General features: G+C 68.0%; 48 protein-coding genes and 1 pseudogene (2 of these 49 only partly in view). 16 read left to right on the top strand and 33 right to left on the bottom strand.

The annotated features are described in order from the left end of the window. Window positions 1–60: the final stretch of an IS91 family transposase gene (locus ACZ5MC_RS19570; RefSeq protein WP_464516570.1), read on the top strand. It extends 1065 nt beyond the left edge of the window; the window shows 60 of its 1125 coding nt (coding positions 1066–1125); its start codon lies off the left edge, out of view; its stop codon occupies window positions 58–60. Window positions 61–947: 887 nt separating this feature from the next. On the opposite strand, the gene ACZ5MC_RS19565 is transcribed toward ACZ5MC_RS19570, so the two are convergent. From ACZ5MC_RS19565 to ACZ5MC_RS19540, 6 genes are all read right to left on the bottom strand, one after another. Then, window positions 948–2540 (bottom strand): deaminase, encoded by a 1593-nt coding sequence (locus ACZ5MC_RS19565; RefSeq protein WP_464516569.1) that lies wholly within the window; start codon window positions 2538–2540, stop codon window positions 948–950. 1431 nt (window positions 2541–3971) lie between these two features. After that, window positions 3972–4493: a hypothetical protein gene (locus ACZ5MC_RS19560; protein WP_464516568.1), complete on the bottom strand. Its 522-nt coding sequence runs from the start codon at window positions 4491–4493 to the stop codon at window positions 3972–3974. Window positions 4494–4505: 12 nt separating this feature from the next. After that, window positions 4506–5624 (bottom strand): helix-turn-helix domain-containing protein, encoded by a 1119-nt coding sequence (locus ACZ5MC_RS19555; RefSeq protein ID WP_464516567.1) that lies wholly within the window; start codon window positions 5622–5624, stop codon window positions 4506–4508. Window positions 5625–5894: 270 nt separating this feature from the next. Next, on the bottom strand, window positions 5895–6893 hold the full coding sequence (locus ACZ5MC_RS19550; RefSeq protein ID WP_464516566.1) for a hypothetical protein: 999 nt from the start codon (window positions 6891–6893) through the stop codon (window positions 5895–5897). Between the two features lie 43 nt (window positions 6894–6936). After that, entirely contained in the window at window positions 6937–7713 is a 777-nt protein-coding gene (locus ACZ5MC_RS19545; protein WP_464516565.1) for a LolA-like protein, read from the bottom strand. A gap of 111 nt (window positions 7714–7824) precedes the next feature. After that, window positions 7825–8958 (bottom strand): TraB/GumN family protein, encoded by a 1134-nt coding sequence (locus ACZ5MC_RS19540; RefSeq protein ID WP_464516564.1) that lies wholly within the window; start codon window positions 8956–8958, stop codon window positions 7825–7827. Here ACZ5MC_RS19540 and ACZ5MC_RS19535 point away from each other — a divergent pair. Beyond that, a complete protein-coding gene (locus ACZ5MC_RS19535) occupies window positions 8947–9747 on the top strand; it encodes a helix-turn-helix domain-containing protein (RefSeq protein ID WP_306602173.1) in 801 nt (266 codons plus the stop codon). The genes ACZ5MC_RS19540 and ACZ5MC_RS19535 overlap by 12 nt on opposite strands. Window positions 9748–9777: 30 nt before the next feature. Here the strand turns inward: ACZ5MC_RS19535 and ACZ5MC_RS19530 are convergent, their stop codons facing one another. From ACZ5MC_RS19530 to ACZ5MC_RS19505, 6 genes are all read right to left on the bottom strand, one after another. Continuing rightward, window positions 9778–11022 (bottom strand): MBL fold metallo-hydrolase, encoded by a 1245-nt coding sequence (locus tag ACZ5MC_RS19530; RefSeq protein WP_306602172.1) that lies wholly within the window; start codon window positions 11020–11022, stop codon window positions 9778–9780. Then, complete coding sequence (locus ACZ5MC_RS19525; RefSeq protein WP_464516563.1) at window positions 11015–14560, bottom strand: S8 family serine peptidase; 3546 nt, start codon at window positions 14558–14560, stop codon at window positions 11015–11017. The genes ACZ5MC_RS19530 and ACZ5MC_RS19525 overlap by 8 nt, the downstream gene beginning before the upstream one ends. A 182-nt stretch (window positions 14561–14742) precedes the next feature. After that, the gene (locus ACZ5MC_RS19520) at window positions 14743–16389 is read right to left on the bottom strand and encodes an ATP-dependent nuclease (RefSeq protein WP_306602170.1); all 1647 of its coding nucleotides are present in this window, start codon (window positions 16387–16389) and stop codon (window positions 14743–14745) included. Window positions 16390–16420: 31 nt separating this feature from the next. Beyond that, a complete protein-coding gene (locus ACZ5MC_RS19515) occupies window positions 16421–16852 on the bottom strand; it encodes a MarR family winged helix-turn-helix transcriptional regulator (protein WP_464516562.1) in 432 nt (143 codons plus the stop codon). Then, a complete protein-coding gene (locus ACZ5MC_RS19510) occupies window positions 16849–17301 on the bottom strand; it encodes a pyridoxamine 5'-phosphate oxidase family protein (RefSeq protein ID WP_464516561.1) in 453 nt (150 codons plus the stop codon). The genes ACZ5MC_RS19515 and ACZ5MC_RS19510 overlap by 4 nt, the downstream gene beginning before the upstream one ends. Beyond that, a complete protein-coding gene (locus tag ACZ5MC_RS19505; protein WP_306602166.1) occupies window positions 17298–17735 on the bottom strand; it encodes a YybH family protein in 438 nt (145 codons plus the stop codon). Before ACZ5MC_RS19505 ends, ACZ5MC_RS19510 begins: the two co-directional genes overlap by 4 nt. Before the next feature lie 130 nt (window positions 17736–17865). On the opposite strand from ACZ5MC_RS19505, the gene ACZ5MC_RS19500 reads away from it, so the two are divergent. Together ACZ5MC_RS19500 and ACZ5MC_RS19495 are read left to right on the top strand one after the other, a co-directional pair. Then, on the top strand, window positions 17866–18441 hold the full coding sequence (locus ACZ5MC_RS19500) for a YdeI/OmpD-associated family protein (RefSeq protein ID WP_306602165.1): 576 nt from the start codon (window positions 17866–17868) through the stop codon (window positions 18439–18441). Window positions 18442–18592: 151 nt separating this feature from the next. Further along, complete coding sequence (locus ACZ5MC_RS19495; protein WP_464516560.1) at window positions 18593–19402, top strand: FkbM family methyltransferase; 810 nt, start codon at window positions 18593–18595, stop codon at window positions 19400–19402. Window positions 19403–19480: 78 nt separating this feature from the next. Here the strand turns inward: ACZ5MC_RS19495 and ACZ5MC_RS19490 are convergent, their stop codons facing one another. From ACZ5MC_RS19490 to ACZ5MC_RS19480, 3 genes are all read right to left on the bottom strand, one after another. Next, complete coding sequence (locus tag ACZ5MC_RS19490) at window positions 19481–20683, bottom strand: hypothetical protein (protein ID WP_464516559.1); 1203 nt, start codon at window positions 20681–20683, stop codon at window positions 19481–19483. Between the two features lie 296 nt (window positions 20684–20979). Then, entirely contained in the window at window positions 20980–21537 is a 558-nt protein-coding gene (locus ACZ5MC_RS19485) for a dihydrofolate reductase family protein (RefSeq protein WP_464516558.1), read from the bottom strand. Window positions 21538–21773: 236 nt separating this feature from the next. Beyond that, a complete protein-coding gene (locus ACZ5MC_RS19480; protein ID WP_464516557.1) occupies window positions 21774–22010 on the bottom strand; it encodes a hypothetical protein in 237 nt (78 codons plus the stop codon). A gap of 79 nt (window positions 22011–22089) precedes the next feature. On the opposite strand from ACZ5MC_RS19480, the gene ACZ5MC_RS19475 reads away from it, so the two are divergent. Then, window positions 22090–23079, top strand: a complete 990-nt coding sequence (locus ACZ5MC_RS19475) for a WD40 repeat domain-containing protein (RefSeq protein WP_464516556.1) — start codon at window positions 22090–22092, stop codon at window positions 23077–23079. Between the two features lie 60 nt (window positions 23080–23139). Here ACZ5MC_RS19475 and ACZ5MC_RS19470 read toward each other — a convergent pair whose 3' ends face one another. Beyond that, window positions 23140–25497, bottom strand: coding sequence for an ABC transporter permease (locus tag ACZ5MC_RS19470; protein ID WP_464516555.1), 2358 nt, complete (start codon window positions 25495–25497; stop codon window positions 23140–23142). Between the two features lie 306 nt (window positions 25498–25803). Between ACZ5MC_RS19470 and ACZ5MC_RS19465 the strand changes: the two genes are divergently transcribed. Then, window positions 25804–26454, top strand: coding sequence for a hypothetical protein (locus ACZ5MC_RS19465; RefSeq protein WP_464516554.1), 651 nt, complete (start codon window positions 25804–25806; stop codon window positions 26452–26454). Window positions 26455–26459: 5 nt separating this feature from the next. Here the strand turns inward: ACZ5MC_RS19465 and ACZ5MC_RS19460 are convergent, their stop codons facing one another. Beyond that, complete coding sequence (locus tag ACZ5MC_RS19460) at window positions 26460–29609, bottom strand: GAF domain-containing protein (RefSeq protein WP_464516553.1); 3150 nt, start codon at window positions 29607–29609, stop codon at window positions 26460–26462. A gap of 127 nt (window positions 29610–29736) precedes the next feature. Next, window positions 29737–30420 (bottom strand): annotated as a pseudogene (locus tag ACZ5MC_RS19455) (OBAP family protein). Window positions 30421–30526: 106 nt separating this feature from the next. On the opposite strand from ACZ5MC_RS19455, the gene ACZ5MC_RS19450 reads away from it, so the two are divergent. The 3 genes from ACZ5MC_RS19450 (at window position 30527) to ACZ5MC_RS19440 (ending at window position 33600) form a co-directional block, all read left to right on the top strand. Then, window positions 30527–31558, top strand: coding sequence for a hypothetical protein (locus ACZ5MC_RS19450; RefSeq protein WP_464516552.1), 1032 nt, complete (start codon window positions 30527–30529; stop codon window positions 31556–31558). Between the two features lie 212 nt (window positions 31559–31770). Continuing rightward, the gene (gene rsgA, locus ACZ5MC_RS19445; RefSeq protein WP_464516551.1) at window positions 31771–32874 is read left to right on the top strand and encodes a ribosome small subunit-dependent GTPase A; all 1104 of its coding nucleotides are present in this window, start codon (window positions 31771–31773) and stop codon (window positions 32872–32874) included. Window positions 32875–33048: 174 nt separating this feature from the next. Further along, on the top strand, window positions 33049–33600 hold the full coding sequence (locus ACZ5MC_RS19440; protein ID WP_464516550.1) for a hypothetical protein: 552 nt from the start codon (window positions 33049–33051) through the stop codon (window positions 33598–33600). On the opposite strand, the gene ACZ5MC_RS19435 is transcribed toward ACZ5MC_RS19440, so the two are convergent. After that, window positions 33597–34574, bottom strand: coding sequence for a PP2C family protein-serine/threonine phosphatase (locus ACZ5MC_RS19435; RefSeq protein ID WP_306602151.1), 978 nt, complete (start codon window positions 34572–34574; stop codon window positions 33597–33599). The genes ACZ5MC_RS19440 and ACZ5MC_RS19435 overlap by 4 nt on opposite strands. An 86-nt stretch (window positions 34575–34660) precedes the next feature. On the opposite strand from ACZ5MC_RS19435, the gene ACZ5MC_RS19430 reads away from it, so the two are divergent. After that, window positions 34661–35269 (top strand): CGNR zinc finger domain-containing protein, encoded by a 609-nt coding sequence (locus ACZ5MC_RS19430; protein WP_306602150.1) that lies wholly within the window; start codon window positions 34661–34663, stop codon window positions 35267–35269. A gap of 16 nt (window positions 35270–35285) precedes the next feature. Here ACZ5MC_RS19430 and ACZ5MC_RS19425 read toward each other — a convergent pair whose 3' ends face one another. The 10 genes from ACZ5MC_RS19425 to motA form a co-directional block, all read right to left on the bottom strand. Then, complete coding sequence (locus ACZ5MC_RS19425) at window positions 35286–35495, bottom strand: TOBE domain-containing protein (protein ID WP_306602149.1); 210 nt, start codon at window positions 35493–35495, stop codon at window positions 35286–35288. 36 nt (window positions 35496–35531) lie between these two features. Beyond that, window positions 35532–36614, bottom strand: coding sequence for a molybdenum ABC transporter ATP-binding protein (locus tag ACZ5MC_RS19420; protein WP_464516549.1), 1083 nt, complete (start codon window positions 36612–36614; stop codon window positions 35532–35534). Continuing rightward, on the bottom strand, window positions 36605–37270 hold the full coding sequence (gene modB, locus ACZ5MC_RS19415) for a molybdate ABC transporter permease subunit (RefSeq protein WP_306602147.1): 666 nt from the start codon (window positions 37268–37270) through the stop codon (window positions 36605–36607). The genes ACZ5MC_RS19420 and modB overlap by 10 nt, the downstream gene beginning before the upstream one ends. A 146-nt stretch (window positions 37271–37416) precedes the next feature. After that, window positions 37417–38010 (bottom strand): GNAT family N-acetyltransferase, encoded by a 594-nt coding sequence (locus ACZ5MC_RS19410; RefSeq protein WP_306602146.1) that lies wholly within the window; start codon window positions 38008–38010, stop codon window positions 37417–37419. A 211-nt stretch (window positions 38011–38221) separates the two neighbouring features. After that, the gene (locus ACZ5MC_RS19405) at window positions 38222–38815 is read right to left on the bottom strand and encodes a putative quinol monooxygenase (RefSeq protein WP_464516548.1); all 594 of its coding nucleotides are present in this window, start codon (window positions 38813–38815) and stop codon (window positions 38222–38224) included. 55 nt (window positions 38816–38870) lie between these two features. Then, window positions 38871–39443: a hypothetical protein gene (locus tag ACZ5MC_RS19400; protein ID WP_306602144.1), complete on the bottom strand. Its 573-nt coding sequence runs from the start codon at window positions 39441–39443 to the stop codon at window positions 38871–38873. Window positions 39444–39457: 14 nt separating this feature from the next. Next, on the bottom strand, window positions 39458–42628 hold the full coding sequence (locus ACZ5MC_RS19395) for a C10 family peptidase (protein ID WP_464516547.1): 3171 nt from the start codon (window positions 42626–42628) through the stop codon (window positions 39458–39460). Between the two features lie 173 nt (window positions 42629–42801). After that, a complete protein-coding gene (locus tag ACZ5MC_RS19390; RefSeq protein WP_464516546.1) occupies window positions 42802–43251 on the bottom strand; it encodes a hypothetical protein in 450 nt (149 codons plus the stop codon). Between the two features lie 13 nt (window positions 43252–43264). Further along, window positions 43265–44140, bottom strand: a complete 876-nt coding sequence (locus ACZ5MC_RS19385; protein ID WP_306602141.1) for a flagellar motor protein MotB — start codon at window positions 44138–44140, stop codon at window positions 43265–43267. A gap of 6 nt (window positions 44141–44146) precedes the next feature. Then, window positions 44147–45013 (bottom strand): flagellar motor stator protein MotA, encoded by an 867-nt coding sequence (gene motA / locus ACZ5MC_RS19380; RefSeq protein WP_306602140.1) that lies wholly within the window; start codon window positions 45011–45013, stop codon window positions 44147–44149. A gap of 138 nt (window positions 45014–45151) precedes the next feature. On the opposite strand from motA, the gene ACZ5MC_RS19375 reads away from it, so the two are divergent. Then, on the top strand, window positions 45152–46912 hold the full coding sequence (locus ACZ5MC_RS19375; protein ID WP_464516545.1) for an NAD(P)H-dependent flavin oxidoreductase: 1761 nt from the start codon (window positions 45152–45154) through the stop codon (window positions 46910–46912). 22 nt (window positions 46913–46934) lie between these two features. Further along, on the top strand, window positions 46935–47834 hold the full coding sequence (locus tag ACZ5MC_RS19370; protein ID WP_306602138.1) for a carbohydrate kinase family protein: 900 nt from the start codon (window positions 46935–46937) through the stop codon (window positions 47832–47834). Here ACZ5MC_RS19370 and ACZ5MC_RS19365 read toward each other — a convergent pair whose 3' ends face one another. From ACZ5MC_RS19365 to ACZ5MC_RS19355, 3 genes are read right to left on the bottom strand one after another with little or no spacing between them, the layout of a single operon-like run. Then, entirely contained in the window at window positions 47835–49856 is a 2022-nt protein-coding gene (locus tag ACZ5MC_RS19365) for a M13 family metallopeptidase (RefSeq protein ID WP_306602137.1), read from the bottom strand. A gap of 17 nt (window positions 49857–49873) precedes the next feature. Further along, a complete protein-coding gene (locus ACZ5MC_RS19360; RefSeq protein WP_464516544.1) occupies window positions 49874–50662 on the bottom strand; it encodes a class I SAM-dependent methyltransferase in 789 nt (262 codons plus the stop codon). A 14-nt stretch (window positions 50663–50676) separates the two neighbouring features. Then, entirely contained in the window at window positions 50677–50985 is a 309-nt protein-coding gene (locus ACZ5MC_RS19355) for a hypothetical protein (RefSeq protein ID WP_464516543.1), read from the bottom strand. A gap of 152 nt (window positions 50986–51137) precedes the next feature. Between ACZ5MC_RS19355 and gluQRS the strand changes: the two genes are divergently transcribed. Further along, entirely contained in the window at window positions 51138–52043 is a 906-nt protein-coding gene (gene gluQRS, locus ACZ5MC_RS19350) for a tRNA glutamyl-Q(34) synthetase GluQRS (protein WP_464516542.1), read from the top strand. A 54-nt stretch (window positions 52044–52097) separates the two neighbouring features. Here gluQRS and rpsT read toward each other — a convergent pair whose 3' ends face one another. Then, window positions 52098–52361 carry a 30S ribosomal protein S20 gene (gene rpsT, locus ACZ5MC_RS19345; protein ID WP_306602133.1) on the bottom strand — a complete coding sequence of 88 codons (264 nt, stop codon included), beginning with the start codon at window positions 52359–52361 and terminating at the stop codon, window positions 52098–52100. 220 nt (window positions 52362–52581) lie between these two features. On the opposite strand from rpsT, the gene argS reads away from it, so the two are divergent. The 3 genes in view from argS to tkt are tightly spaced (at most 38 nt apart) and all read left to right on the top strand, a layout consistent with a single transcriptional unit that may run on beyond the window. Then, window positions 52582–54381 (top strand): arginine--tRNA ligase, encoded by a 1800-nt coding sequence (argS, locus tag ACZ5MC_RS19340; RefSeq protein WP_306602132.1) that lies wholly within the window; start codon window positions 52582–52584, stop codon window positions 54379–54381. 37 nt (window positions 54382–54418) lie between these two features. Further along, window positions 54419–56017 (top strand): CTP synthase, encoded by a 1599-nt coding sequence (locus ACZ5MC_RS19335; protein ID WP_464516541.1) that lies wholly within the window; start codon window positions 54419–54421, stop codon window positions 56015–56017. 38 nt (window positions 56018–56055) lie between these two features. Next, window positions 56056–56565 carry the start of a transketolase gene (gene tkt / locus ACZ5MC_RS19330; RefSeq protein ID WP_464516540.1) on the top strand. Its footprint extends 1488 nt past the window's final position, so only the first 510 of its 1998 coding nucleotides appear in the window; its start codon is at window positions 56056–56058; its stop codon lies beyond the right edge, outside the window.

Raw genomic sequence — 56565 nt, 5'->3', positions numbered from 1 at the left:
CGGACCCTCCTGAAACCGACCACCTCCCGGGCGCCACCTGACGCCGAGCCCCCATGCTGACCTTCCCCACAACGCCCATGCAGTTCCTCGCCCGCTCCCGCCACCAAGCCGGGTCGGGAGAGGTCTGTGCCCGAGCCGGGAAGAAACGGCTCCCGCCCATGGTGAGCAGAAGATCAGGTGCCCTGGGGTTGCAACCCCAGCCATCCAGAACGACCTCCAGCGTCCGATTCCACCCGATTTGCCCATAGCAGCCCGGTCGCGCCGGCCCCTGCCGCTCCGGGCAAGTTCAAGTCCGTAAATCGGGTTGCGCACGATCGCGCCGACCCACGCCGGCGCTCTGGTTCCGCGAACCCGATTTACTAACTATTTCCGCCATGGCGATGAGACGCATTACGGCTATACCAGACCGAGCAAGCGGGCCATGGCAGATATCTTCGTCTCGAAAGAACTTCTGCACCAAGCACTCGATGTGACGAATCGGTTTTATCTGTACCTTCATTCTCTTGGATATGAGGTGGGCTTAGGTTCCAGTTGTATTCGGCCTGACCTGCAGTACTGCGAGGGGAAGGATGAGCAGGGATACTACATGGGCAACTGGCACCCTTCGCGTCCCACGGTGGTGTGTGGTAACTGGGGAGTCCTCAACGCAGACTTTGGTCAAGCCGCTCACAAATGACGGCGCCACTGCGTTCGCGGGGCTGCGGCGGCCATCGTCTGGATAGACCGTATCAATTTTTAGGCGACATCTTGAAATGGTCCATTGTTGAAGGTTTTCGGCACTCTGGTAGCCTATACTGTATAAGTCGTGTCATTATATTTGTAATTAAATAATGCTTCGATATAATCTCTTTTGATTTTTCGTTTGGCCGATTCTTGCTTTTTGATTTTAACTAACAGATGGATTGGCATTGAAGGTGTCTTGATTCTTCTGTTTGTTATCTGTGATTTCATTTTTTCCCCCTGGGCTTAGTCGGTGAATACGGGTGTGAGTCGTTTTTCGGGTCATTGCCTATAGATTCTATGGAGACCATCCTCAAAATATTTTGGGCTCTTGTTTCGCCGATAAGGATTGGATCCTCCGCGGCCGATTTAAATATAGGTTGAGATATTTCAGATTTCCATTCTAATTTTTTTCCACTCTTGTCTTTGCGCTTGTGACGCTTGAAAAAATCGAAAAATCTGAGTGGGCTAACACCATGAAATGGCTTAAACCAAACTTTCCCATTTGATTTTTCGAATGAAATCAGATCGTCATATAGCTGATTGGATAAGCTTTTGGGGTATGGTTCGATAAAAACTACCTTTGAGATGCCAGCAGAAATAATATGCTTCGCGCATAAGTGGCAGGGGAATGTTGTACATATAAGAATGGCATCATCAGTGCTTACTCCTCGGCGGGCAGCATCAGTAATTGCGTTCATTTCGGCATGAACAATTCTGCCAAACTCTATGAGGCTGAAAAGCCGTATGGATTTGACTTCATCTCTTGAAGAAAGTTGTGAAATAATATTTGAGATTGGTATCTTGCTTTTTAAAATATCGAGTTCTTTTAATTCTTCAATTAATTCTCTGATTGCTTCGTCTTTAATGGTTTGGTTTGGGTCTTCCATTTTAATCATGTCTCGGCAATCTGGGGGATCGATTTCCTCGTCATTCCAGAATGCGCCCCCCTTAGGCTTTGGCACCTCGTTAAACCCGCTGGCAAGAATGGACCCTTTACTGGACAAAATTACTGCTCCAACCTGTCTGGATAAATCTGCGGACTTTAATGCAGCCGCATGGGCAAGATACATTCCGTATTCTTCAATGGTTGGCGTTATATCCGGGTTGGTAAACCAAAGTTCAATTATTCGTTTGCATTGCCGAGGAACGTCATCTGATAGATCGATGAAAATATCGGCAAGGGGGTATGTATCTCTAAATTTTTGTCCATATGGTTTTTCGGCATCATTTTCATCTCGATTGATTATCGTTTCTGCGATTGAATTATATTTAGTAACATCTTCTGTATCATTTCTTTTTGTGGCAATCTTTTTTGCTAATTGTTTAACTTTTTCGGGTCGTTTGATGTCGACGGATATGGAAATCAAATATCGGTCGTAAACATTCCTAAAGGCGCTTAATTCGTCTGGGTGTTTTATTGAATCAATTATGAAAACTGTGCGTTTTGCTGTTTTTCGTAATTTTGCGATTTCGTCTATAGTTAGAAGTGCTAATGCATTGGTTGATACGTGTTCTCGGAAATGGTCTCCTGCATTCATTAGTTCGATGATCCGGTCCTCTTCGTGGGGATGTGTGAGTTCAAGATTTCCCTTGCCTATGGATCTGTACCTATATATCTTGGCCAGAATTTCCATTGGCTTAACGACAACTGCATTATAGCCGCAAGTTTTCAGTGTTTTTGTTATCTCATCAATAGCAAGTTTTTTGTTAATGCCCGTAGGAGCAATGACGCCGATAATTAGGTTCGGATTGATGATCTTTGACAAGATTTCTTCTACCTCAGGCTTGAATAGCTCTCGAGTGGTGTCGCTAACCACTTAGCCTCCTAAAGACTGCGTCTTTTGCGCCAGGTGTATCTCATAAACGGTAGATGCAAAATGGTAGCACGATACTCTGATCGTGGACTTCGCCATTTAAATGTTAAGTCGGGCAATTTCTTAAGGACTTAGTCGCAATCCATTGCCGGCAGGCGCCCAATGACGGTACTGTTTTTGCCGGGTAATTATCGCCTAGTCTCTTGATGGATTCGTCTTCCGTGGTCGAAGCTTTGTTCTTCCTGAACAGAGGGTCCCGGGTGGTTCTCCGTGAGGAACCACCACTCACCACGCTCCACCGCTGCCTCCGCTTGGCAGGCCACCGATCCCCTCGCTTCGAACGTCCCGGGATTGTCCGTGCTCATCTGCACGATTCACGTCCGTCCGTGCAATGCCTTTTGGGCCCATTTTGGGCCTGGCATGAGGGAACGTTGCTTCATGTACCGGCGAAAGTGATGAGCTGTCCTTTTGGTCCCAAACCCAAGGGGGCCCCAGGGGTGGCCTATCAAAAGTTCTGCCCGGTCACTGGACGGGGCTGAAACCCTTGGTGCCGGCGGTCGGACTCGAACCGACACCCCATCGCTGAGAACAGATTTTGAGTCTCCCTTGGCTTTTTAACGTTTACCCGAAAATTGCCCGAATGCGGTTTTTCCAAATTTTAAGTAGTTCAAAATAAAAACAATAAAGGAAAGTGAAACGCCCCCGCCTCGGGGCGTTTCACTGTACGGATTTGAGTGACATCCACTCACGTGCCCATTGAAAACATTAGCCTTAGTTTCGGTCGGTAGCCTTCCTGACCACCCTGATCCATTGCGTTTCACCCCCCCGTTTGTCATCTTTTTGGCAGCCAAGAAATGGGTCAATCTGGCCAGCCTTGATCCGGCAATCACAGGTACGGGGAGGAAAGGGTTGGGCAACGCCTCGGAGGAAGACCGGCGTATCTGGGAGGAATTCTATTCGGACCAGGGCAGGCTGGAGGAGGAGAGCGGCAAGGTCTTCCATCGTCTCTGGGTTCCGGGGGCGGTAGGGGCGCACCAACCGTTCTGACGCCCCGGTTGGCAAGACGACTGTGGAAGCCGTCGGCCGGGTTCGGCGTGGACGGAAATTCTTCCGCCGCGCAGTGTTGGCAAGTTACGGGGGCAGATGCTGCCTTTCGGACCTCGGGGAACCCTTGCTTCTCCTGGCCAGTCACGCGATGTCCAGAACCGGCTCCTCGGCCTGGAAGGGGCTGCGATTCGGCTTGCTGGGCGGTTCCTGCCGGACCGTGAATTCCTCGCCTGGCGCCTCCGGACCGTCTTTCAAGCCGGCTGAAGTCCGCAACGCCATCGTGTTCTTGTTCAGAATTTCGTAGTGTTCGATAAACGTGAACGCCAATAAATTCAGAACGGCGGCGCCACCTCGGCCGCCACTGGGTCGTCCCTGGGATAACCACCGTTAAGGGATCACGCCGAGCCGGACCTTCATCCGGATCGCATCGAGCCACTTCGCTTTGAAGTGATCTCGGAACTGTTCGGCCTGGTGCCGGCTGATCCCGGACTCAAGGGCCAGGCTGGCGAGGCATGTCAGGTGGTCAAGCCACTGCAATTTGCCCGTGACCACGATCGCCGCCTTGTCCGCGGTGGAAAGAAGTAGCAGCCCATCAGGAACCCGGCCTGCCGCGAACAGCCAGGCGAGAAGGTCTCGTTCCCCAAGGTCCAGGCCTTCCGATTCCTGATGCTGGATCCCTAAGGCCGCTCGCATGAGTGGGGTCACATCGTGTACCACGGACAGGCCGGACCGCAGCTCGCCTTCATCCACAACCACGTAGCCGGGCTCCTCAGGATCCCCGGCGAGGGCTTCCGAAACCACCGAGGAGACGGTTTCCACTGAGTACCTGCCACAGATGGCTTTCCAGCACTTGGCGCGGAAAGCCTCGATGATCACGTTCGTATCGACGAAAACCCTCTGCCTGGCCATGGCTCCTGCTGATCAGAATTCGAAGGGAACGGCCAGGCCGTGCTCCGGGAACAGCTCCGCCAGCTGGGTTAGGTTCATTTCCAAGGCCTTGGCGGCCTTTCGAGCCGAAAGCCGCCCGCCATCGATGGCCTTGTGGAGCATGACGACAAACCCCAGGGAATAGCGGTTGGGTAGGGTGGCGGGAAGGCGTGTTGGGCGTTCGTTGGACAGGGCCGCGCGGGTGCTCTCACTGATCCACTTCAGATTGAACAGCCGCCAGCCGAGGGCCAGGGTGGTCACCCGCAATCGGGCGGCGACGTCCGCGATGTGGGCTGTCTCCTCGCGGCGGTCAGGATCAATGAGCGTGTTGAGGGATTCCATGGGCATCAGCAGGGCCGCAGCGAAGTTATCGGCCAGTTGCTCGATGCGCTTCCCCTTGTTCCGGTCCTCCTGGGAATTGGTCTCCCGGTGTTCTGGCTGCATGAGGTCCCAGGTGAGGGCATGGAAGAGTTCGTGGGCCAGATCATAATTCCTTCGCCCCTCCGACTCGTTCCGGTTGATCAGGATGGCGCCGAAGTCATTGAGATGGCAGAAGGCCCCTGAGATGGAGGTGCCCTCGGGGATGTCGATATGAAGCACCTGGAGGGAGAGGCCCTCCTCCGCGAATTGGGCCAGACGATCGGCGGGAACCGGGCCAAGGTTGAACTGCTTGACCAGGCTCTCGGCCCGGTTCTGGGCCTCCTCATAGGTGGCTTTGATGGACAACCGTAGATTGGTCTTCAAGGAGGACGCTGGACCCACCTGTTGCTCCCTCAGCCAGCGCAGCAGTCCAATCAGCCTCCCGGCCCGGGCCTCAAAGCCATCAAGAACCTCTTCCGAGATTTCCGGGGCCACCCGCCAGGAGAACCTGGCCTCGCCGGCCACGACAAAAGGATCCAGGAAGAACTCGACGTCCCTGCCCAGATGCTCGGCCAGGCTCACCAGTTCTTCTGCCTTGAGGGACCGCTTGCCATTCTCGATGTCGGAGAGCGTCTGCCGATCATTGAAGCCCATAGCCTGCGCCAGTTCCTCCTGGCGCATTTCGCAGGCTTCCCGGGCATTCTTCACGCGGTAGCCCAGCGATCGGTTGGAGAGGACTTCGGGCGTAGCCATGCGATTCACCGGAATGGAAGATTCTTGCAAAAGACTGAATGCAAGATAGGGTGGACCTGGCATATTAGCACGACCATCTTGCGAAGGGTGAAAATCGGATCCGAAGGTGCATGGAAAGACCTGGAAATGGCGAGAAGAGATGCATGCGACCAGGGCGACTCCTGAAAAGGGCCCCCCCGGAGGAAGCTCCCACGTCCCTCAAAGGAGAGAACTGCTTCGACCCTTTGCCTCCTGGGGAAGCCACCCGAGGCCGAGTAGCCCGAACGCGGCCTACGGGGCTGCCTGAATCTCCATGACCAGGAAGGGCTCCGATGGCTTCCGGGGTTCGGTCTTCAGCCCAAGGATCTGGCTATTGGCGATGAACCGGAAGTTTCGCCCCGTCCAGGCGCCGGTGGTGGGGATGCCCGCCAGGGCCGGGTGGTTCGAGAGAAGAACGTCCAGCTCTTTCAATTCCGTTTCGGAGGGGTCGAGCCGGAAGGCCACGATGCGCGGGGGTTCCCGCCCGTTCTGCACGGCGACCAGCCTGTCCCCGCGCCTGGCAAGGCCATCGATGCCCTGGAAGGCCTCCGGCTCCAGAGACGGAGGAATCGCGACGGGGCGCGCGGCCCCGCCTTGCCGTTCGATGCGGTAGAGACCGGCTCCGCCGGCGGCGACGAGAAGCGCCTTCTGGTCCCGGGTGGCCACGATCCCATTGGGGTAGCGCAGGGTTCCCGCGGGGAGCAGGGGCTCCATGCGGGAGGAGCCCTGGGCGATGCGGTGGACGGTGCCTGCGCGGGAGTCGGTCACGTAGACCGTTCCATCCGCCATCAGGGCCAGATCGTTCAAGAGGTGGGCGCCCTCCCGTGGGGCCGGGATGCGCCGCAGGATCCGCCCGCTCCTCAGGTCCGCCGCGAAGACGGCGCTGTCACCGGGTTCCTGCTCCGTTCCACCGTTGGAGGCCATCCAGAGGAGCCCCCGCCGATGATCGACCTGGAGGCCGAGCGTTCGCCAGGGGCCTTCCGGGCCCGGCGGGATGAACCAGCGGGCGCGCCCGTTCTGAGCCACGGCCAGGATGCCGCCATGCAGGAGGCTGCTGAGGAAGGTCCGGCCCGTGCCTGGATCCACGGCGATGCCCTCCGGGTAGAGATCCGGGATCTCCAACCGGTGGACGCACCTCGGCTGAGCGGTGAGGAAGAACGCGCCAGGGTGGAAGGCCAGCAGGACGGAAAGGAACCGGGCAACGGCGAAGCGGGTGGCCCGGCGGGGCCGGGGGCGGTAGCAGGGGCTCACGGGACCTCCGATTTCGGGAACGAGGTTAACGCCCTTTCCCTCCTCAGGGTTTCCCGTCAGGGGAGGAGCCCAGGGGCATGGGCACGGATGCGAAGCAGGAGGGATCGAAGAGGGCGGGATCCAGGCGTGGATTCACGCGGATGTCGAAGTAGTCTTCGCTGAAGAACAGGCGTCCCTCGTCCAGGAAGTGGATTTTCGCCGCGATGGGGTAGCCCTGCACGTGGCGATACTCCTCGATCCGGACCTCCCGCCGCATCGCCTTGGGCGCGTCCGGGTCCTTCCGGATCACCCGCCAGAGCAGGAAGGTCTCGGCATCGATCCAGAACTGGTTGGACCGTTCGTCCCCCGCTTCCGCGCCCACGACGAAACAGGTGCGCCCCCTCCACTGCGCCCGGTGGGTCCTGGCGGGGTCGAAGCCCAGCTTCGCGAGCTGCATCAGGGACCTGGACACGGGCTGGCAATAGATGTCTCCGATGAGCACCAGGAGGTGGTTCCAGGTCTCCTGCACGGAAACCTGCGAGCCTCCCTTGAAGTGGTGGATGCGGTCTGGCGTGCAGACGAGGCCGGACTTCCCGGCGAGGGGCGCGAAATCGATGCGCAGCCTGCCTGGATGTTCCAAGGCCTCGTGCCAGACGCCCAACGTCTCGGTTCCGTCGGGAGCCAGGGAGCGCGTGTGCTGCGAGAAGGCCAGCGTGCGGTACCACCTTCCCTGCCAGTGGGCGTGCATGGCCTCCACCACCTCCCGGCCGGTCTTCAGGGCGGGAATCTGGGCCTGGGCCACGAAGGCGGATGCGAGCAGCAGGTTGAATAGGCAGCGCATGGGGTCCCCTTTCGGTCGCCACATCGGGCAAATTGAAGAATACGCAGGCCGCGGACGATCACGTGGCGATCCGGTCCGGATCCCGTGGCCGGGAGGCCTCTTCCCCGGGAATCACGGCTTTCCCGCCCCGCCGTAGACCGCGAGAGCCTCTTCCAGGTTGGCGATGCGATTGCAGCCCGTCACCTTCAGGTAGCTGTCCCGGGTCACCTTCACCAGGCCGTCGCGAATGGCCTTGAGGTTTTCAAGGTTGCGGCGCCAGCGCGAGAGGACGACCGGCGACAGGGGCTGGATTCCGCACGGGGTGAACATCCTCGGCGCCAGATGGGAAGCGAAGCCACGATCCGCCAGTTCTCGCGCGATCTGAGGCAGGTGGGCGGCGCCGTACACGAACAGGATTTTTCTAGCGCCGCCTGCCGCATCCAGGGCATTTTCGACAATGCGCCTGTTGCGTTCATGCCAGGCGCCGCTCGAAATGTCGGCGGCGCTATTCTCGTCCATATTCTGCATGAATTGCCTGTCTGCAAGCTGCTGGAATTCACCGTGGAAAAAATCGAATATCGACGGCTGGGATGATGCGCGTTGGATGGCCTTAAGCATTTCTCCCTGCGTGCATGAGATGCGATCCTCGACATCCTTCGGAACCTGCCGGCTCGCACGATCCTGCCATTCCTTGGCGATGCGCCAGTCGGTCGGGACCACGCGTACCTGCAACTCGTTCGCGATGGCGGCGATATAGGCTGCTTCGGGCGGGAAGTACCCTTCCATCAACGAGTTGAAAGCCTCCGGCTCGATCTCCAGACAGATCAGGTCCGGTTTTATGGATTCAATCTGGTGTCGAAGGTCGGGAAGGGAAAATTTCATTTCCGGCTTCATGTGCATGTCATGCACCGAACCCAGGAGAATGAATTCCGCCTGGGGTGGCTTTTTCGACGCATTCGTTTGCGAAAATGCGAGCTGAATTGAAAGAAAGGCGAGAACGATCGCGCGCGGGCAGAATCGCATCGGCGGAATCTCCATGGTGATCAACGGTTTCAACGCGAGAGGGAAGGGGCCTCGCAGGATCAACGTCGGTTTCGATTGCAGGGCTTCGTCATGTAGCTTTCCCTGAATCGGCGGCTGGGGCAAGATGGGCGGCGGGCCAGCCGTGGCAGAAACCCCCGGGGGAGGGATCCTTACGGGAGTAGAGTGCAACATGGCGGCGCTTCCCGCTTCCACGTTCTTGCTGAAATCCTCATGCCGTTCCATCCCACGCTCCAGACCCTTTCGCTCACTGCCGGTGCATGGCGCTGCTCCGGCAAACCGTCCAGCGAGCCGCAGCCTGAATCCCAATGGATTTTGATTCTTCCAAGAAAACGGTTTGCAATCCGCCGATCGGGAAAGCGCGCACTCCTGCTCCCAGGCATGGCCCTGGTTGCCGAACCTGGAGAATGCCTTTCCATGGCGAGCGTGGAAGGCGCTCCCATCGAGGCGACCCTTTTCTCGCTTGCCGACGCCAGGGTTGCTCCAGCCCTCAGGCCCGGAATCAGGCCCCTCTCCGCGGCATCCCTCATCGCGCACCATTGCTGGCAGAGCCTGGAGACACAGCCGATGGATGACCTTTCGGGCGAGCTGGTCGCCTTCGACCTGATCGCGTCCATCGGCTCCATGGATGCGCCTGCCCCGGTTTTTCCCGGCCGCTTGAGAAGGAGGATGGAAGATGCGCTGGAGCAGCTTGTCCAGGCTTCGGAACCACGCTCGCTGGCTGCTCTCGCTGAATCCGTTGGGCTGACGCCATGCTCGCTCAGCCGCGCCATCTCGGGCTATCTGGGAATGCCCTTCCGCGAGTATTCGCTGCGCCTGAAACTGGCGAAGGCCCTCGACCTGATGCGCGCAGGTCCCAGGCTGTCGATCGGGGCCATCGCGTGCCAGGCGGGTTTCTCTTCCCATGCCCATTTCACGGATGCCATGCGGGCGCGGGTCGGCTTCTCGCCGCGACAGGTGAGGCATCCCCTGACGGCCAGGAGGCACCTGGAACTGCTCCTTGAACGACCGTGAAGCGGACCGGCCCGAAGGCGGGGACAGCTTCTAGAGCGTGAACTGGATGCAGGGATCCTGTTTATTGACCGGCTTGTCGGCTCGCATCACGGGTTTGGCGCATTTGCGGTTCAGGGCCTTGAGCAGGTTCGCGTTGGGCATCACCCAGTTCTTGGCGCTCTGGGCCCAGGCCGCGTTCGTGGGGATCGCGGCGTGGAGGTCCCCGCTGGTCATCCCGGAGAGGCCGCCTTCGACCAGGGTCGCGTTGTGGCTCCCGTGGTGGCCCACCTTGTAGAAGACGGTGCGGGAGAGCAGGTCCGCGGAGGTGACGTCCAGCTCGCGGCCCTTGGGATCCGTGAACCTCACCGACGGCCAGGACAGCCAGTTGCCGATCTGGGCGTCCCCCACGAAGAGCAGCACCCGGCCGGAGGCCTTCAGCTCGAAGGCCAGTACCAGGCTCGTGTTGTTGGTGTAGGTGTCCAGCTGGAGCGCCAGACGCGAGGCGCTCAGGAGCCAGTCCGAGTCGATGCGGCGCCAGGCCTCCTCGTAGAGGCCGGCGACCGGATCCGGCAGCTTCGCACGGGCATACTTGGCATCGAAGGGCGACAGCGTGCCCGGCTCGGATACGTCGAGCGCCGCCGCCGCGAAGCCGAAGGGATCGGCCGCCAGCTCATACATCTGGGTGCCCTTCGTACCGGTCTTCTTGTGCAGCATCGCCAGGTCGGCGGGGGGGCCGAGGACGTGGACCCGGACCCCCGGAAGCCAGTCGGGTTCGAGGACATCACCCGGTTTCCAGTACTTCCTCGAGGCCGCGGGGAACCAGCCCTTAACCGTGTCGAAGGTCCTCGCAGTCCCCTGGGAGAAACCGAGCATCTCCTGGACGGCCCCCCCGGTGCGGCTCGCCTCGGGGTCGGCGCTGGCGGCCAGGCCCCGGGCCGCGGCCTCCAGGGCCGCCAGGGTACGGGAGGAGGGCACGATCTTCTGGCCCGGCTTCTCGGTCCAGGCCATCCACAGCTCGGACTTCTCCATGGCCTCGAACCGGCCGGCCTCGTCGGCGAAGCCCTGCAGGTGGTCCTGGTGCTCGTGGGTGACCACGATGGCGTCCAGGCGGTTCTCCGTGACGGCTGCGATATCCTGGACGATCTCGTCGATCCCGACGCCGGGGAAGGGCGAACCGGGGAAGTAGCCGCAGTCGATGAGGACATGGCTGGTCCGGCGGGCCGTCCTGAACGTCAGGAGGTGGCAGTCGCCCAGGCCCGTGCAGTACATGCGGACGGTGACTTCGGGGTCAGTCATGGCGGATCCTCCCCGCGGCGTGGATCAGGGCGAAGCGCTGATCGGCCGAGGTGGCGAAGTAGGGGTTGTTCCGGGCGGCTTCCGCGAGGGCGAAGGCCCGGTTCCGGGCTGCGCGCTCCGGGCTGTGGGCGCTCTTGGTGATGATGTAGCGCACGGAGCGGTCGTGGCGGTCCAGGAGCACGGTCGCGCCGCTCCAGAGCTCGATCTCGACCCCGTCCTCGACGGACGTCCTCCCCTGCAGGAAGGTCAGGACGAACTGCCGGAGCATGCGACCGTCCGGCCCCTGCCGTTCGGCGATGGTGGCGGTGTGCACCTCGAAAACCGGAGCCTCGCCGCCCAGGTCGAGGCCGAGCTCGCGGGAGATCTCCTCCCGCTCCGCGGCGGGAAGCGCCAGGATATGGTCCCGCATCCGGTTGTGCAGGGTCGCCCGGGCGCCGCGGGCGAGCTTGAACATCCGCCGCCGGGCCCCGGGGCGGGGAACGCCCTCCTGGGCGGGCCCGGGATCCAGGTGGAGGAGGTGGGTGGCGAGCAGTTCCAGCTGCTGCCCGGCCGACTGGAACATCCGGCTGACGCAGTTCCCCTTCGGGCGGTGCCAGAGGAGGGTCTCCTCGCCGAAGGTGATCACGTTGGCCGGGAAGATGGCCCGCTGGCGGAAGCTTTCGGCGATGGCGATCCGGTAGCCCCAGGGATCCGAAGGCAGCAGGTCGTGGTCCGCGGTGATCAGGGCCCGGAGGTAGTCGGCGAACGTGAGGTCGACCGGGGGGCAGTAGTCCAGGGCGCGGATGCACATGTGCAGGAACTGGGAGGCGAGGGCCGTGGCCTCCCCTGCGAAGCGCCGCACGAGATCCGCCGAGATCTCGCCGCCGGGCAGGAGGCCGGTCCCGACCGTGGCGATGCGGCGGAGGTCGGCGGTCTTGGCGTCGTAGATCTTCAGGAAGGCGTCAAACACGGCCGCCACGAGGATCGCGCCCCGGTCGTGGATCTCCGTCGTATTGCCGAGGGCGAGGTAGTCCGGCCTTCCCGTGGCCGGATCGGCGCCGCCGCCGATGGCGGTGCGGAGGGCGCCGTGCATCCCGGTCGCCTCCCCGAACTCCCGGGCCATCTCCATCAGCGCGTTGCCCACCTTCAGATCGCCGCGGACCCTGCGGACCTGCGACTCGACCACGCTCGCGATGGTGAAGTGCTGGAGCAGCGCGACCAGGTCGGCGAAGCCCTCGTGGAAGGCCAGCTGGTCCGGGTTGGTGGGGTTGTTGAACCGGCGGTAGATGCCGTCGAGGATGGCGTGGGTGGTTTCGTGGGCGATGATGTCCTGGGACAGGCACGAAAAGGTTATGCCGCCCGCGTAGAGCTCCTGGGGATCCGCGGGCTCGGCCGGGAAGTAGCCGAAGAGCAGGGCCTTCTTGCCGGGATGGTAGTAGGCGTTCTGCTCCCGCAGCGCGTGGGGATGCACATGGAGGCGCTGGACGAAGGCGCTGTCGTCGGGGCTTCCCGGCTGCATCCGGGGAGACCACTGGACGCGGCGCCCCAGGGCCATCTCGAAATTCCGGATGGTGCGCATGGCCACCGCGTAGACCATCTGCTGGTGGAACTGGGGATTGCCGGGAGACTGCGGAAGGCCCTCGGAGGCGAGCAGGTGCGGGTGGTCCAGGTTCACCGGCGGGTAGAAGCAGCCGGTGGCGGGATCGTGGTCGATGACGGCGAGGTACTCCCCGCAGGGGCCCGGGTCCAGCTTCTCCCAGGGAACGTCGAGGGAGACCTTGTTGAAGCCGAAGCTCTCGAACCTCCCGGAAAGGCTCGGGTCGAAGGCGTAGGCCTGGAGCCGCCTGGCCTGGGGGGGCGGCGGATCCTCCTCCCGGACCGGGGGAGGCGGGTCGATGGGCCTGCGCGGGAGGGTTCGCAGGGGGGACCGGTAGCCGGCGTCGATGAACCGCTTCAGGGTGGCCGAGGCCTCCGGACTGTCGAGGATCGCCTTCCGGAGGTTCGCCTGCTCCTCCCCGCTCATGGAACCGCTGTCGGGGTCGGCCACGGCGGCTTCGACCTGGGGATCCCGGTGGATCAGCTGGACCGTCTCCAGCCAGAGCATCTTCCGGAACGCGTCCTCGCCCTCCCGGCCCGCCAGCGGCTGCCCTGCGTTCCCGAAGAGGACGTCCAGGGCGGGCAGGAAGACCGAATCCTCGGGTTCGGGGGCCCCGGGCTGCTCGGGAGCGCACTGCAGCGCGTCCAGGGCCGCGAGGAGGCCGGCGCCGAAGTACGTATCGCAATCCAGCAGGGGCGCCCCGGTCACGGGATGGGTGCGGCGCGCGCTCCGGAAGAGCGCCCGGCGCGTGGCCTCGGCCACCTGCCAGGGTTCCCAGCCGGCCATGGCCCCCTTGTGCTTGCGGAGGTACAGCGCCGCGGCCCCCGCCACCTGGGGCGTCGCGGAGGAGGTGCCCTGCCCGTCCAGATCGATCCTGCGGTCGTTCCGGTAGAAGGCCCAGGGGGAATTCGGCGTGTAGGCCGCGATGGCCGTGCGCATCTTGCTGGGCGGACCGTAGTTCCCGCGCATCTTCAGATCGGTGATGGTGGCGTAGGGGGCGAACCCGGCCGTGACGCCGGTGGCGGAGACCACCCGGTTGAACCGCGCGGGAAACACCGTGCTCGTGGGGCTGTGAAGGCCGAGGCCCAGGGGGACGTTGTTGCCCGCCGCCGTGACGACGAGGATCCCCCGGGCGTAGGCGCGGTTCACCACGTCGGCCCAGGCCGAGCTGCCGACGCCCCCCATGCTCATGGAGACGACATCGGTGTGGATCCCCCGCGCGTCGAGATCCAGCAGGTACTCCATCGCCTCCACGAAGCTGGAGACGCTGAAGAGCACCACCGAAGTGGCGATGCGCAGCGGAACCACGAAGGCATCCGGCGCGGCGCCCAGGAAGAATTCCAGCCCTGCGGGCTCGGCCGAGACGATGTCCGGCCCGAGCTTCCCCGCGGCCAGGATCCCTATCGTCCCCGTCCCGTGGCCGGGGTTCTTCAGGAGCCCGTGGACGTCCCGGTCCCGGACATTGGCGGGGGCGGCGTCGGGCAGGAAGTTCCGGGCGTACTGGACCCGGTCCCTGGGGAAGGCCTCGTGCTCCAGGTCGAAGCCCACATCGCAGATGGCGACGCGGGTCTCGGAGGGATGGCTGGCATTGGCGTCCAGGCGGGCCGCCTCCAGCTGGGCGTAGTCCGGCAACCGGTGCCAGCCGAAACCGGGACCCTTGAGCGGGCCCTCCACCTGATCGTGGGCCCTGCCGTCCTCCTCGGCCAGCGCCTCACGGGTCCCGGCGGGTTCCGGAAACCCCGCGGACACGTCCGGTTCGAGGAACCGTCTCTGCATCTGGAGGGCCGCTTCATGCGCCACGTCCCAGGCATCGCCCGGCCCTCCGAGTGGAATCCCCAGGTCCGCCAGGGTGAAATGCGTTCCCAGGGAGCGCTGGTCCGACACCGCCGTGCCGGCCAGGTACCTGAGATGCGCCAGCGGAGTGCCTGGCGGATTGGGGATGATCAGCTTGACGTTAGGCATGGCTTCAAGGCCTCCCTTCAGGACCGCGGGGGGAATGAATCGCCAGGGTGAGCGCACACGGATCACCGGCCCCCGGGACGGCGGGGGGAGCGGAGACCGTGTGGGCCTGGAAACGGAATGCAAGAAGAACGCAAGTAATTTAAGGCTTTGTCAGACCGCCGCAAGGGCGGTCTTTCGTTCGGTCACCCCGCCGCGCCCCCGGCGGGCATGGCCCTGTCCCGCAGGTTGCGGAAGAGTTTCGCCAGGGGGGCCGGAATGCCGGAGGGGCCGCGCTTGCCGGCTTCCTCCGCCACTTCCAGGGCCATGCCGGGCTTCGAGAAGGCGCGCAGCGCCTGGCGGATCACCACCGAGGCCGGGGCCTCCGGCTCCACCGGGCCCGCGGCGCCCCGGAACACGCCCTCGTAGCCTTCGCGCCAGAGGAAGTGCTCCAGGTCGGGATCCGCCAGGGCGGTGATGAACCGGGCCTCGGGCCGGCCCTTGAGGAGCTTCCGGGCCCGGGCCACGTAGTGGCGGCCGGCCTCGTCCCCGTCCGCGATGAGGTGCCACGGCAGGCCGAAGCGGTCGGCGAAGGCCAGGAGGGGGGCCAGCCCCGCCTGGGCGAAGGGCACGCAGTGGATCCCCTCCAGCGGGAAGTTGAGGCCCCAGACCCGGGCCAGTTCCGGCAGGAGCCAGGCCTCGGTCTCCCCCTCCACCAGGAGCCAGACCCGGGCGAAGAGACTGTCGGCATTGTGGGTCCGCACATGGAAGGCCACCCGGCGCATCTCCGTGGGGCCCAGGGCGGGTCCGTCGGGGTCCGGGAAGACCGCGGTGTCGTTGTTGCGGCGCACCAGGCGGCGCAGGGCCCGCATGGGGAAGCCGGCCATGAGCGCTCCGCTGGCGCTGGTGATCAGCTTCTGCACCGGGAGCTGGGACACCACGTTCAAGGCGGTGGCCAACTGGATGGGGTGCAGGTGGGTCTCGGGATCCTCCAGCACCAGGATGGGCCGGGCGCCCCTGCCCAGGGAGGCCCCGGCCTCCGCCTGGAGCAGGGCCCCCACCAGGGTCAGGAGGACCACCTGCCGCATGCCCGCCCCGGCGTGCCGGGCCAGGTCCGCCAGGGCGTCCCCGCCCTGGAAGCCCAGGGGTGCCTCCGCGATGTCCAGGGCCCGGCGGAACGGGGCCTCTCCGGCCGGCTGGAGGCCCTGGAAGAGCTCCGGACGGTGTTCCGCCACCCGCCTCAGGGCCTCCAGGCCCCGGGCCAGCTCGCTGGGGTGCACCTGATGGGGCACGGAGAGCAGCCGCTCGAACACCCGCCCCACGGCCTTTTCGGGATCCTCGTGCATGGCCTGGCCGGTGGCCAGGGCCGGGGCCAGGATCCCGTCCGCCAGGCGCAGCTCCCGGAAGACGAAAAGGGGGTGGTCCCGGCGGACCCGGTCCGCCAGCCGCGCCGCCTCCCCCTCCGGAAGCGGGATCTCCCGGCCCTGGGCATCCAGGAAGAGCCGGCGGACCTTGGCCCGCCCCCGGTCCAGCCGCCGCCCGCTCCACTGGAGCACCAGGCGCGCCGCGCCCGCCCCGTCGCGCCATGCGGCCGGTTCCAGCTCCGGGTGCGGGTCTCCCCTGAAGGTCAGGGTGATGCTCATGCGCCTGGCGATGGTGGTGCGGTCGTTGGCCAGGCGGTGGAAGTCCTCCTCCGTCAGGGGCCGCTCCCCGAGCGTGCTCTGCAGGGCCTCCACCAGGCTGGTCTTGCCCCAGGCGTTCTCCCCGAAGAGCACCGTGGCGTCGGGCTCCACCTCCAGCCGCAGGCGCGCGATGCCGCGGAAGTTCACGATCTCCAGACCTGTCAGCTGCATCTAGGGAGGATGGCCCAGGCGCGGGCAGGAATCAAGCCCGCTCCAGATTGGCGAGCACGCGGCCCAGGTGGGCGTCGAACCGGTCGGCCTCCTCCTCGGAGAACCCGCCGTAGAAGAGGTCGGTCATCTCCTGCGAAACCGCGCCGTAGAGCGCCTGGAGCTCCTGGTTCCCCGGGGTCAATTCCACCATCACCTTCCGGCGGTCCTCGGCACTGCGCACCCGGACGATCTGGCCGGCCGCTTCCAGCCGGTCGACCGTATGGGTCAGGGTCGATTTCCCGAGGGAGACGCGTTTGGCCAGCTCGAAAATCGTCATCGGGCCCTCCTCCCACAGCACGAACAGCACGCGCCCGTGCGCGGGATCCAGCTCGATTCCGCGCTCGCGCAGCATCCGGGCGAAGATGCGCCCGCCGATCCGATGGATCTTCGCGATGAGAAAGCCGCCTCGCCGATGCCCGGTCATAGGGATCGAAGGTCCAGGTGGAAGGTTTCCGTACCGGACCAGCCGGTGGCCGTCTCGGCGGCAAGCCTGACGACGACGCAGTCGGAATCGGAAGGGCCGCCGGGCCAGTACCTCCTCCAGCTGTCGTCCCACAGCGCCCGCTTGAGGTCCGGGGATTCGAGGATCTCCGCCACGCCGGAGAGCATCACGCCGCGACCGAGGTGCGGAAGGGCGAAATAGGCCGCGGCCGCGGGATTCGCCCGCAGTTCCCGGATCTTGCCTGACGCGGCCGACGTGCAGAAATACACGTCGAACCCCGCATCCCGCGCGCACGTCGACGGGCCCGGGAAGAGGTCCTTCCGCCGAAGGTTGACCATGGCGCGCATGCGCGGGGCCGAACCGCTCACCGTGGCGAGAAGAACGGTGTCGGCCTGGTCCAGGATGTCCAGCAGGGAGCCCTTGTCGATCACGAGGCCACCTGCGTCTTTCCAAAGGACCAGTGGGTGTGCACGATGCGCCAGCCCTCCCTCCCCTTGTGGTAGACCTCGGTGGCGTTCCAGGCCGGCCCGGCCCCATCTCTGCGCCGGTAGGTGTAGGTCATCACGGCGGTGTCGCCCAGCGCCTGCACCCTGGCATGGGACATCTCCCCGGGGGTGGCCTCGCCGGAGGGCGTCATCACCCGCCTGTAGAAGCTTCGCAGGTTCTCGAGGCCGGCGATGGGCTGCTCCAGGAAGGGATCGATGTAGACAACCTCCGGATCCGAGAGGTCCAGGAACCCATCCGCGTCCAGGCGGTCGGAACGGTCCAGCGCGGCCCGCTCCAGGGAGAGGAGGGTGGAGGGAAGGTCCGGCGCTTGCCGGAACCTCGCCTTGAGTTGGCCCAGAAGGAGCGACCGCTTGACCATGAGGCCTCCCGAGAATGGTTCGATCAAGTATAGTTCGATATAGAACTAAATGCAAGGATGCCCTCTCCTCCCCTGGCCGGCCCGGGTGTACCCTGGAGCCCAGCTGGGCGCCTGCTCCCTCGGATCCACCATGCTGATCACCACGACGCTTGAACCCGGAAACCGCAAAGCCTGGCGTGACTGGCTTGAGCGCAATCACGACACCGCGAAGGAAATCTGGCTCATCTTCACCAAGCGGGCTGCGGGTGGCGCGGCCTTCGGTTACCGGGAGGCCCTCCTGGAGGCCCTCTGCTTCGGCTGGATTGACGGCGTGCGCCAGCGATTGGACGACGAGAAGTTCGCCCAGCGCTTTTCGCCCCGGACCCGGCATTCCAGGTGGTCCCCGGTCAACCTCGCCCTGGCCAGGGAGCTGCAGGCCGCAGGCCTCCTTGCGCCCCCCGGCCTGGCTTCGCTGGATCTGGCCAAACAGCCTCCCGGAGAATCGGCCGAACCCTTCCCGCCTTCCTGGTTCATGGCCGCAATCCAGGCCGACCCGGCCGCATCGAAGAACTTCCAGGGCCTGCCCCCCTCCCACCAGCGCCGGTATGTGGGTTGGGTATCGGCCGCGAAGCGGGACGAAACGCGCCACAGGCGTATGGTTGAAGCCATCGGCCTCCTGAGGGCGAACAGGCGCCTGGGCCTTGGCCCTGGAGAGGTCCGGAAATGATCCTGGATGGGCCCTCGTGATCCCCGATGGGCGAGGGTGATCGAACGACGGGCGACAGCCGCGCTCCCGGCCCCCGGACGGGGGTGGGGGGGCGCGGATTCGGGCTGCCGGGACGGGACAGCCGGGGCGGCGGCGGTTAGGATCTGTATCCATGGATCCCCTCTTCGCGTTCCCATCGATCTTCGAAGCCCGGGAATGCCGGTACGGAAGGATGCTCTATCCGGCCAGGGACCAGTACGTGGGCCGCTCTCTGGCCCTGTACGGCGAATTCAGCGAAGGGGAGGCGGAGGTTTTCCGGCACCTGGTGCGACCGGGGGACATGGTGGTGGAGGTGGGCGCCAATCTGGGGGCCCACACGGTGCTCCTGGCGCGCCTGGCGGGCCCCCAGGGGGCGGTGCTGGCCTTCGAACCCCAGCCCATCCTCTTCCAGGTGCTGTGCGCCAACCTGGCCATGAACAACATCACCACCGTGGTGGCCGAGCAGAAGGGGCTGGGGCGAAGGACGGGGTTCGCGCACATTCCGTCCCTGGACTACGGCGCCGACGCGAATTTCGGCGGCCTGAGCCTGGAGCAGGAGACCGAAGGGGAGAAGGTGCCCGTGGCGATCCTGGATGCCTACCGGCTGCGGGCCTGTGCCTTCATCAAGATCGACGTGGAGGGCATGGAGGCCCAGGTGCTGGAAGGCGCCGCCGAGACCCTCCACCGGCTGCGCCCGGCCCTCTACGTGGAAAACGACCGCCGGGAGAAGTCCCAGGAGCTCATTGAACTGCTGCAGGCCATGGACTACCGTCTCTGGTGGCACACCCCGCCCTTGTTCCACGCCGACAATTTCGCGGGCAATCCGGAGAATGTCTTCGGCACGCTGGTCTCCCTGAACCTTCTCTGCATCCCCCGGGAAAAGGCCTTCAAGACCAATCTCAAGGAAGTGGCGGGCCCGGGGGATTGGGTGGGCGGGGCCTGACCGTCTCCCCCCTGGCCCTGAACCCGCCAGCGAAACCGCCTCCGCTGGAACCGGCGCCAGGGTGGCGAGGGCGTCGGCTCAGGACCGGGGCACGCTGGGCGAGACCGGCGCCGCTGGCCAGGCGTCCTTCAGGATGCACAGAAGGCGTGGGGTCTGGGTGCGCACCACCTCGGCGCTGGCGACGGCCTGGGCAAGCGCCCCGCTTCCCTTGCCGTCCATCTTGAACCATTCGAACTCCGCGCCCGCGCCCGTGACCACGAGGTTGGCCCGGCAGCCCCTCTGGGCGTCCACCAGGGCGAACGTGCCGGCGTCCGAATCAAACGCCAGCACGGCGCTTCCGCCCGCCGGGATCTGGATGCGGTTGCCCATGGGCACGGCCCGGAGTTCGCCGTCCTTCGCCACGCTGTAGTTCTGGCCGTTGCCCGGTGCCGGCCGGAGGCTCCACGGGCTCCTGGAGCGGTTGTGCACGGCGAACCAGCCCTTTCCGGCCAGGTTCCTGTGCATGGCTGCCGGAAGCTGCCACGGGGCGCGAGGGCCGGGCGAATCGACCGGGAAGCTCCTGCTTTCCGCGCCCGGGCGGGCGTTCCCGACCGGCGTGGCGGGCAGGGAGGTGCGGGGCGAGGGGTCGACCCGGTAGGTGGGCGTCGCCAGGATGCGGCCGTTGACGGGTTCCTCCAGGTCGGAAGCGAAGGCCAGGCCCCGGGAATGCACGGACGGCGAGGGCGGTTCCTGGGTGCTGCCGGTGGTCCCGTCCAGGGCGGCCAGGGCCGCCCCGGGGGTGTGTTCCAGGGACCCGCTGGGCGTGATGGTGAAGGTGCAATAGGGGGTTTCCCGGGTGCCCAGCCGCGATCCGGGCTGGGCCTTGGTCTCGGCCGGCGTGGCGAAGGCAAGCCGCAGGGCATTGCCCTGGACCCTGCCGAAATCATCCTCCTTGCGCATGAGGTAGAGTTCCAGGGTGGGAGGCTCCGCCGGGAACTCGAACTGCAGGAGCACCTTGGACCGGGCCGGCAGCAGGTGCGCGCCCGGCTCCAGGCCGGTGGCCGCCACCGGGCCCGGATCCTTCGGCTCAAAGGGCAGCACCTTGAGCGCCACCCCACCCTTCTCCAGATGGGCCTTCATATCCAGCACGGACCAGTCGTACTCCATCTGGTTCTCGATGGCAACGAAGGCGGAACCGGCCTGAAGCGAGGCGCCGGAGGCCAGCACCAGGGCGGCCGCGACGAGCGGCGAGCGTAGCGCATGGGCGGGCGCATTGAGCGGTTTCGGGAGCGGGTTGTACATCTCTTCTTCTCCAGGTGGTCGGGATCCTTCAGCGCCGGCGGGTGCCGTCACCCCTTCGAACCCGCACCTGGCGTTGCCCTCTGGATCCCGGGATGGTGAAGGACCTCACGAAGGAGGGCCTTGCCCAATTCCTACGTAGGGGCGGACCTTTCATGACGTTGGGGTGGATGGCGCGGGTTGTGCGGGCGGGGAAATCCGCCCTTCGAATGGGTGGACCCAACTTCGCATTGGTTCCCGAAACCGTTCCGGGTCACGCCTTCGCTTCCAGGCCCCGGGCTGCGGTCAGGCGGATGATTTCAAGGTCGGGCCGTCTCCACCCATGGCGCCCGATGCCCGGTGACGGCATATTCCGTCTGGACCAGGCCGCTGGGGAAGTCGCGGGTGGCGACATGGCGCAGGTGGACATCGTGAGGCAGGGTTCCGAACAGGGGAATGCCCTCGCCGATGAGCACCGGCACGCGCGTGATGATGAGGCGATCGACCCTTCCCGCCCGGAGGAACCCCTGGATGGTGACTCCGCCATCGACGTAGAGGTGGGTGATGCCCCTTGCGGCGAGCTGGTCGATGATCCGGTCGGGCGACCCCGCCATCCGCTCCACGGGGCCGCCCCCGGCCCGGGCCAGGTCCAGGGGATGGCCGCTCAGGACCACGACCCGTTTGGAACCATAGGGCCATTCTCCGAGCGTCAGCACCTTCTCGAAGGTCCTCCGGCCCATGACGAGCGCATCCACGCCCGCCAGGAATTCGACGTAGCCGTGAGACTCGTCCTCCCCTTCGGGAAGCCAATCGAGATCATCGTTCGGGCGTGCGAGAAACCCGTCGACGCTGACACCGACAAAGACGGAAACCGTCATTCCATCCTCCAGGGGAAGGTGCAACCTCCGGAAACCCGGCGTGAATTTCCTGAGGGACTGTAAACCCGAGCCGGCCGGTCTGTCACCCGGAACGAAGCCCTCCGGCGGGACACGGGCACGGCCGTCCCTGTCTTCGGCCGAAGGAACCCATCCGATATACGGTTCATACAGGATGAGTCAGACCCATCTGCTGACACGTCCAAGGAGAACCACGTGAGAATTCCAACGCTACCTCATCAAACGCGCCTTGCGCTGCTCCTGGGGATCGGTGTGGCCACCTCGGCCATGGTTCCGCGGGCCGGAAGCCCTTCCGGCAGGAACGGAACCCGCGAAACCCCGGCCGTCGTGCAGGCCGGCTCCTCCAGCTCCAGCTCCTCCACCTGCCCCAGCCTGAATCCCTCCGCCGCTCCAGGCAGGGGCAGCAGCTCCAGCTCCAGCTCCAGTTCCACGTCCAGCACAAGGCCGGCCGCCAAGTCCAACTTCCTTACCATCTCGGGATTCAACCCGCGGACGGCCGGATTGCCGGGATTCACCTCCAAGGTCGAACGGGGAATGACCGCCCTGCTGGAGGACAAGGCCCTTCCCGCGCACCAGGGTCTTTCCCTGACCCGGCCCGCCGCCGAGGACACCCGGTGCCTGCTGGGCACCGACACGCCCGGCGCCAAGTCGCACTGGCTGGCGTGCATGGATGCCTCGAACCTGGCCGGCAAGGACGCCCTGCTGGGCAGGCTGGGATTTTCCGAACAGGATGGCGAGGTGCGCCTGGTGGAATGGATCCATCCGGAACTCGCCATCGTTTCGACGGGCGAAGGGGCCCTGCATCTGGTCTCCCTCAGCCCATCGAACCAGCTTGCCATCCATGGGAAGCTGCCCGAGATCCACAAGGCCACGCTGCGGGAATTGGCCATCAACCAGGGAAACAGGGCCCAGTTCGCGGCGGGCGGATATGACCGCGGCCTCACCCTGGTGGACCTGGAGCGGCCGGAGGCGTTCCGGAAGCTCGAGCAGACCGGCGTCATCGGTTCGGTGGCCTGGCCCGGATGGAACCAGGGCGTCTGCCCCAGCCTGACCCTGGATGACGGCACCCTGCTCATCTACGACACCCGGGTCGGCGGCGCGATCCCGCCCGCCTTCAAGGCCACCTTCGGCAAGAAGGACCTCTTCGCCCACGCCCGGTACAGCGACACCAACCTGTTCGTGGGGTTCGGCGACGGTGAGATCCAGCACATCGACAACCGGGTCACGGACCGCATCCTGCACCGGTTCCAGGATCCCTACTGCCTGGCCGTCGGTCACCTGGAGTACCACCCGGCCCGGAACCTCCTGCTGGTCTCCGGCATCCCGGACCTCACCGTCTGGCGGGTCGACAAGGCCACGGCCACGGCGAGTCCGGTCTGCCACTTCGGGCCCGGAGAGGCGCCTTTGTCGGGGGACACGCAGGTGAACGCCACCTTCACGGAATCCGGGGATGTCCTGGCCGCCGGCACCGCCGGGACCCTGTCCCGCATCACCCTGTCCGAACCCGGAACCGCGGGCCTGTGATGCGCCCGCCGCCCTCCAGGGGGGTCGTGCCGGCCCTCCGGAGGGCGGAGGGCCGGTTCCTCACTCGGAACGAAGCGCCGCGGCGGGCTGGGTCCGCGCGGCCCGCAGGGCGGGGGTGAGCCCCGCCACGAGGCCCGTGAGTCCCAGGGCCAGGACTGCGGGGGCGAGGATGGCCGGGTCGGCGGCCTCGACGCCCAGGAACTGGTGCCGCAGGACGCGCGACAACCCCCAGGTCAGGGCGCCGCCCAGGACCAGGCCCGAACCCAGGAGCCACGCGACCCGGCGGAACACCCGTCCGAAGAGCTGGACCGGCGTGGCGCCGAGCGCCAGGCGGATCCCCCATTCCCGTTTCTGCCGGGCCGCGGCCTGGGAGAGGGTGCCGGCCAGCCCGACACCGGCCAGGAGGGCCGCCAGCAGTCCCGCGGCCAGCGTCTGCCCGCGAATCTGCCTGGGCTCCTCGCCTTCCTGGGCCGCCCGGGCCGCGAGGTTCTGGAATTCCCGGAATCGGGCGTTCCCGTCCACCTGGCGAACCACCTGTTTCACGACGTCCTGGAGTGCGGCGGCCGGGGCGGAACTGCGCACGTAGATCGTCAGGTACCCGGAATCCCGGAGCGCCAGGGGCGTGTAGACCGCCGGGATGGGTTCCCGGACGAGCCTGCTCATGCGGGCTTCCCCGACGACGCCCACGACCTCGAGGGCCGGCCCGTTCGCAGCGCCCAGGTGGAGGGTCCGGCCCAGGGCCGCCGCCTCCCCCCAGCAGCGCCGGGCGAATTGGAGGCTGACCAGGCAGGCTCCCGCCTCCCGCTCTTCCGGATTCCGCCCCGCCAGAAGGGGAATTCCCAGGGTCTGGAAATACTCCGGGCTGACGGCATGCTGGCCGGCCTCCAGGTAGCCCTGGCCTCCCTCCGGCCAGACGTTGCCGCTGTGGCCCTGGTCGACCAGGGGCCGCGTGTTGGACATGGCGGCCGATTGGATGCCCGGCGTCTCCTTCAAGGACTGGAGCACCTGGCGCTGGAAGGCCAGACCCCGGTCCAGGCCATCGCCGCCGCCCCCCAAGCTCACGACCGCCACGCTCAGATCCGTGAGGCGGTAGCCGGGATCGATGCGCTGGAGCCGCTCCAGGGCCCGGAGGCTCATGCCGGCACCCACCAGCAGGGCGAAGGCCAGCGCGAACTGGATCACCGCGAGCCATCCGCGCAGGAAGGTGCTGCCCCTGGACGCCGAGGCCGTCCCCCCCTCGCGCAGGGCTTCGTTGAGATCCAGGCGGGAAGCCCAGCGGATCGGGAGGAAGGCCGTGAGGAGCACCGAGGCCCCCAGGGCCCCGGCCATGAGCCCCAGGACCGGCCCGCCAAGGGCCTCTCCGGGCAGGAGGTCCAGCCTCTGAAGGCTGGCCAGGAGGCCTACGGCCAGAAGGCCGCCGAAACCGCACAGCACCGCCGCCTCCGCCAGGATGGGCCGGCCCATGCCGAAGGTCCCGGCCCCGAAGGCCGAGCGCAGGCCCCATTCCCGGGTGCGGTCGAGGTTCCGGGCCAGCATGAGGTGGGCGGCGTTGGCGCAGGCCAGCAGCAGGACCAGCAGTCCCGAAAGGACCGTCATCGCCAGCCCCGGCGCCTGGCGGGCCCGCCAATACGCGAGCAGGCCGCGGGCCTTGATCCCCCAGGAACGGTCACCCGCGGGCCGGGGCGGCCCCAGGGAGGGCGCCAGGCGGTCCAGCTCCAGCTGGAGCGCGGCCAGGGAGGCCCCCTTCGCCAGCCGCCCGAAGACCCAGCAGCTCGGCCCGGCCCGCCCGCGTTCCCCCGGCCGGAAGACCAGGGGCTGGAACGCGACGGCATCGCCCATGAAGAAGGGAAGGCGGCGCTGGGGCGCCAGGACCCCGACGATCTGGTGCGGGGCGCCGTCCAGGATGAGGCTCCGGCCCACGGCCCCCGGGTCGCCGCCGAAGGCCCGCCGCCAGAACCGGTCGGTCAGGATGAGGACGGGGGGCCCTCCGGGGGCGGATTCCTCGGAGGTGAAGTCCCGGCCATGGCCCAGCGGCAGGCCGAGCACGCCGAAGAATCCCGCGCTGACCAGGGCGGTGCGCACCTGCCGGCTCCCTTCGGGGGTTTCCAGGTCGAGGGTGCTGTCCCTGCAGGCGGCGAGGCCCTCCAGGGTCCGGACCTCCCTGCGCAGGTCCTCGAAATCCGGCGCGCTGACCGGGCGCAGGAAGGCTGCGCCCTCCGGCCCTTCCCCGGAAAGGCAGACGACCCGCCCCGGCTCCCGGAAATGGAAGGGATGCCCCAGCAGGTCCCAGGCCGGGGCCAGGGCCGCGAGCGCCCCGGCCAGTCCGATGGCCAAGGTGAGCACCGCCGCCGCGGCATACCCCGGCGCGCGCCGGAGGGACCGGAAAACCTGCCCAAGCTGTCGGAAGAATCCCGCCATCACGCGCTCCCGGATCGAAAAACGGTTTGAAGGTGAACCCGGGGCATCGCCAATCGCATGCCAATTTGGGAATGACAATGATATTAACAACTACGATTCAGCCGTCCGTCCAGGGGCAGGCTCCGCGTCCCGGATCCGGGATGGACCGTCCCAAAACCAGACCCGCCGGCCGCGCGAACTCATCCCTGATCGCGAACGGGCTCGCCGTCCATCTCCGACAGCCAGGCTAATCCTCTGCGGCCCGCGGGAGTCACCGCGCCCGACCTCCCGCTATGATTGAGACATCCCCCAACCCGGAGTTCCGCCGTGCAGAACCTTCACGAGCCTATCAAGCATTTCGCCAAATCCCTTTTGGCGACCTTCCTGGGCCTGCTCATGGCCCTGGGGCTGGACAGCTGGAACCACGCCCGGGTGCAGCGGCGGGTGGCCCAGGCGGCCCTGGCGTCCGTGCTCCGGGAGACCGAAGGCAACCGGAAGGCTCTCCACAACCTGGCCGTCGCGAACCAGGACCTGCCCCGGAACCTGGCCCTGACCATCGCCGCCCTGGAGAGCCTCCAGGAGGCCCGGAGCAGCCAGCGCCCCTGGACCCTCCCGAAGGAGCTGGGGAACCTCTCGATCCAGCACACCGCCGGCAACCTCAAGAGCTCGGCCTGGGGCATGGCGCTGGCGGACCAGTCCGTGCAGCGCTTCCCCAAGGCCCAGGCCGAGGAGCTGGCCAACTTCTACCAGCAGCTGGGCCGCCTCCAGGCCTACCTGGACCAGCCCGTGGACTACACGCCCATCTCCGCCCTGGGCGGGGTCTCCACGGCCACGGACGCGAAGCGCCGCCTGGAACGCTTCAGCCCCGCGGAGCTGGAACGGATCCTCTGGAACCTCCGCGAACTCAAGGTGCGCTTCGAGCTGGTCCGCATGTGGGCCGAAGGGCTGGGTGGGATCCCTACGGCGAAGGGCGCCTGAACCCGTCAGCCGGTGCCGTCCAGGATCGCCCGGACCTTCTGCAGCAGTTCCACCGGGCTCATGGGCTTGGCCAGGAAGCGGGTGTCGTTGCCGAAGAAGCCTTCGGAATCCAGGGCGTCCGCGGTGTAGCCGCTGATGAAGAGGACCTTGACGCCGGGGTCCAGGCCCCGGATGCGATCGTGGGCCTCCCGCCCGCCCATCCGCGGCATGATGACGTCCATGATCAGCAGGTCGATCTCCTTCGCCTGGGCCTGGAACCGCTCCAGCGCTTCCTGTCCGTCCACGGCCTCCAGGACGCGGTAGCCGGCTTCCCGCAGGACGGTGCCGGCCAGGGCCCGCACGTCCGGGTCGTCCTCCACCAGCAGCAGGGTCTCGCTGCCGCCCTGCGGCTCCGCCGCCTCCCGCTCCGGATCCGCGTCCTCCACGAGCTCGCCGACGAGGGGCAGGTAGATCCGGAACGAGGTGCCCTGGCCCGGCTCGCTGTAGACGTTGATGGCGCCTTCGTGCTGCTTGACGATGCCGTAGGCGATGGCCAGGCCCAGGCCGGTGCCCTTCCCCTTCTCCTTGGTGGTGAAGAAGGGCTCGAAGATCTTCGCCCGGGTCGCTTCGTCCATGCCGGTCCCGCTGTCGGACACCGTGATCAGCCCGTACCGGCCCGCCGCCCCGAACCCCTGGGCGCCGATGACGTCCTTGCCGAGGTCCTTCCGTTCGGTGGTGATGGCCAGCCGGCCGCCGTCGGGCATGGCGTCCCGGGCATTGGTGGCGAGGTTCATGAGGACCTGCTCGATCTGGCCCGGGTCGGCCATGGCGGTCAGGGGGAAATCCGCCAGGTGGATGACCAGGTCGATGTCCTCGCCGATGAGGCGGCGGAGCAGGCTCTCGACGTTCCGGACGATGCCGTTGAGGTCCACCGGCCGGGGCAGGAGGAGCTGTTTCCGGCTGAAGGCCAGCAGGGCGCGGGTCAGGTTGGCGGCCCGGTCCGCCGCGGCCAGGATCTGGTCGAGGTAGCCATCCGAAGGGGTCCCGGCGCCCAGGTTCCGTTTCGCCAGGTTGCTGAACCCGATGATGGCCGTGAGGAGGTTGTTGAAATCGTGGGCCACGCCGCCGGCCAGCTTGCCGATGGCTTCCATCTTTTGGGATTGCCGGAGCTGCTCTGCGAGTTTCTGCTGCTCGGTGATGTCCCGCCCGAAGGCCAGCGCCCCCACGATCCGCCCGTCGGCGTCGCGCTCGGGCGCGAACCGCACGCTGTGGGTCCGGAGCTCGCCGGTGCCGTCGGGGACGCTCAGTTCCACATCCGCCGCTTCCCCGCTGGCGATGACCCGGCTCAGGACGGCCTGGTAGCGCTCGATCTCGCCGGGGCGGCCATGCCCTTCCTGGGCGGCCAGCTCCAGGGGCGTCCTGCCCTGGATCGCGGCCTCCGACACCGACATGGTGGTCTTGAACCGGGTGTTGGCATAGAGGGTCCGGCACGCGCGGTCGTACCGGACGATATTGTCGGGGGAATGCTCCGCCAGGCAGCGGTATTCCTCCTCACGGACCTCCACCGCCGCCTCGACCCGCATGCGTTCGGCGATGTCCCAGGAAAGGTCGCCCAGCTGGGAGAGGATCTCCAGATCGGTTTCCTGGTAGTCCGTGGGCTTGTTGCCGATGCCGATGATCGCCTTGATCAGGCCGCCCCGGAGGATCGGCGCCACGGCCTCCCGGAGGACGGGGGCGTGCCCCTCCGGAAGCCCCTTCCGGTGGGGCAGGTTCGGATAGTCGTTGTGGATGACCGGGCCGCCCAGGTGGACGCAGTCCACCCAGACTCCGGCCTGGTCGATGGGGTAATGGCTCCCCTTGCCCTCGGCCGAGCACATGTTCTTCAAGGTGTTCGTGGACCAGGTCTGCAGGTGGAGGGTGCGCTGGTCGGGCTCGACGAAATGGTAGAAGCCGATGGTGCTGCCCGTGAGCGCCTCGATCTCGTCCAGGGACGCGGTGAGCAGCTCGTCGAGGGAATGGGAGCTGGCGAATTCCAGCAGGCGCAGGCGCGCCCGCATGACGGCCTCGCCCCGCTTGCGCACCTCCCGCGCCCGCAGGACCGTCACGCCGAAGGCCAGGTCCCCGGCCAGTTCCTCCAGGAGCCGCATCTCCTCCTGGGTGAACGCGCCGGATTCCGTCGAGTAGATGCCGAGGACCCCGAAGGGCTCGGCGCCCTCGGCGCCCAGGGGCAGGGCCAGGGTGGACCGGTCGCCCCGTTCCCGCGCGTTCGACCGCCATGGGCCCGGGCCCGCGTTGGCATCCAGGTCCTGGAAACAAACGGGACGGCCGGTGCGGACCGCGCATCCGGCGGGTCCCTTGCCCTGATCCGTGTCCGCCCAGGTGAGGCGTTCCGCCAGGAGGTAGCCTTCCCCGCAGCCCGCCCGGGCGACCACGCGGATGGTCTTGTCCGGGTCGTGCTCCACATAGCCCACCCAGGCCAGGTGGTAGCCGGCCTCCTCGCAGATGATCCTGCAGATGGCGTCCAGCAGGAGATGCTCGTCCTCGGCCCGCATGAGGACCTGGTTGCAGTCGCTGATGGCGCGCAGTTCCCGGTTCAGGCGTTGCTGTTGTTCCTCCGCCTGCCGGCGCTCCTCCATCTCCCGGCGCAGCTGGAGGTTCTTCAGTCCGATCTCCGCCAGCAGCCTCACGATCCGCTGAAGGAAGAGCACCTCGCGGTGGATGTAGGCGCTGCTGAAGGTGGGGACCCGGTCCAGGGCCTGGAGGTAGGCCGCCTCGTCGAAACCCAGGGCCCGGGCCTGGGCCACGAAGAACGCGCGGTCCGGCGGATCCTCCTCGCGGAAGAACTGGCCCGCGAACATGGTGCCCAGGAGTTCGCCGTCGACCAGGATGGGCATCGCGACGTCGATCATCCCGTTTCCGCAGCGGTACTCCAGCATCCGGCCCCCGGGGTCCGCCAGGTGGGCCTTGATGCAGGCATCGCTCTCCCGGCACCGCGCCGCCGTGACCGGGTTCTCCCGGTGGAAGCGGGTGCAGATGTCCTGCCAGCCCACCGAGATGAGCTTTTCCTCATTCGGGTCCAACAGGGCGCAGGCCATGCCGGAGGACAGGTGGTGCGATTCCATGAGCTGCCGGATCTGCTCCAGGTCGACCAACGCTTCCAACGCGTACCTGGCCATGGATCACCACGAATGTGCCCCACCCTACCACTTCGCCGTCAGGGCCGTTCAGGATATTTGCCTGTTTTTCAGCGGAATCTCCCATGGGCACCTTCGCGGCGATCATCACCGTCCCGGCTGATCCGGGTCAGTGCATGGGAATGCGCGTCACGGGCGGCGGACCCTGGGGCCTGAGCTCCAGCTGCTCGGGAACTCCGTTCCGCCAGGCATCCGCCTCGGGCGCCACCGGGGGCACCGGCAGGTCCGCCCGCTGGCGCCGCTTTTCCGCGGTGGACGTGCCCAGGTCCCGGTCCCGTTCCGCCACCCGTTTCGGATCCACCTGTCCGTCCGCCGTGAAGCCCATCATCAGCTGGGGGATGCCCAGGGGCAGGCGATCGCCCCGGTCCACCTGTCAGGTGTGCCAGGTCTTGCCGTAGGTGGTGGCGAAGTCCTTCATCATCGCCTTCTCCGCGGCGCCGGGGAGGCCGGGGGCCAGGAGCAGTCCCGAGGCGACCTCGTAGGCATGGCTGTGCCAGAGCCGCTTCTCCCCGGCGGGGAGCCCCGCGAACACCTGGGCGGTGGCGACGTACTCGATGCCGATGAGCCGGGCGTTCCGCCGGTTGGAATCGTAGATGACGCACTGCATCAGGCCGTCGGCCGTGTGGGCGCAATAGTGATGGGCGATCACCTGCCGGTCCTGGCGCCCGTTGTAGAAATGCAGTCCGCACACGTAGGCGTGCACGTTCCTGAGGGGGGCCGCCTCCTGGGGCCGGGCCGGGGCCGCGGGCAGGGCGGAGAGAAGGCATGCAAGCAGGGAGGGGATGCGGTTCATGATCGGAGGCTCCAGGGTGGGTTTCCACCTCCCTTCGATGCCGCCCGAGGGGCCCTTCCACCCTGGGGTGGTAGAATGGGTTCAAATCCAGACCGGGCGGTGACCCATGATCCGAGCCTTCGTGCTCCTCGCCGCATGCATGCTGTCCGCCCAGAGGCCTCCCCGGGCCCTGGTCTTCGAGCGGCGGGCCGAGCCGCGGGAGAAGGCGCTCACCCTCCTGGTGCCCCGGGGGTGGTCCCTGGAGGGGGGCGCCTTCCGCATCCTGGACGAGCGCCACGGGGGCGCGCTCAACATGACGGAATGCAAGTTCGACCTGGCCGCCAAGAGCGACCCCGCCGGGACGGTGATGATCCGTTGCCTGCCCGAGATGCTGTGCGTGGACGGGTCCCGGGCCTTCGGCAACCGGGAGGGGGCGGTCTTCAACAACGCCCTGGTGCGCAACAAACGGGACGCGGGACGGTTCCTGGTGGAGGTGGCCGTGCCCTACGCCCATCCCCGGGCCCGCAACCTCGTGGTCCGGGACCGCAGGAACCTCCCGGCCCTGGCCGCCGCCTATCGGCAGGCCGTGCCCCGGGAGCTCATGGCGGTGACCGACATGGGCTACCAGGCGGCCCTCGTGACGGTCGCGTACGAGGAGGACGGACGGCGCTACCTGGAGCGGCTCCTGACGGTCATCGAGGACTATGGCCGCGCCGGCGGGGGGTTGTGGAAGAACCGCATGACGCTGTTCATCCGCGCTCCCGAGGAGGCCTTCGCCGCGTGGGAACCCGTCCTCGCCGTCATCCAGGGCTCCGGGGACTGGAACCCGCGGTGGATCGAGGGGGAGCTCCGGGGCCAGGGGCAGCGCCAGCGGATCCTGGACCGCACCCAGCAGGACCTTCAGCGCCTGGACCGGGAGATCGCCGAAGGGAGGCGGAGGACGCAGGAGAGCATCCAGCGGGACATGTACCTGACGCTCACCACCCAGAACGACTACCGGAACCCGTTCACCGGCAGGATCGAGCGGGACACGGCGGCCTGGAAGCGCCGCTGGGTCAATGCGAGCGGGAACCTGATCTATACCGACGACACGTCCTACGATCCCAACCGGGATCCCGCCCTGAAGGTCCAGGGCTACCAGTTGTCCCAGGGCCGCTGAGGCACCGCCTTCCAGGGGAGGGATTGCCTTCCGGCAGGCTGCGCTGTAGCCTTGGGGGCGGAGTGTGGATGCGCCTGCTGCATGCGACAACGAGGATGAGCCTGGAGACGGTTGCGGTCTCCGGGGCCGTGGCCTAGACCCGCGGCCCCTGGGCCTCTCAAGGACGCCCCGGTCCGGGGCTTGAGCGAAGCTTCATCCAGGAACCTCCAGCCATGACACACCCAATGAACGCTCCGGCGGGCACCGGCCCCGCCTTGAACCCTTGCGAACCCCTGTCCAGCTTCGGCTGGCCGAGGGATCCTGAATTCCGGGCGCCCATCCCGCCCCTTTGCGAACCGGGACGGGTGGTGGCGGCGGCCCGGGGCCTGGCCCTGGTCCGGACGGCCTCGGGCGAGTGCCTGTGCACGCCTTCGGGCAGGCTCCGGGAGCGGCTCCGGGCCGAAGGCCTGACCCTCTGCGCAGGGGACTGGCTCGTCCTGCGGCGGGAACCGGGGGACGCCCGGGCCCTGATGGTCGACCTGCTGCCCCGGGGGCCCTCGCTCACGCGGCAGGGCCCGGACGGCCGGCCCCAGTGCCTGGCCGCCAACCTGGACGTGGTCCTGCTGGTCATGGGCCTGGACCGGGACTGCAATGCGGCCCGCCTGGAACGGCTGCTCGCCCTGGCCTGGGGCAGCGGGGCGCGGCCCGTGGTCGTGCTCACCAAGGCGGACCTCAACGACCGGGTGGAAGCCTTCGCCGCCCGGATGGGAGGGGTGGCGCCCGGCGTCCAGGTCCTGACCGTGTGCGCGCCCACCGGCCTGGGAGTGGCGGAGGTGCGCGCCTGCCTGCAAGGGGGGCTCACGGGCGTCCTGGCGGGCTCTTCCGGCGCCGGGAAGTCCACCCTCCTCAACGCCCTCCTCGGCGAGGCGGCCCAGGCCACCCGGGCGGTGCGGGATTCGGACGGACGGGGCCGGCACACCACCACCGCGCGGGAGCTGTTCCTGCTCCCGGGGGGCGGCTGCCTCATCGACACGCCGGGCATCCGGGAAGTGGGCCTCCTCGCGGATGGCGCCGATCTGGACGGCGCCTTCTCCGAGGTCGCGGCGTTCGCCGGCCGCTGCCGGTTCCGGGACTGCGCCCACGAATCCGAGCCGGGGTGCGCCGTGCGGAAGGCCATCGCCGACGGCCTCCTGGACGCCAAGCGCTTCGGACACTTCCTCCAGCTCCGCCGGGAGGTGGCGTTCGAGGCCGCCCGCACCGACGAGCGCCTTCGGCGGGAGCGCGAGGACAGGTGGCGCCAGATCAGCAAGGCCCAGAAGGCCCTGCGGAAGCGATGACGCCACTGGACCGCCGGGGGAACTTCCGGCTTCTCCGGGCCACTCCGCTTGGGACCGTGAGGAGTGTGGCATGTTGTTTGATTTCTACAGATCAATATCGTCCAGGCGGGCAGCATGGGCGCTCCTGGGGGTCCTCCCGGTCCTGGCCATGCCCCCCAGACCCGCGCCGAACCTGTGCGCCTATCCGGAAAGCTCCGGCGGGAACGGGCGCTGAACCGGGAGCTGCCCACGGTGGAGGAGGTGGACGCGGGCCCCGTGGCCACGGTCACGCACGGCCTGGAGGAGAAGAAGGCCTCCCTCCCGGTCCCTGAAGCCAAGGAAGCGCCGGCCTCCCTGCCCGGCAACGCCTTCGACGTCCTGGAATCCCTTGACCTGCACCTGAGCGACGACCGCATCGCGCACATCCTGAAGCGGCACAGCCACGGCCTGCCCAACGGCCGGGGACAGTTCAACGCCGCGGCCAGCACCCGGGAGGGGCTCCTGGCGCTCCTGTCCAAGGGCCTGGCGCGGGCCGGGGAGGCGGGCAAGGTGGTCAAGCGCTACGACCCCAGCGGCATCCTCCACACGCCCTGCTGGATGGACGCCCCCGTCGGCCGCTACCAGGCCCAGGGCGCCTGGAAGGAGACCCCCTGCTTCGACGTGGTCACCCTGCGGGTGCCCCTGGAGGACGGGACCTCGGCGCAGGTCGTGCTCTCGGCGTATCCGGTGAATCCGCGCAAGTTCTAGCCGGCCCACCGCACCGCCACCAGGGTGAGGTCGTCCTGCCGGGGCGCGCCCTCCAGGAACCGGTCCAGGGCCGCCCGGCAGGCCGCAAGCAGCTCCGGCAGGGGCAGCCGGAAGGCCTGGCCCAGCGCAGCGGCGGCCCGGCCGATTCCGAACTCCTCCTCGTCCTTCGTCCCCTCGGTCCAGCCGTCGGTGTAGAGGAGGAGGGTCTGCCCGGGACGGAAGACGAGGTCCTGGCGCGGAAAGACGGAATCGGGAAAGAGGCCGAGGGGGAGGCCGCCGCCCGCCACGGGGCGCACGCCCTGGTCATCCGCCAACAGGGGCTGGGTGTGGCCCGCGTTGGCCAGTTCCGCCTCGCCGCCGGAAGCGAGGCGGAGGGCGGCCAGGGTCGCGTAGCTGGTGGTCAGGGTGGCCTGGGCGAAGAGCCCGTTGGCCTGGGCCAGCAGGTCCGTCAGCGGCTGGCCCGCGGGCGCCAGGGCCCGGAACAGGGCGTTGAGGTGGGCCTGCAGGAGGGACGCGGCGACGCCCTTGCCGGCCACGTCGCCCAGGAGGAGGTGCAGCGGGTCCCCCGGCCGCAGGGGGCGGATGAGGTCCACGTGGTCGCCGGAGACGGCGCCCCTGGGCTCCCAGAGGTGGGCCACCTCCCAGCCGTCGCAGGTGGTGAAAGGGGCGGGGAGGAGGGCGCGCTGGACCCGTCCGGCCGTCTCCAGGTCCCGCTCCAGGGCGCGGCGGGCTTCGGGGGTGAGGCAGTCCAGGCACACCTGCAGGAGGGGATCCCGGGCCAGCTGGTCGGGGGGGACGGCTTCCCGGCACACGCAGCAGGTGCCCCAGCGGCCGGTCTCCAGGGCGCCGATGGCGCCGTCCACCCGGCGCAGGAGGTCCGCCAGGCGCTCCTCGTGGGCCGCGGAGGCCAGGTGGGCCAGGTGGTCCCGGCCGGCGGTGAGACGGTCCAGCAGCAGGGTCTCGGTGGGCGTCATGGATAACCTCCTCACGCATTCGTGGCGGTTAAGATAATTCCCGGCCAATAACCTGTCAAGGGTCGTTTATGGGTTATATTGAGGGCATGGACGCCCTCCTCGCAACGCCCTCCTTTGATCGGTCCGGCGGCAGCCTCTGCCTGGATTTCGCCAACACCTGGCCGGACCGGGAGCGGGAGGAGAGTGATCAGCTCCAGTCGGTGGTCCACGTGGCCGCCTTCGCGCGGCAGGCCGGCCTGGTGGACGAAGCGTTGGAGGAGGTCCTGGCCCGGCGGGTCCGGGAGGAGCCCGCGGCCGCCCGGGCGGCGCTGGTCCGGGCGCGGGAGGCGCGGGAAGCCATCTTCGGGCTCTGTTCGGACAGCGCGGCGGGACGGCCGGCGCGGCCGGGCGACCTCCGGATCTTCAACCGGGCCCTGGCGGACGCCCTGGGCCACCTCCGTCTCGAACCGGGGGAGGGCGGATTCCGGTGGGGCTGGGAAGGGTCCTCCCTGGACGCTCCGCTGTGGCCCATCCTGCGCTCGGCGGCGGACCTGCTGGCCTCGGAGGACCGGGGCCGGATCCGGGAATGCGCGGGGCCCCAGTGCACCTGGCTGTTCCTGGACCGAAGCCGGGCGGGCACCCGGCGCTGGTGCTCCATGAGCAGCTGCGGAAACCGGGCCAAGGCCAGGCGGCACTACCACCGCAAGGCGGTGTGACCGGTTCCGCCGCCCCTCAGTCGACGCCGACGATCACGTTCGAGGCCTTGATGATGGCGTGGGCGGTGATGCCGGGCTTGAGGCCCATGCCCTCCGCGGAGGCCTTGGTGATGGTGGAGACGATCTCCACGCCCGGGCTGAGCTCGATGACGATCTCGGATTCCACGGCGCCGTGGTTCACCTTCGTGATGCGGCCTTTCAGGACGTTGCGGGCGCTGAGTTTCATGTCCACCTCCGCGGGGCGGCCGCCCCGAGGGGCTGATTATGCACCCGGAGGCTCCTCGATGGGCACCACCTGGATGGCGCTGGCCTTGATGAGGGCATGCACCTCCTGGCCGGCGGCCAGTTCGAGATCCTGGGCGGCCCAGGTGGTGATGAGGGCGTGGAGGGGGAAGCCCGCGTCCAGGACCACCCGCGTGAGGGCGCCCAGGGGCTCCAGGCCGGTGATGGTGGCGGGAAGGCGGTTGCGCTGGGTCATCAGGCCGTGGGGGCCGCGCTCCAGGGACACGCCCTCGCCCCGGATGCAGGCGTAGGCCTCCCGGCCGGCGCCGCCGGGGTCCGGGGCGAACAGTTCCGCGGACCCCGCCGCCAGGCGCAGGAGGCCCTCCTGGGTGCCGGTCACCCGGGTCCGCACCACGGCCCCCACCTGGTCGCCGGGGACGCCGCCGGCGCCGGCGAGGACGGCGGCGGGGGCGCCGTCCCGCACGATGCGGCCCTGGTCCATGAGCAGCATGCGGTCGCCCAGGGCCAGGGCCTCCACCGGGTCGTGGGTCACCAGGACGGCCGGGACGTCCAGGGCGCGAAGGATCTGCCGGAGGTTGTGGCGGAGGAGGTCCGCGGCGGAGCGGTCCAGGGAGGCGAAGGGCTCGTCCAGCAGGACCAGGCGGGGCCGGGGCGCCAGGGCCCGCGCCAGGGCCACGCGCTGCTTCTGGCCGCCGGAGAGCTCCCGGGAGCGCCGGCCTTCCAGGCCCCGGAGGCCCATGAGCTCCACCAGCTCCTCCACGCGCCGCTGCCGTTCCTCCCGGGGGCGGCCCAGGAGTCCGTAGGCGATGTTTCCCGCCACCGTGAGGTGGGGGAAGAGCGCCGAGTCCTGGAAGACGTACCCGATGCCCCGCCGGGAAGGGGAGACGAAGGGGCCCGGCCCGAACCAGGTCGCGTCCGCGGCCCGGATGGAGCCGTGGTCGGGGGTCTCCAGCCCGGCCAGGCACCGCAGGAGGGTGGTCTTGCCGCAGCCCGAGGGGCCGAAGAGCACGGTGAGGCTGAACCTGCCCAGCTCCAGTTCCAGTTCGCCGCGGATGGTGGGGCCCTGGGGGAAGGTCCTGGTGAACGACGCCCTCAGGCCCATGGGCGCTCCCGGGAACGGAGCCAGGCGGTGCCCGAGAGCACCGCCAGGGCGAAGGCCAGGAGCAGGAGGGCGGTGCGGTTGGCGCCGGCCATGTCGAAGGCCTGCACCTGGTCGAAGAGGGCGATGGAGGCGGTGCGGGTGGTCCCGGGCAGATTCCCGCCCACCATCAGCACGACCCCGAATTCCCCGATGGCGTGGGCGAAGCTGAGGATCATGGCCGAGAGCAGGCCGCGCCAGGCCAGGGGCAGGGCCACCCGGAGGTAGACGCCCAGGGGGCTCGAGCCCAGGGTCGCGGCCACCTCCAGGAGGCGCCGGTCCACGCCCCCCAGGGAGGCCACCAGGGGCTGGAGGAAGAACGGCAGGTTGGTGGCGACCTGCGCCAGGAGCAGGCCCTGGAAGCTGAAGACGAGCCGCGCGCCCGTGAGGTGCTCCCAGGCCGCCCCGATGGGGCTGCGGGGTCCCAGGGCGACGATGATGTAGAAGCCCAGCACCGTCGGGGGGAGGATGAGGGGCAGGGACGTGAGGGCTTCCAGGAGCACCTTGCCCCGGAACCGTCCCAGGGACAGAGGCCAGGCCAGCAGGATGCCGATGGGCAGCAGCAGGGCCACGGAGCAGCCTGCGAGCCGCAGGCTCAGACGGATGGCCTCCCAGTCCATGTCAGGGTCTTCCGGGGATGGCGGACTGCGGGGCGGGGCCTTCCAAGCGGACTCCAGGGTCGATGTCTGTTATCTCATACATCGCCGCGGCAGATCCAGACCTGCCGTGGCGCCAGGCTCCACCCCCCGAGGGCCGGGCCGGCCTCCTAGGCGGCGGGCCGGATCCGGACCCGTACCAGGATTGTGAAGATGGTGATCACCTGAAGCGTGCCCACCAGGGTGCTGCCGGCCCTGAGCAGGCTCCGCTGGCTTGAGACGTTGGCCGGGTCGACCTCCATGAGGATCCGGGTGCCCTTGGGGAGGCGTCCCTCCATGAAGCGAAGCAGCTCACGGTTGTACCCCTTCCCTCGGAATTCCGGGCGAACGAAGGCCTTGCCGAAGTAGGTGGCGTTGGGACCCAGGTGCCGGGCCAGGGGGCTGTAGGGGAATTCCCACCGGTGCCCCACCGCCTCGTCTCCGACGCAGAGCACGCCGGCCACCGCGGAGCGCCGGAAGTAGCCGGGGTTCAGCTCCCCACCGGACCGGCGCAGGAGATCCAGGCCCGGATCCTCCTCGGAATGCACCGTGATCGCGCGCATGCCCTCCGGGAGCACATGGGCGGCGCCGGTTGCGTACCGTTCGAACAGAAGGGTCTCGGACACGTAGGAAATCCGCTGGCGGAGGTGGTGCAGCGCCGCCATGACCCCCTGCTCCTTCCGCAGGCGGAGGAGGTCGTCCAGGAAGCGGGAAATCCTACCCACGGCCATCGCTCCAGGCGCCCAGCACCATTCCACCCCCACTGGCGGCATGCAGATGCCACCTTCCAGTCATGATTGCCCATTCCCGGCCCCAGGAAAAGACACCGGATTGATACCTGAAGCGAAATTGCGCCACCGGCACGAGAGGCTTCCCCTTTTCCCTGGGAGGTCGGAACATCCGGGGATGTCCTGGAGCGTCTGGGCGGGAGACCCGCTACACGGGTTCCAGCACATGGATCTCCACGGCCTCCACCAGGTCCTTCTGGCGGTCCCGGGAGGCGCGGAAGGCGGGCGTGGCCATGTGGGCCGCCAGGGCGCCGCGGCTCTCCCAGGATTCCAGGAAGGCCAGGCTGGCGGGGTTGGCCGGGTCGCGGTGGAGGTCGTACCGAAGGCAGCCCGGCTCCAGGCGGGTGGGGGGCACCATGCTGCCGAGCTCGGCGGCCAGGGCGGCTTCGCAGCCGGGGCGGGCGGTGACGAAGGCGAGGACCGCCAGGGGCCCCGCGGCCATGGGGCCGGGCATGCCCAGCGGCTCCAGGGTGCGCACGTCGCGAGAGGCGATGAGGTCGGCCGCGGCGGCGCGCCAGGCCTGAACGTGGGGGCTCCTGCGGTGGGCCTCCAGGGCCCCTGCGTCCGCCCAGGTCTCAAGGTAGGCGATGACGCCGGGGTTCCCGGGGTCGCGGTGGAGCTCGTAGCGCAGGCAGCCCGGCTCGGCACGGGTGGGGCCCACGATCCGCGCGGCCTCCGCCTCCAGGGCGGCTCCGCAGCCGGGGCGCGCGGTGAACAGGGCTGCGAGGACGACCTGGGTCATGGGGATTCTCCGGGATGTCCTTCAACCATACCCCGGCTCGCCCCGGCGGGGGAGGCTACTGGGCGGCGATGCCCGAGACCGCGATGGTGATGGGCGCCAGGGTGCCGTCCGCGAGGAGGACCTTGCATCGTGCGGCATCGGGGACGAGGGTGGCCGCGGCGCCCGGGGCGAGGCCGGCCTGGAGGTCCAGGGCCAGGCGCAGGAGCGCCTTGTCCAGGGCCTTGGGGGCGGTCGTGCCCTTCTCGGCCACGGTGGCGGCGAGGACGGCGCCGGTGACCTTGCCCTTGAGGATGGGCGTGCCCGTTCCCAGGTCGAAGGCGGTGCCGTTGGCCACATACGTGCCGGCGGCGTCCGCGGCGTTCACGTTGCGCCAGGAGGCGGCGGTGCCGCCCAGGGTGAAGGCCGCCGTAACGCCGCAGCCCGTGGCGCCCGCGGGGCCCCACAGCTCCAGCACGAGGTGGGACGGGGTGCTGAGGGTGGCGTTCTTCTTCAGGAGGTAGGTGCCGGCGGTGGGATCGGCGTAGGCCAGGGACGTGGCCGTGGCGGGGGTGGTTTTGCCGCCGCCGCCACCCCCGCCGCAGGCGAGGAGGGCGCCGAGAAGGACCGGGAGGAGGATGCGCTTGTTCATGGGTGCCTCGGCAATCACTGCAGCTGGGTCAGGAGGGTGGCCAGGTCGGTGTCGTCCACCGTGCCGCTGCCCTTGAAGTTGGCGGGGCTGGCGGGGTTCCTCCCCCACTGCCCGGCGAAGGCCAGCAGGTCGGAAAGGCCCAGGGCGCCGTCGCCGTCCAGGTCCAGCCCCTTGACCGTGACCACCGCGGTGGCCTTGACCGCGGGGGCGAGCTTGTGGGTGGCGGTGAGGGTATAGGTGGTGGTGGCCAGGGGCACGGCGGCGGGGGCGGTGACCGTGGAGGCGAGGCCCGCGTCGGCGTGGGTGGCGGGAGCCGTGAGGGTCCAGTCCACGCCGAAGCCCAGGTCGCCGGAGGCGGTGAAGGTGGCGGTCCCGCCCGGGCGCAGGGTGGCGGCCGGAGGCGTCACGGCCAGGGCGAGGGCGCCCAGGTCCACGACCTGCACGGTGGCGGAGGCGGACCGGGAGGGCGCGCCGTTGCTGGTTGCGGTGACGGTGTAGGTGCCCGGCGAGGCCGAGGACCACGTCGCCGTGGTGCCGCCGGTGGCGCTGAAGGTCCCGCCGGTGGCGGTCCAGGTCACCGACGCGTCGGTGAGGGGGGTGACGGTCGAGGCGAAGGCGACGGCCTGCCCGAGGATCGCCGTGGGAGCCAGGGGCGCCAGGCCCACGGTGACGGCGGCCGGGTCCACCAGGGCCAGGGTCGTGCTGGCCGCGGCCCCGGTCTCCACGGGGGTGGCCGTGACGGTGCAGGTTCCCGCTGCCGCGCCCGCCGTGAAGAGGGTGGCGGTGCCGTCCCCGGCGGTGCGCGCCGCGCTGAAGGCGCCGTAGGCCGGGCTCACGGTCCAGTCCACCCGGTTGTCGGCGGTGAAGCCGGTGACCGTGGCGGAGAAGGAGGCCTGGCCTCCCGTGGCGATGGTGCGGGGGCCCTGGGCCAGGGCGGCGGCGGGGCCCGAGGCGCCCAGGGTCAGGGTCACGTCGTCGATGGCGAAGACGGTGCCCGTGTTGGCGGCCCCGGGCTGTACGGACTCGATGCGCAGGCGCACGGTCTGCCCCTTCCACGCCGCGAGGCTGTAGGGGCCGTAGGGAACCCACACCACCTTGCCGGTGCCGTCCACGGCGGCCGAGGTGTTGTCCAGGGTCCTGAGGGTGGCAAGGGTGTTCCCGCCCGTGTCCAGGACCATCACCTTGAAGAGGTTGGTGGCGGCGGCAGGGGTGGAGGCCTTGTTCGCGATGCCCGCCCAGAAGGCGAGGTCCATGGTGCCCGAGGCGGGGAGTTCGATGTCCTGCATGGCGAAGTCGGTGCAGGGCGCGGACCAGTCGCCGATGCAGAGCCACTTGGCGCCGCCGTGGGGCGTCACTTCGGCGTAGGCGCCGTCGGCCAGGACGACGCTGTCGTCCCAGAGGTTCCAGCCCTTGTTGCCGCTTTCGAAGTCGCCGTTGAAGAGCCGCACCACGCTCAGGGGCACGGGGACGCTGTCGGCGGTGCCCTGGGAGCCGGTGACCTTCAGGCCGATGGCGGCCTGGTCGTCGGTGGCCGCGGCGGCGGCCAGGGTGTACACCGGGCTGTCGGTGCCCACGGCGGTGCCGTTCTTGGTCCACTGGAAGTGCAGGGGGCCCAGGCCGACGGCACCGGCGGTGAAGGTCGCGGAGCCGCCCAGCTTCGCGCTCTGCGCCACAGGCTGCGGCGACACCACGGGAGTGGCGCCTGCGCCCTGGACCAGGTCGACGCCCCAGATGTTGCCGGTGGTGGCTCCATCCTGGGACACGTCTTCATGCACGAGGACGGCCTGGGGAAAGGCGAGCCCTGTCTTGGCCGCGGTGACGGTGGTGGCGCCCGGGGCGATCCCCTTCAGGGCATAGATGCCCGTGGCGCCGGTGGTGCTGCTGAGGATGCCGTCGGTGACGGTCACGCCGGCGACGGGGTTCCCGGAACCGTCAGTGACCCGCCCGCTGAGGATCTCCCCGGCCCCTTGCGGAAAGACGTTGTAGGTGATGAGGTCGATCAGGTTGAAATTGTAGTCGGTGCCGATGGCCGGGAGGTTGTACCAGGCATCCTCGCTGCCGCCCCAGCCCAGGTTGAGGTGGTGGTAGATGGTGGCGCCGTTGTACCCGTAACCATCGCAGACGATGCTGTGCCCGCCGTCGCCTTCGATGCCGAGCAGCACGGGGTAGCCGGCGTCCAGGTTGGGCTGGACCATCCGGGTGAGGCCGTTGCCGGTCATTTCCATGAGGTCCGTGCCGTCCCACCGGTAGCCGTTGATGGCGTTGGCGAACTTGAAGGTGTCCCGGAGGGCGTTGTCGATCAGCAGCGCGTTGGCGCTGGAGCTGGTGCTGGTGTAGGACATGTTCACGGAAAGGCCCGCGTCGTAGCACAGGGAGCCGATCATCTGGCGCTCGGCGTCGGTCGTCGACGTGGAGGGTTTCAGGGGCATGGAGGCCCAGGCGTAGGGGCCGCCCTGTCCGTCCCCGCCGCGGGTGTTCAGGAACTGCGTCGCGGAATCCACGGTGACCTTGAAGCTCTTCACCCCGATGCCGGCGGTGGGCCACTGGTGGAAGCGCATGAGCTGGGCCATGGAGGTGGCCACGCAGCCGCAGACGCTGTAGGACGGGGTGAAATAGTTGAACGTGACCTTCCCGCCGGCCTTGCCCTGGTTCCAGGTGCTGCCCACCAGGGGCGCCACCCGCACGTCCGGGACGCTGCCCACGGAAGAGGCGAGCATGCCGGAGGTTCCCAGGAGGGTCTTCCACCGGGACTGGGCCTTGCTGGCTGCGGCTTCCACGAGGCCGGGGCCCTTGGCGTCGCGGGCCTTGACCATCACGTCGAGACGGGTGCGGAGGTCCCGCTGGAGCATCAGGAACAGGTGGTTCTCGGGGTCCGGTTCCAGGCTGCCCCGGGCGGCGAAGGCGATGACGGGCTCCAGCGTGTCGTCGGGGGCCAGGACGAGAAATCCACCGCCGTCCAGTTTCACCTGGTGGAAGAGGATCCGGCCGTCGGTGTCCACGTGGCTCTCGATGCCGGCGAGTCCGGCCTGCAGCGGGGTCTCAAGGGGTCTGGGGGTGCGCTGGAGCCAGGCGCCGGCGGCGATGCCGGCCTGGGTCGCGGTGACCGGGGCGGCCAGGGCGGCGGTGCCTGCGGCCAGGAGAAACCCCAGGGCCGTGAAACGGGAACGGGGGGGCAGCAGTCGCATGGATCCTCCAGGGCACTCCGCGTGGCGTCAGGCGGGAATCCGGGAACCAAGGGGTTCCCGTGATTTTCCGCAGGTGGATGCGGACGAAGACGAGCCCGCCCACCCAGCGGGATCATGGTCTCGCTTCGGAAGGGCGGGCCGAAGTTAATTTAAGTTAAGGGGTGACGCAGGTTTCAGAACTCCAGCTCCACAATGTCCTCCACGGCGGCGCCGGGTTCGCCCAGCGTGCCGACCCTGAGGTGGAGGACGACGCCCTTGAGGGTCTCCGCCCGGATGCGGGCGTCCCGGCCGTTGAAGGCGGCCACGGTCCTGCCTGCGCGGTCCTTGACGAGGTACCGGATGGCCTTGAGGGCGCGGGCCCGGTTCAGGGGGTCCAGGATGAGGGCGCTCTTCCACAGGTGGACCAGGGGCCGGGACGGGTCCTCCCAGGGGCACTGGCCGGAGAAGGTCACCACGCGCAGCCCGGGGTTCTCCACGACGAAGGCCAGCTCCACCCGGAAGGGGGGCGCGAACCCCGCCGCCACGGCCCGCGGGGCGTCGACGCGCAGGATCACGTCCAGGGCCCTCCGGTCGGGGGCGGCCAGGAGGGGAAGTGCGGCCAGGAGGATGGGGAGGATTCGCATGGCCGGCCCGGCCCTACTTCTTCCTGGGCGGAACGACCTTCTGCCGTTCGGTCTCGGCCTTCTCGGTGGCGCTCGACAGCACGACGATGGAGATGCGCCGGTTCTGGGGGTCCTTGGGATCCTTGTCCTCCAGGGGCTGGGTGGCGGCGTAGCCGGTGACGCGCTGCACCTGGCCCGCGCGCAGGCCCGAGGACTCCAGGACACGCCGGGCGGAGTTGGCGCGGTCGGCGCTCAGCTCCCAGTTCGTGTAGGCCTGGTTGGGGTACTGCACGGCGTCCGTGTGGCCCCCGATGAGGATGTGGTTGGGGAGCTTGCCCAGCTCCTGGGCGATCTCCTTGAGGATGGCCAGGGTGTACGGCTTGAGGGTGGCCGAGCCTGAGTCGAAGAGCACCTGGGCGGCGCGGTCCTGCACCTGGATGCGCAGGCCCTCCGCGGTGAACTCGAACGAGATCTGGTTGGAGAAGGCCTGGAGGAGCTTGTCCTCCCGGAAGGCCTTGTCGATGGTCTGGGCCGTCTCCTCCATGGTCTTGCGTTCCTTCTCGCCGGAGTCCTCCTCGATGATCACGGCCTCGGGGCCGCTGCCCCCGTCCCCCGTGCCCTCCTTCATGCCGCGGCCTCCGGGGAGGATGCCGGATTTCTCCATCTTGTACGCTTCCATGATGGCCTTGCCCTTCTCCGTGTTGAAGAAGTTGGGATCCTGGAAGCTGCCGGCGATGCCGGCCTTGGTGTTGGAGGAGGCGCTGGCCAGCAGCCACATGAGGAGGAAGAAGGCCATGAGGGCGGTGACCAGGTCGGCGTAGGCCACCTTCCAGGCGCCGCCGTGGGCAGCGGCGTGGCCGCCCTTCTTCTTGACGAACTTGATTTTTACTTCGGGCTGCTGCTCGGCCATCTGGGGTTACCGGGGCTTGATCTGGCGGACCACTTCTTCCAGTTCCTGGGAGCCGGGGCGCTCGGGGGAGGGGATGTTGCGGCGGGCGAACTCCACGGCGGTGACCGGGGCCGCGCCGTTGCCGAAGGCCACCAGGCCCGCGCGCAGGGCGTTGAAGAAGGCGCCCTCGGCGGCCAGCACCTGGTCGATGTTCTTGGACAGGGGCTGGAAGACGCCGTAGGCCAGGAAGATGCCCAGGAAGGTGCCCACCAGGGCCGAGCCGACCTTGCCGCCGATGACGTTGGGGGGCTGGTCCAGGAAGCCCATGGTGATCACCACGCCCATGACGCAGGCGCAGATGCCGAAGGCGGGAAACCCGTCGGCCATGACCCCGACCGCTGCGCCCGGGGCGGCGGATTCGGCGTGATGCACGTCAAGATCCATATCCATGACCTGATCGATCTCGTCGATCTTGGCTGAACCATTAATAAGGAGCTTCATGGAGTCGCAGAAGAAATCCATGGCGTGGTGGTCGTGCATCACGGCCGGGTACTTCTTGAAGATGTTGGAGCTGTGGGGGTCGTTGACGTCCTGCTCCAGGGCGAGCAGGCCGCCCTTCTTGATGTTCACGTAGACCTCGTACTGGAGCATCAGGGACTCCATGTACACGGCCTTGGTGTATTTGCTGCCTTTGAGAGGTTTGGCGATGTTGGCGACCACGGACTTGATAGTGTTCATGGTGTTGCCGGCCAGGAAGGCGCCGATGGCCGCCCCGAACAGGATGGTGCCTTCGGCGGGCAGCGGCTCGAGGAGGACGTGGATCTTACCTCCCTCCATGAGATAACCGGCCATGACGGCCCCGATAACCACAACCAGACCGATTATGAAAAACATGTACAAAGCTCCCACTTCGTGTTTCGGAAACTCCAGCCGTCTTCTTAAATCTAGCTTAGAAAGTTCCCCTCTCTGCCAAGATGAAATACATAATATCTGGCCCTGCGGAACTCCCAAGGCCCGACGGAGCATCCCAACATGACCAGACGCAGAACTTTCCAGTCCTTCGGGGCGGATACTCCAGTGTTCTTCCAGGGGTGGCATCCCTTCTCCACCGATGCCCTGGCGGCCGCCTTCGCGGGCGCCGGAGGGGTGGGGGTGATCCGCATGCCCGCCTTCCCGGACACCGAGGCCCTGCTCAAGCGCCTGGCCGAATTGCGCCAGGGCGGGGAACTGGGCCTGGACTTCCGGGGCGTCCTGGGGGACTTCTCCACCCGGATGGAAACCGCCGCCCAGAACCTGGCCGCCTTCGTCATGCACGGATCGGAAATCCTCCCCGAGCGCCTGGAGGCCCTTCGGGCCTGGGGCCTGCCGAGGGTGGTGGAGGTGCGGGACGAGGACGAGGCCGTGCTGGCCGAGGCCCAGGGTGCGTCCGCCCTCCTCGCGGCCGAAGGCGAAGGGCTTTCCGACCGGCTCCGCCGCATGATCCGCTCCACGAACCTTCCCTGCTTCGCGCCCGTGGGCGCCGAGGGGGAGGGCCGGGTCCTGCTCTCCGAGGGCGCCGCCGGCCTCCAGCTGAGGACCCCCGCGCTCCTGCGGGAAGGGGCGGCCGATTTCCTGGCCTCCTTCCGCAAGCGCCTGGCCGAGGTCATGGGCGAGCCCGCCCTCGAGAACCTGGTGGACCACCCCGCCCCCGAACTTCCGCGCCTTCGCATCCGGAACCTGGACATCCCCTACCCGGTCATCCAGGGCGGCATGGGCATCGGCGTGAGCTGGGACCGCCTGGCGGGCAACGTGGCCCGCTGCGGCTGCATCGGCATCGTCTCGGCCATCGGCACCGGGTACCGGTACCCGGAGGTCTCCAACTCCGTGCAGGGCCGGCCCCTCCAGGCCGAGAACCTCAACAGCACCCCGGCCCTCAAGCGGATCCTGCGCAGCGCCCTGGAAATCGCCGGCGGCCACGGCGCGGTTGGCGTGAACATCCTGTGCGCCATCAACGAATATGAACGCGTGGTACGGGACTCGGTGGAAGCCGGGGCCCAGCTCATCATCTCCGGGGCCGGCCTGCCCCTGTCCCTTCCCGAGTACGTGGGCGACGCGGACGTGGCCCTGGTGCCCATCGTCTCGTCGGCCCGGGCCCTGAAGCTCATCTGCAAGACCTGGCAGCGCAAGTTCAACCGCCTCCCGGACGCCGTGGTGCTGGAAGGTCCCGAATCCGGCGGCCACCAGGGATTCTCCCTGGAGCAGTGCGCGGACCCGGCCTTCAGCCTCGACGCGCTCCTGGCCTCGGTCATCGAGGAGCGGGACCAGTGGGGCGACTTCCCCGTCATCGCCGCCGGCGGCGTGTGGGACCGGGAGGACATCGACCGCCTCATGGCGAAGGGCGCCGGCGGGGTCCAGATGGCCACGCGGTTCATCGGCACCTTCGAGTGCGACGCCCACCTCAACTTCAAGGGCGTGATCCTCAAGGCCGACAAGGACACCATCGCGCTGCACGGGTCCCCCGTGGGCATGCCGGCCCGGGGCGTCAAGACCGCCCTCCACCGCCGCATCGCCGAGGGCGTCGCCCCCCGCATCAAGTGCATCAGCAACTGCGTCTCCCCGTGCGAGCACGGCAAGGGCGCCGAGCGCGTGGGCTACTGCATCGCCGACAGCCTCGGGGACGCCTGGGGCGGGGACACGGAGTCCGGGCTCTTCTTCACCGGGAGCAACGGCTGGAAGCTCAACGAGCTGGTCCACGTGCGGGACCTCATCGGCGAGATCACCCAGGACTATGGTCTGACGCGCCTGCAGGAATAGACTGGGGGCCTGGAGGCAGGCCATGGCAGCGGATGTGGTCGTCGTTGGCAACGTCGGCATCGACACGAACGTCTATCTTCCCGGCAGGGACATCGACTTCAAGGTCGAGGCCAACTTCACCCTGGACCTGGACTACGTGGGGCAGGCGGGGGGCTACACCTCCCGCGGCTACGCGCGGCTGGGCCTGGCCACGGCCTTCATCGGGTGCGTGGGGGACGACTTCAGCGGGCGCTTCATCCGCGAGGAACTCGCCGGGGACGGCATCGACCTGCGCGGGCTCTTCCTGGACCCCGAGGGCACCAGCCGCAGCGTCAACCTCATGAGCCTCGACGGCCGGCGCAAGAACTTCTACGACGGCAAGGGCCACATGGACCTGCGGCCGGACCTGGAGCTCTGCCGGCGGATCCTCAAGGGGGCGCGCCTCGCCCACTTCCACCTGCCCAACTGGGCCCGCGGGCTCCTGCCCGCGGCCCGGCAGGAGGGCCTGGTGGTGGCCTGCGACCTGCAGGACGTGGTGGGCCTGGACGACCCCTACCGCCAGGACTTCATCAACGGGTCCGACATCCTCTTCCTCTCCGCGGCCAACCATCGAAGCCCCGGGCCCCTCATCCGCGCCCTGCTGGCCCGGAACCCGCGGCAGATCGTCATCTCGGGAATGGGGGCCAAGGGCTGCGCCCTGGGCGCGGCGGGCAAGGTGCGGTACTTCCCGCCCGTGGCCTCGGACCTGCCCGTCGTGGACACCAACGGCGCCGGGGACGGGCTGGCGGTGGGGTTCCTGGCGAGCCATGTGCTCGAGGGGCGGCCGCTGGAGGAGTCGGTGCTCCGGGGCCAGATCGCGGCGCGGTGGACCTGCGCCCAGAAGGCCAGCACCGGCTCCCTCATCACGCGGGAGCAGCTGGAGCGGGCCTTCCGGGAGCTGTGACTACCAGATGCGGAGGCAGTCGGCCTTGGAGCGCCACATGGGCTGGCCTTCCTTGACGCCGAAGGCCTGGTGGAACTCGGGGATGTTGGAGAGGGGGCCGAGGACGCGCCACTTGGCGGGGGCGTGCACGTCGCTGAGCAGGCGGGTGCGCAGCACCTCGTCGTTCTGCTGGGTCATCCAGCCCAGGGCGTAGCCCAGGAAGTAGCGCTGCATGGGGGTCAGGCCGCCGATCTTCTCGCCCTTGCGGTACTGTTCGGTCTTCTTGAAGGCGTCGATGCCCAGCAGGATCCCGCCGAAGTCGGCGATGTTCTCGCCCAGGCTGGCCTTGCCGTTGATGTGGAGGCCCGGCAGGGGCTCGTAGGCGTCGAACTGGCGGATCATGCCCTCGGCCCGCGCGTTGAACTTCTCGCCGTCCTCCTTCGTCCACCAGTCGGTGAGGTTGCCCTTGGCGTCGAACTGGCGGCCCTCGTCGTCGAACCCGTGGGTGATCTCGTGGCCGATGGTGGAGCCGCCGGTGTAGCCGTACACCAGGGCGTCGTCCAGGTCCGCGTCGGCCACGCCCGGGACCATCATCTGGGCGGCGGGGAGCACGATCTCGTTGTTGGAGGGGTTGTAGTAGGCGTTGTAGGTCTGGGGGGTCATGTGCCACTCGGTGCGGTCCACGGGCTTGCCGTACTTGGCGAGCATGTCGGCGAAGCGCCAGCGGGAGGCGTTCATCATGTTCGCGCAGTAGGAGTCCCGGGCGACCACCAGGGCCGAGAAGTCCTTCCACCGGTCCGGATAGCCCACCTTCGGGGTGATGCCGGCGAGCTTGGCCTGGGCCTTGGCCTTGGTGGCCGGGCTCATCCAGTCCAGGCGCTCGATGCGCTCCTTGTAGGCGCCGCGGATCCCCTCGACCATGGCCTCGTAGCGGAGCTTGGCGGCCGGCGTGAAGTATTCCTTCACGAAGAGCTTGCCCAGCAGCATGCCCATGGCCTGTTCCTGGGCGTCCAGGACGCGCTTCCAGCGGTCTCGGGGCTGGCGCTGGCCGGAGAGGGCCTGGCCGTGGAACTTGAAGTCCTCGTCCTGGAAGGCCTTGCCCAGGTAGTCGGCGTAGGTGTCCGCCAGGCGCAGGCGCAGGTAGTCCTGGAGCACCTCCACGGGGGTGGCGGCCAGCAGGGTCTCCAGCGCCCCGAAGAACTCGGGCTGGCCGACGATGACGGTGGCCGGGCGGAGGTCCCATTCCCGGAAGCGGTCCGCCCAGACGATGGAGGGGGTGCGCGAGGCGGTCAGCTCCGCCGGGGTCATCTTGTTGTAGTTCTTCTCGGGGTCCCGGAGGTCCTCGAGCCTGCGGGCCGCCTTCGCCAGCGCGGTCTCGAAGGCCATGACCCGGATGGCGGCCGCCCCGGACTGCTGGCGGCCCAGGAGGTGGAGGGTCCGGTCCAGGTGGGCGAGGTAGGCTTCCCGGATCTTCGCGACGCCCTTCTCGGGGTTGAAGTAGAAGTCCCGCTCGGGCAGGCCCAGGCCCCCCTGGTAGAGGTGAAGGGCCATCTCCTCGCTGTTCTTCTCGTCCTGTTCCACCGAAAGGGCGAAGAAGGCGCGGGTGCGCAGGGGGCTCCAGGCGAAGGCCAGGTTCACGGCGTCCCGGGCGGTGCGGATGGCGTCCACCTTGGCCAATTCGGCCTGGAGGGGCTGGAGGCCGAGGCGCTCGATGCGGGCCTCGTCCATGGCGGCCGCCCAGAAGTCCCCGACCTTGCGCCCGTCGGCGTCTGCGGGATGGGCCGCGGCCTGCTCGTTGATCTTGCGGAGGTTGGCGTAGGTCTGCTCCCGCAGGACCTTGCCGATGCCCCAGGCGGATTCCGACGGGGGGATGGGGTTGCGCTTGAGCCAGCCGCCCACCGCGTAGGTGAAGAAGTCCACGCCGGGGTCGACGGTGGTGTCCATGACGCCGGCGAGGTAGTCGGCCCTGGGGGCGGGGGGCGGCGCCGCGACGGCGCAGGCGGTGAACGCGCAAAGCGCGGCCAGGTTGCGGGAGAAGGTCATGGGCAGCTCCAATTCGATCATTCGATCCTACCGGGTTCGGGCCCGGATGGGATCCCCTCCATGCGGTACGCGAGCAGGCACGCGTCCTTGCGCCCCGGCAGGGGGATCCGCAGGGTGGGCGCCCGGCCGGGCACCTCGAAGGTGTTGCTCACGAACAGGGTCCCCGGCCGCATCTCGCGAAGGGCCTTCTCCCACAAGGCGGGTATCGGGGCGGGGCTGAGGAAGGCGTAGACCACCTCGAAGCCCGAGAGATCCTGGTTCCAGAGGCTGCCCCAGTGCATCTTGCAGTTGCCCCGCACCGGCAGCGTGCGGAGCCAGGCCGCGGCGAACGTGAGGGGCGAAGCCTCCACGCCCAGGAAGAACCCGTCGGGCCGCGCCCGGGCCAGGAAGGCCAGGGGACCGCCGAGTCCTGCCCCGAGATCGGCCAGGCGCACCAGCCCCGGGGGGCACAGGCCAAGGAGGGCCTCCCAGGCGGCCCGGTTGGAGTTGTAGAGGGGCACCCGGGTGAGGATCCCACCGCCGTATACCAGGAGCAGTCCCGCCAGGGCCGCCGGCCACATCCAGGTGGGGGGCATGTGGCGCAGCAGCAGGTCCAGGAGCCAGGGCAGGAACAGGAGCCCCGGCACCCACCGGGGCCCCAGTCCCATCCCCAACGCGAAACCCGCGGTCAGGATGCCCATGAGCAGGACCGCCGGCTGCCCCTGGAGGGCGGCGGGCAGGAGGCCCGAACGGGCCACCGCCAGGAGCAGGGCATAGGCGGCCGCCAGGGCAAGGACGGCCCTGAGGATCGGGGACCAGGAACGCATCCCTGGATTATGGCTCAGGCCGTCAGAAAGCGTATCCGGGCCGAGACGCCCGCCTCCCAGTTCCGGCCGTCCGTCCTGGCGAAGCCGCCGAGGTTCACCTTCGGCGAGGGGCTCACCGAGGTCTGGAGGCCGGCGGCCCAGGTGTGGCCGTCGGTGGCGAGGGTTCCCGACACCGAGCCGTGGGGTCCGGACTGGGTCAGGCCCACCTGCCCCTGGAAGGGGGGCGCGGTGAAGGAGAGGTCGAGGGTGCCGCCGGAGCCCCGCACGTGGGCGAGGTCTTCGGGGGTCAGGACGGGCAGGGGGGTGCGCGGGCCGCAGGCCATGGATGCTCCTATAAATAAGGGTTTGAATGCCTCCCGGGGGTGGGAGTGCCTCGATTGAACCGGGAATCCGGGGAGCTGCCAAGTGGGAAAATCGATAAATTTGAAATGGGAATTTCCCAATCCATTCATGGCCACACAGGTATCCTGGAGCCATGGCATGCATCGGCCGCTTCGCTCCTTCCCCCACCGGGGAGCTCCACCTGGGCAACCTCCGCACGGCCCTGGCCTCGTGGCTCTCCGTCCGGGCCGCTGGCGGGCGCTGGCTCATCCGCATGGAGGACGTGGACACCGCGCGGTGCCGGTCCACCCTGGGGGAGGCGCAGCTGCGGGACCTGGCGGCCCTGGGCCTGGAGAGCGACGGGCCCGTCCTCTGGCAGTCCCGGCGCAAGGGCGCCTACCAGGCCGCGCTGCAGCGGCTCTTCGGGGCGGGCCTGCTCTACCCCTGCATCTGCACCCGCAAGGACCTGGCGGGCATGGCCTCGGCGCCCCACGGCGAGGACGGCCTGCGTCCCTACCCGGGCACCTGCCGCCACCGGCCGCTGCCCTTCCTGCGGCCCGACGCCCTGCGCTTCCGGGTGCCGGAGGGGTCCGTCGCCTGGGAGGACCTCCTGCTGGGGCCGCAGCAGGACGACCCCGCCGCCCTCACCGGGGATCCCCTCCTGCACCGCCGGGACGGGTGCTACGCCTACCATCTGGCCGTGGTGGTGGACGACGGCGGCCAGGGCGTGACCGAGATCGTCCGCGGCCAGGACCTTCGCGGAGTCACCGCCACCCAGGCAAGGCTCCAGGAGGCCCTGGGGCTCCCGCGCCCGGCCTACGGACACCTGGGCCTGGTGACCGCCCCCGACGGATCGAGGCTCGGCAAGCGGGACGGGGCCCTGGGCCTGGCGCTGCTGGCCCACCGGGGCGTGGACGCGGCGCGGGTGCTGGGGTGGCTGGGGTGGAGCCTGGGGTGCCTGGAGCGCCCGGAGCGGGCCGGCCTGGAGGAACTGCTCCCCGGATTCAGCTGGGCCAAGGTCCCCCCGGGCCCCGTGGCGGTACCCGCGTCATGGATGTAGGTACGCGGAACAGCCCGGCCGAGGCCGGGCTGTTCCAGGGCTGGGCCGGAAGGCCTAGGCCAGGCCGTTGACCTTGAGGGTCAGGCGGCTCTTGTAGCGGTTGGCGGCGTTCTTGTGCAGCACGCCCTTGCGGCAGGCCTTGTCGACCACGCCGAGGGTCTTGGGCAGAAGCGTGGTGGCTTCGGCCTTGTTGCCGGTCGCGACCGCCGTGAGGAACCGCTTGATGGCGGACTTCATGGTGGAACGGTTGGCGCGATTGCGCAGACGAGCTTCCACGTCGTGGGCGGCTTTCTTGGCGGCGGACTTGTGATTGGCCATGAATCCTGACTCCTGGATACCTGATAATTCGACCCGCAAGGCGTACGGACAGACTGAATGTCGCCCATGAAGGCGAAGAATCATCATACCTCCGCCAGCCCTGAATTCAAGGGGAAAGACCTGAACAAAGGCCAAAGTTGGGGCTTCCCGGCGGGCCCCGGTTCCTTCATCCTGGTTGGAGGCCCCTGGCTTCCGGTTGGTGGATTGTCATGGAGCGGGCATGGAGCAGGTGAAGAAGGCATTCAGTGAGGCCCTGGCGGCGGCGTTGCCCGGGCAGGAGATCGTCCTGGAGCGGCCGCGCTCGGGGGAGATGGGCGATCTCGCCTATCCCTGCTTCAAGGCGGCCAAGGTGCTGGGGAAGAACCCGGCCCAGGTGGCCAAGGACCTGGCGGAGGCCATCCGCCTGGAAGGGGCCGAGGTCCTGGCCGCGGGACCCTACCTGAACCTCCGCCTGGAGCCCGCCACCCGGGCCCGGATCCTCCTCGAGGCCCTCCTGGGCACCCGGCCCTACGGTTCCGCCGAGCCCCACGGGGAGACGGTGATCGTGGAGTACAGTTCGCCGAACATTGCCAAACTGTTCACGATCGGGCACTTGCGTTCGACCATGATCGGCCACGCCCAGGCGCAGGTGAACAAGTACCTCGGCTGCGACGTGATCCGCCTCAACCACCTGGGCGACTGGGGCACCCAGTTCGGGACCCTGCTGGCCGCCTACAAGCACTGGGCGGAGGCGGAGAACCCCGAGCTGGAGCAGGACTTCCCCTGGGCCGAGGAGATCCCGGAGAAGCTGCGGAGCCCGCTGTACCGGCTCTTCCAGCTCTACGTGCGCTTCCACGGGGCCGAGGAGGAGGATCCGGCGCTTCGCGAGGAGGCCCGGGACTGGTTCCGGCGCCTGGAGGAGGGGGACCCCGAGGCCCGGCGCCTGTGGTCCTGGTTCCGCGAGATCAGCCTCAAGACCTTCAACCGCATCTACCTGCGCCTGGGGGTGGCCTTCGACCACCTGGAGATGGGCGAGGCCTTCTACCAGGACCAGCTGGTCCCGGCCATGCGGCGCCTGGAGGACGCGGGCCTGCTGGTGGAGGGCCAGAACGGCGCGCGCATCGTGGACCTGGAGGACGTGGGCATCACCACCCCCTGCCTGGTGCAGAAGGGGGACGGCGCCAGCATCTACGCCACCCGGGACATCGCGGCGGCCATGTACCGCAAGGCCACCTTCAACTTCGACCGCTGCATCTACGTGGTGGGAGCGGACCAGATCCTCCACTTCCAGCAGATATTTGCGGTCATGGCCAAGCTGGACCCGTGGTACCGGGGCCGCATGCTCCACACGCCCTTCGGCATGATCAACCTGCCCGAGGGCAAGATGTCCACCCGCAAGGGCAACGTCATCTTCCTGGAGGACGTGCTGGACGAGGCGGTCTCCCGCGTCACGGCCATCATCGACGAGAAGAACCCGGACCTGCCGGCCAAGGCGGAAGTGGCCGAGATGCTGGGCCTGGGGGCCGTGGTCTTCTTCAACGCCCTCAACGACCGGGTCAAGTCCATCACCTTCACCTGGGACCGGGTCATCGCCCTGGACGGGGACACGGGGCCGTACGTGCAGTACGCCCACGCCCGCATCTGCTCCGTGCTGCGCAAGGCCGGCGGGAACTGGGCGGACCTGGCCCGGCCCCTGGGGCCCCTGACGCCGGACTCGGCGGTGGTGCCGTACTGCGACGCGCCGCTGCCGGCGGACCTCGCGGGCCTTTCGGACGCCCCGGCCCAGGCGCTGCTCTTCGAACTGGCGGGACTTCCCGACGCCCTGCGCACCATGGCGCGGGAGAACATGGCCACGGCCCTGGCGCGCCAGCTGCTTTCGGTGGCCAAGGCCTTCTCGGGCTTCTACACCAACTGCCCGATCCTCTGGGCGGAGAACTCGGCGGAAGTCCGGGACGCGCGGCTCGCGCTCTGCGTGGCCACGGCCCGGGCGCTGCGGCAGGGGCTCTTCCTCATGGGCATCCAGGCCCCGGAGGAGATGTAGTGACGACTGGAACTTTGCCACCGGGGGGGGTGCAACGATGACGAAATGGGTGTTCGTGACAGGCGGGGTTCTTTCGAGCCTCGGGAAGGGGATCGCCGCGGCGTCCCTGGGGGCGCTCCTGGAGGCCCGGGGCCTGAAGGTGACCCTGATGAAGATGGACCCGTACCTCAACGTGGATCCCGGCACCATGAGCCCCTTCCAGCACGGGGAGGTCTTCGTCACCGACGACGGCGCCGAGACGGACCTGGACCTGGGCCACTACGAGCGCTTCACCTCGGTGCCCACCACCCGCAACCACACCATCACCACCGGCCGCATCTACAACACCGTCATCCAGAAGGAGCGGCGCGGCGACTACCTGGGCAAGACCGTGCAGGTGATCCCCCACATCACCGACGAGATCAAGGCCACCATGCGAAAGGTGGCCAAGGACGTGGACGTGGTGCTGGTGGAGATCGGCGGCACGGTGGGCGACATCGAGAGCCAGCCATTCCTGGAGGCCATCCGCCAGTTCAAGCTGGAGGCCGGCTACGGCAACGCCATCAACATGCACCTCACCTACGTGCCCTACATCAAGGCCGCCGGCGAATTGAAGTCCAAGCCCACCCAGCACAGCGTCAAGGAGCTGCGGGCCCTCGGCATCCAGCCCGAGGTGCTGGTGTGCCGGGCCGACGTGGAGATCCCCCGGTCCCTCAAGGACAAGATCGCCATGTTCTGCTCCGTGGCCCCCGACGCGGTCTTCAGCTGCAAGGACGCCACCACCATCTACGAGGTGCCCCTCAACCTGCACCTGGAGGGCATGGACGCCAAGGTGGCCACCCTCCTGGGCCTTCCGGACCGCCGGCCCGACCTCACCCCCTGGCACGACCTGCTGCAGCGCATCCGCAACCCCAAGGGCAGCGTGCGCATCGGCATCGTGGGCAAGTACGTGGAGTTCAAGGAGAGCTACAAGTCCCTGATCGAGGCCCTCCACCACGCCGGCTACGGCCTGGAGACCCAGGTGGACCTGAAGTGGATCGAGGGCGAGGAGCTCGAGCACGGCAACGTGGACGAGTTCCTGGGCGACTGCCACGGGATCCTGGTCCCCGGCGGCTTCGGCGTGCGCGGCACCACCGGCATGATCAAGGCCATCCAGTACGCCCGCGAGCGCAAGGTGCCCTTCTTCGGCATCTGCCTGGGCATGCAGATGGCCTCCGTGGAGTACGCGCGCAACGTGGCGGGCCTGGACGGGGCCGATTCCACGGAGTTCGAGGACAACCCCAAGCACCGGGTCATCTTCAAGCTGCGCGAGCTGGTGGACGTGGAGGAGCTGGGCGGCACCATGCGCCTGGGCGCCTACCCCTGCGTGCTGGTGGAGGGAAGCCAGGCCGCCAGGGCCTACGGCGCGACCCGGATCAGCGAGCGCCACCGCCACCGCTACGAGTTCAACCAGGCCGAGTTCCGCGGGCCCCTCGAGTCCAACGGGCTGGCCTTCACCGGCGTGAGCCCGGACGGGACCTTCGTGGAGATCGTGGAGATCGTGGACCATCCGTACTTCCTGGGCTGCCAGTTCCACCCGGAGTTCAAGTCCAAGCCCCTCACTCCGCACCCCCTCTTCACGGCCTTCGTGAAGGCGAGCAATTCCAACCGCCCCTGACAGGCGTGAGACAATCTGACCATTCCATGAGGTAACTCTTGACCTTCGCGGCCACGAACATCGACAAACTCTGCATCGACACCATCCGCTGCCTGGCCATGGACGGCGTCCAGAAGGCCAACAGCGGCCATCCCGGGACCCCCATGGCCCAGGCCCCCGCGGCCTACGTGCTCTGGACGAAGTTCCTGAAGCACCACCCGGCCAACCCCCTGTGGGCGGACCGGGACCGCTTCGTGCTCTCCTGCGGCCACGTGTCCATGCTCATGTACTCCCTCCTGCACCTGGCGGGCTACGGACTGCCCCTGGACGAGCTCAAGGCCTTCCGGCAGTGGGGCTCGAAGACGCCGGGCCACCCCGAGTTCGGCCACACCGCCGGCGTCGAGACCACCACCGGCCCCCTGGGCCAGGGCATCGGCAACGCCGTGGGCATGGCCATCGCGGAGCGCTGGCTCGCGGACCGGTTCAACCGGCCCGGCTTCAAGGTGGTGGACCACCACACCTACGTCTTCGCCGGGGACGGCGACGTCATGGAGGGCATCGCCCAGGAG

The organism is Mesoterricola sp. JemC181, assembly GCF_055384585.1.
The sequence above is the reverse complement of the archived record's forward strand: the minus strand, read 5'-3'. Positions and strand labels throughout refer to the sequence as shown.

Coding starts and splice junctions, on each gene's coding strand:
- ACZ5MC_RS19560 (WP_464516568.1), bottom strand. CDS start 4,493: ATGGCCAGGCAGAGGGTTTTCGTCGATACGAACGTGATCATCGAGGCT.
- ACZ5MC_RS19555 (WP_464516567.1), bottom strand. CDS start 5,624: ATGGCTACGCCCGAAGTCCTCTCCAACCGATCGCTGGGCTACCGCGTG.
- ACZ5MC_RS19545 (WP_464516565.1), bottom strand. CDS start 7,713: ATGCGCTGCCTATTCAACCTGCTGCTCGCATCCGCCTTCGTGGCCCAG.
- ACZ5MC_RS19535 (WP_306602173.1), top strand. CDS start 8,947: ATGCCGTTCCATCCCACGCTCCAGACCCTTTCGCTCACTGCCGGTGCA.
- ACZ5MC_RS19540 (WP_464516564.1), bottom strand. CDS start 8,958: ATGGAACGGCATGAGGATTTCAGCAAGAACGTGGAAGCGGGAAGCGCC.
- ACZ5MC_RS19530 (WP_306602172.1), bottom strand. CDS start 11,022: ATGACTGACCCCGAAGTCACCGTCCGCATGTACTGCACGGGCCTGGGC.
- ACZ5MC_RS19525 (WP_464516563.1), bottom strand. CDS start 14,560: ATGCCTAACGTCAAGCTGATCATCCCCAATCCGCCAGGCACTCCGCTG.
- ACZ5MC_RS19520 (WP_306602170.1), bottom strand. CDS start 16,389: ATGCAGCTGACAGGTCTGGAGATCGTGAACTTCCGCGGCATCGCGCGC.
- ACZ5MC_RS19515 (WP_464516562.1), bottom strand. CDS start 16,852: ATGACCGGGCATCGGCGAGGCGGCTTTCTCATCGCGAAGATCCATCGG.
- ACZ5MC_RS19505 (WP_306602166.1), bottom strand. CDS start 17,735: ATGGTCAAGCGGTCGCTCCTTCTGGGCCAACTCAAGGCGAGGTTCCGG.
- ACZ5MC_RS19500 (WP_306602165.1), top strand. CDS start 17,866: ATGCTGATCACCACGACGCTTGAACCCGGAAACCGCAAAGCCTGGCGT.
- ACZ5MC_RS19495 (WP_464516560.1), top strand. CDS start 18,593: ATGGATCCCCTCTTCGCGTTCCCATCGATCTTCGAAGCCCGGGAATGC.
- ACZ5MC_RS19490 (WP_464516559.1), bottom strand. CDS start 20,683: ATGTACAACCCGCTCCCGAAACCGCTCAATGCGCCCGCCCATGCGCTA.
- ACZ5MC_RS19485 (WP_464516558.1), bottom strand. CDS start 21,537: ATGACGGTTTCCGTCTTTGTCGGTGTCAGCGTCGACGGGTTTCTCGCA.
- ACZ5MC_RS19475 (WP_464516556.1), top strand. CDS start 22,090: ATGACCGCCCTGCTGGAGGACAAGGCCCTTCCCGCGCACCAGGGTCTT.
- ACZ5MC_RS19470 (WP_464516555.1), bottom strand. CDS start 25,497: ATGGCGGGATTCTTCCGACAGCTTGGGCAGGTTTTCCGGTCCCTCCGG.
- ACZ5MC_RS19460 (WP_464516553.1), bottom strand. CDS start 29,609: ATGGCCAGGTACGCGTTGGAAGCGTTGGTCGACCTGGAGCAGATCCGG.
- ACZ5MC_RS19450 (WP_464516552.1), top strand. CDS start 30,527: ATGATCCGAGCCTTCGTGCTCCTCGCCGCATGCATGCTGTCCGCCCAG.
- rsgA (WP_464516551.1), top strand. CDS start 31,771: ATGACACACCCAATGAACGCTCCGGCGGGCACCGGCCCCGCCTTGAAC.
- ACZ5MC_RS19435 (WP_306602151.1), bottom strand. CDS start 34,574: ATGACGCCCACCGAGACCCTGCTGCTGGACCGTCTCACCGCCGGCCGG.
- ACZ5MC_RS19430 (WP_306602150.1), top strand. CDS start 34,661: ATGGACGCCCTCCTCGCAACGCCCTCCTTTGATCGGTCCGGCGGCAGC.
- ACZ5MC_RS19425 (WP_306602149.1), bottom strand. CDS start 35,495: ATGAAACTCAGCGCCCGCAACGTCCTGAAAGGCCGCATCACGAAGGTG.
- ACZ5MC_RS19420 (WP_464516549.1), bottom strand. CDS start 36,614: ATGGGCCTGAGGGCGTCGTTCACCAGGACCTTCCCCCAGGGCCCCACC.
- modB (WP_306602147.1), bottom strand. CDS start 37,270: ATGGACTGGGAGGCCATCCGTCTGAGCCTGCGGCTCGCAGGCTGCTCC.
- ACZ5MC_RS19405 (WP_464516548.1), bottom strand. CDS start 38,815: ATGACCCAGGTCGTCCTCGCAGCCCTGTTCACCGCGCGCCCCGGCTGC.
- ACZ5MC_RS19400 (WP_306602144.1), bottom strand. CDS start 39,443: ATGAACAAGCGCATCCTCCTCCCGGTCCTTCTCGGCGCCCTCCTCGCC.
- ACZ5MC_RS19395 (WP_464516547.1), bottom strand. CDS start 42,628: ATGCGACTGCTGCCCCCCCGTTCCCGTTTCACGGCCCTGGGGTTTCTC.
- ACZ5MC_RS19390 (WP_464516546.1), bottom strand. CDS start 43,251: ATGCGAATCCTCCCCATCCTCCTGGCCGCACTTCCCCTCCTGGCCGCC.
- ACZ5MC_RS19385 (WP_306602141.1), bottom strand. CDS start 44,140: ATGGCCGAGCAGCAGCCCGAAGTAAAAATCAAGTTCGTCAAGAAGAAG.
- motA (WP_306602140.1), bottom strand. CDS start 45,013: ATGTTTTTCATAATCGGTCTGGTTGTGGTTATCGGGGCCGTCATGGCC.
- ACZ5MC_RS19375 (WP_464516545.1), top strand. CDS start 45,152: ATGACCAGACGCAGAACTTTCCAGTCCTTCGGGGCGGATACTCCAGTG.
- ACZ5MC_RS19370 (WP_306602138.1), top strand. CDS start 46,935: ATGGCAGCGGATGTGGTCGTCGTTGGCAACGTCGGCATCGACACGAAC.
- ACZ5MC_RS19365 (WP_306602137.1), bottom strand. CDS start 49,856: ATGACCTTCTCCCGCAACCTGGCCGCGCTTTGCGCGTTCACCGCCTGC.
- ACZ5MC_RS19360 (WP_464516544.1), bottom strand. CDS start 50,662: ATGCGTTCCTGGTCCCCGATCCTCAGGGCCGTCCTTGCCCTGGCGGCC.
- ACZ5MC_RS19355 (WP_464516543.1), bottom strand. CDS start 50,985: ATGGCCTGCGGCCCGCGCACCCCCCTGCCCGTCCTGACCCCCGAAGAC.
- gluQRS (WP_464516542.1), top strand. CDS start 51,138: ATGGCATGCATCGGCCGCTTCGCTCCTTCCCCCACCGGGGAGCTCCAC.
- rpsT (WP_306602133.1), bottom strand. CDS start 52,361: ATGGCCAATCACAAGTCCGCCGCCAAGAAAGCCGCCCACGACGTGGAA.
- argS (WP_306602132.1), top strand. CDS start 52,582: ATGGAGCAGGTGAAGAAGGCATTCAGTGAGGCCCTGGCGGCGGCGTTG.
- ACZ5MC_RS19335 (WP_464516541.1), top strand. CDS start 54,419: ATGACGAAATGGGTGTTCGTGACAGGCGGGGTTCTTTCGAGCCTCGGG.